The sequence below is a fragment of the Marinitoga sp. 1197 genome (assembly GCF_001021165.1).
In the GTDB taxonomy this organism is placed as follows: domain Bacteria; phylum Thermotogota; class Thermotogae; order Petrotogales; family Petrotogaceae; genus Marinitoga.
The window spans coordinates 1-46,270 of the sequence record NZ_AZAY01000024.1; the positions used below are offsets into that span (position 1 = coordinate 1).

Annotated in this window: 35 protein-coding genes and 1 pseudogene; 12 read left to right on the forward strand and 24 right to left on the reverse strand. The window is 26.5% G+C overall.

Features of this window, described 5'->3' with window-relative positions; genetic code table 11:
- Positions 1-286, forward strand: a pseudogene (locus tag X275_RS11695) (Rpn family recombination-promoting nuclease/putative transposase); the annotation flags it as partial.
- Between the two features lie 103 nt (positions 287-389).
- Here the strand turns inward: X275_RS11695 and X275_RS07340 are convergent.
- Complete coding sequence (locus X275_RS07340; RefSeq protein WP_047268218.1) at positions 390-1,757, reverse strand: ATP-binding protein; 1,368 nt, start codon at positions 1,755-1,757, stop codon at positions 390-392.
- Between the two features lie 341 nt (positions 1,758-2,098).
- Here X275_RS07340 and X275_RS07345 point away from each other — a divergent pair, with 341 nt between their 5' ends.
- From X275_RS07345 to X275_RS07355, 3 genes are all read left to right on the forward strand, one after another.
- Positions 2,099-2,737: a hypothetical protein gene (locus tag X275_RS07345; protein WP_047268219.1), complete on the forward strand. Its 639-nt coding sequence runs from the start codon at positions 2,099-2,101 to the stop codon at positions 2,735-2,737.
- Between the two features lie 12 nt (positions 2,738-2,749).
- Complete coding sequence (locus X275_RS07350) at positions 2,750-3,067, forward strand: hypothetical protein (protein ID WP_047268220.1); 318 nt, start codon at positions 2,750-2,752, stop codon at positions 3,065-3,067.
- Between the two features lie 936 nt (positions 3,068-4,003).
- On the forward strand, positions 4,004-5,548 hold the full coding sequence (locus X275_RS07355; protein WP_047268221.1) for an ATP-binding protein: 1,545 nt from the start codon (positions 4,004-4,006) through the stop codon (positions 5,546-5,548).
- Between the two features lie 17 nt (positions 5,549-5,565).
- Here the strand turns inward: X275_RS07355 and X275_RS11530 are convergent, their stop codons facing one another.
- From X275_RS11530 to recJ, 6 genes are all read right to left on the reverse strand, one after another.
- On the reverse strand, positions 5,566-5,742 hold the full coding sequence (locus tag X275_RS11530) for a hypothetical protein (RefSeq protein WP_156168717.1): 177 nt from the start codon (positions 5,740-5,742) through the stop codon (positions 5,566-5,568).
- A 15-nt stretch (positions 5,743-5,757) separates the two neighbouring features.
- Positions 5,758-6,555, reverse strand: a complete 798-nt coding sequence (gene rsmA / locus X275_RS07360) for a 16S rRNA (adenine(1518)-N(6)/adenine(1519)-N(6))-dimethyltransferase RsmA (RefSeq protein ID WP_047268222.1) — start codon at positions 6,553-6,555, stop codon at positions 5,758-5,760.
- Between the two features lie 156 nt (positions 6,556-6,711).
- Entirely contained in the window at positions 6,712-7,692 is a 981-nt protein-coding gene (locus tag X275_RS07365; protein WP_047268223.1) for an AI-2E family transporter, read from the reverse strand.
- Positions 7,693-7,696: 4 nt separating this feature from the next.
- Positions 7,697-8,353: a Holliday junction resolvase RuvX gene (ruvX, locus tag X275_RS11120; RefSeq protein WP_052913720.1), complete on the reverse strand. Its 657-nt coding sequence runs from the start codon at positions 8,351-8,353 to the stop codon at positions 7,697-7,699.
- On the reverse strand, positions 8,350-8,595 hold the full coding sequence (locus X275_RS07375) for a hypothetical protein (protein WP_047266085.1): 246 nt from the start codon (positions 8,593-8,595) through the stop codon (positions 8,350-8,352). The genes ruvX and X275_RS07375 overlap by 4 nt, the downstream gene beginning before the upstream one ends.
- 1 nt (position 8,596) lies before the next feature.
- A complete protein-coding gene (gene recJ / locus X275_RS07380) occupies positions 8,597-11,725 on the reverse strand; it encodes a single-stranded-DNA-specific exonuclease RecJ (RefSeq protein ID WP_047268224.1) in 3,129 nt (1,042 codons plus the stop codon).
- A 201-nt stretch (positions 11,726-11,926) separates the two neighbouring features.
- On the opposite strand from recJ, the gene X275_RS07385 reads away from it, so the two are divergent.
- A complete protein-coding gene (locus tag X275_RS07385; RefSeq protein WP_047268225.1) occupies positions 11,927-13,135 on the forward strand; it encodes a hypothetical protein in 1,209 nt (402 codons plus the stop codon).
- Between the two features lie 280 nt (positions 13,136-13,415).
- Here X275_RS07385 and X275_RS07390 read toward each other — a convergent pair whose 3' ends face one another.
- The 9 genes from X275_RS07390 to X275_RS07430 form a co-directional block, all read right to left on the reverse strand.
- Positions 13,416-14,261, reverse strand: a complete 846-nt coding sequence (locus X275_RS07390; protein ID WP_047268226.1) for a carbohydrate ABC transporter permease — start codon at positions 14,259-14,261, stop codon at positions 13,416-13,418.
- Positions 14,262-14,270: 9 nt separating this feature from the next.
- Positions 14,271-15,146 carry a carbohydrate ABC transporter permease gene (locus X275_RS07395; protein WP_047268227.1) on the reverse strand — a complete coding sequence of 292 codons (876 nt, stop codon included), beginning with the start codon at positions 15,144-15,146 and terminating at the stop codon, positions 14,271-14,273.
- 54 nt (positions 15,147-15,200) lie between these two features.
- Positions 15,201-16,514, reverse strand: coding sequence for an ABC transporter substrate-binding protein (locus tag X275_RS07400; RefSeq protein WP_047268228.1), 1,314 nt, complete (start codon positions 16,512-16,514; stop codon positions 15,201-15,203).
- Positions 16,515-16,652: 138 nt separating this feature from the next.
- Positions 16,653-18,698: an HD domain-containing phosphohydrolase gene (locus tag X275_RS11360; protein WP_084825143.1), complete on the reverse strand. Its 2,046-nt coding sequence runs from the start codon at positions 18,696-18,698 to the stop codon at positions 16,653-16,655.
- 8 nt (positions 18,699-18,706) lie between these two features.
- Positions 18,707-20,029 (reverse strand): NYN domain-containing protein, encoded by a 1,323-nt coding sequence (locus X275_RS11125; protein ID WP_052913722.1) that lies wholly within the window; start codon positions 20,027-20,029, stop codon positions 18,707-18,709.
- 25 nt (positions 20,030-20,054) lie between these two features.
- On the reverse strand, positions 20,055-21,653 hold the full coding sequence (locus X275_RS07415; protein WP_047268229.1) for an NAD(P)/FAD-dependent oxidoreductase: 1,599 nt from the start codon (positions 21,651-21,653) through the stop codon (positions 20,055-20,057).
- A gap of 143 nt (positions 21,654-21,796) precedes the next feature.
- Positions 21,797-22,966 carry a sugar ABC transporter permease gene (locus X275_RS07420; protein WP_047268230.1) on the reverse strand — a complete coding sequence of 390 codons (1,170 nt, stop codon included), beginning with the start codon at positions 22,964-22,966 and terminating at the stop codon, positions 21,797-21,799.
- Positions 22,967-22,978: 12 nt separating this feature from the next.
- The gene (locus X275_RS07425; RefSeq protein WP_047268231.1) at positions 22,979-24,493 is read right to left on the reverse strand and encodes an ATP-binding cassette domain-containing protein; all 1,515 of its coding nucleotides are present in this window, start codon (positions 24,491-24,493) and stop codon (positions 22,979-22,981) included.
- A gap of 57 nt (positions 24,494-24,550) precedes the next feature.
- Positions 24,551-25,612 (reverse strand): sugar ABC transporter substrate-binding protein, encoded by a 1,062-nt coding sequence (locus X275_RS07430; protein WP_047268232.1) that lies wholly within the window; start codon positions 25,610-25,612, stop codon positions 24,551-24,553.
- Positions 25,613-25,867: 255 nt separating this feature from the next.
- Here X275_RS07430 and X275_RS07435 point away from each other — a divergent pair, with 255 nt between their 5' ends.
- Genes X275_RS07435 through X275_RS07445 form a run of 3 tightly spaced genes read left to right on the forward strand, consistent with a single transcriptional unit; the run spans position 25,868 to position 30,392 of the window.
- Positions 25,868-27,841 carry a sensor histidine kinase gene (locus tag X275_RS07435; protein WP_047268233.1) on the forward strand — a complete coding sequence of 658 codons (1,974 nt, stop codon included), beginning with the start codon at positions 25,868-25,870 and terminating at the stop codon, positions 27,839-27,841.
- Positions 27,838-29,190 carry a sigma-54-dependent transcriptional regulator gene (locus tag X275_RS07440; protein ID WP_047268234.1) on the forward strand — a complete coding sequence of 451 codons (1,353 nt, stop codon included), beginning with the start codon at positions 27,838-27,840 and terminating at the stop codon, positions 29,188-29,190. The genes X275_RS07435 and X275_RS07440 overlap by 4 nt, the downstream gene beginning before the upstream one ends.
- A complete protein-coding gene (locus X275_RS07445; RefSeq protein WP_047268235.1) occupies positions 29,190-30,392 on the forward strand; it encodes an extracellular solute-binding protein in 1,203 nt (400 codons plus the stop codon). Before X275_RS07440 ends, X275_RS07445 begins: the two co-directional genes overlap by 1 nt.
- Positions 30,393-30,501: 109 nt before the next feature.
- Here the strand turns inward: X275_RS07445 and nagA are convergent, their stop codons facing one another.
- The 8 genes from nagA to X275_RS07485 all read right to left on the reverse strand — a co-directional run bounded on the left by nagA (position 30,502) and on the right by X275_RS07485 (position 39,353).
- Positions 30,502-31,590: an N-acetylglucosamine-6-phosphate deacetylase gene (nagA, locus tag X275_RS07450; RefSeq protein ID WP_047268236.1), complete on the reverse strand. Its 1,089-nt coding sequence runs from the start codon at positions 31,588-31,590 to the stop codon at positions 30,502-30,504.
- A 29-nt stretch (positions 31,591-31,619) separates the two neighbouring features.
- The gene (locus X275_RS07455; RefSeq protein WP_047268237.1) at positions 31,620-32,549 is read right to left on the reverse strand and encodes an SIS domain-containing protein; all 930 of its coding nucleotides are present in this window, start codon (positions 32,547-32,549) and stop codon (positions 31,620-31,622) included.
- On the reverse strand, positions 32,546-33,781 hold the full coding sequence (locus tag X275_RS07460; RefSeq protein WP_047268238.1) for a carbohydrate ABC transporter permease: 1,236 nt from the start codon (positions 33,779-33,781) through the stop codon (positions 32,546-32,548). Before X275_RS07460 ends, X275_RS07455 begins: the two co-directional genes overlap by 4 nt.
- Complete coding sequence (locus X275_RS07465) at positions 33,781-34,656, reverse strand: carbohydrate ABC transporter permease (protein ID WP_047268239.1); 876 nt, start codon at positions 34,654-34,656, stop codon at positions 33,781-33,783. The genes X275_RS07460 and X275_RS07465 overlap by 1 nt, the downstream gene beginning before the upstream one ends.
- A 52-nt stretch (positions 34,657-34,708) precedes the next feature.
- A complete protein-coding gene (locus X275_RS07470) occupies positions 34,709-35,917 on the reverse strand; it encodes an extracellular solute-binding protein (protein WP_047268240.1) in 1,209 nt (402 codons plus the stop codon).
- A 13-nt stretch (positions 35,918-35,930) separates the two neighbouring features.
- Entirely contained in the window at positions 35,931-37,358 is a 1,428-nt protein-coding gene (locus tag X275_RS07475) for a glycoside hydrolase family 3 N-terminal domain-containing protein (protein WP_047268241.1), read from the reverse strand.
- Positions 37,355-38,458 (reverse strand): ROK family transcriptional regulator, encoded by a 1,104-nt coding sequence (locus X275_RS07480; protein ID WP_047268242.1) that lies wholly within the window; start codon positions 38,456-38,458, stop codon positions 37,355-37,357. Before X275_RS07480 ends, X275_RS07475 begins: the two co-directional genes overlap by 4 nt.
- A gap of 196 nt (positions 38,459-38,654) precedes the next feature.
- Positions 38,655-39,353 (reverse strand): zinc metallopeptidase, encoded by a 699-nt coding sequence (locus tag X275_RS07485; RefSeq protein ID WP_047268243.1) that lies wholly within the window; start codon positions 39,351-39,353, stop codon positions 38,655-38,657.
- Positions 39,354-39,523: 170 nt separating this feature from the next.
- On the opposite strand from X275_RS07485, the gene X275_RS07490 reads away from it, so the two are divergent.
- The 4 genes from X275_RS07490 to X275_RS07505 all read left to right on the forward strand — a co-directional run bounded on the left by X275_RS07490 (position 39,524) and on the right by X275_RS07505 (position 46,085).
- Complete coding sequence (locus X275_RS07490) at positions 39,524-41,260, forward strand: NAD+ synthase (RefSeq protein ID WP_442914813.1); 1,737 nt, start codon at positions 39,524-39,526, stop codon at positions 41,258-41,260.
- A gap of 4 nt (positions 41,261-41,264) precedes the next feature.
- Entirely contained in the window at positions 41,265-42,014 is a 750-nt protein-coding gene (locus tag X275_RS07495; RefSeq protein ID WP_047268245.1) for a hypothetical protein, read from the forward strand.
- Between the two features lie 71 nt (positions 42,015-42,085).
- Positions 42,086-45,046: an Eco57I restriction-modification methylase domain-containing protein gene (locus tag X275_RS07500; RefSeq protein ID WP_047268246.1), complete on the forward strand. Its 2,961-nt coding sequence runs from the start codon at positions 42,086-42,088 to the stop codon at positions 45,044-45,046.
- Between the two features lie 10 nt (positions 45,047-45,056).
- A complete protein-coding gene (locus X275_RS07505) occupies positions 45,057-46,085 on the forward strand; it encodes a potassium channel family protein (protein WP_047268247.1) in 1,029 nt (342 codons plus the stop codon).
- The last annotated feature ends 185 nt before the right edge of the window (positions 46,086-46,270 follow it).

Sequence of the window (46,270 nt, forward strand, 5' to 3'; positions counted from 1 at the left end):
ATTTCGAATGTTTGAAAACTTTGTAAAAGCAATAGATGAATCGTTAAAGAAAAGTTTTGAAAAAGGTATTGAGAAGGGTTTTGAAAAGGGAATTGAGAAAGGAAAATTCGAAGGAGAAAAAACAATCGCAAAAAGTCTTTTATTTAAAAAATTTGGAGATAATATTGTTCCATACTTAAATAACCTTGATTATTTGGATATAAAAACAATTGAAGATTTAACTAACAATATATTTGATATTACTCTTGAAGAGGCTATTAACCTTCTTAAAAATTCATCTAATTAAATTAATAGATATTTTCAATTAAATAGACAACGCCAGGAATAACTCCTGGCGTTGTTGTATATGCTTGGATATCGTAATAAAAATAAAAAAAACATGGGAGCTACTATAAATTATAAATGTTTTCTATATCTTTTGGGCTAAATAAATATAAATTACTGCCTTTTAATTTGAGAAGTTCATTTGAAAACCCACTTTTTGAAAAAATAGCATATATTATATTTTTGTTTTTTACATTCAAAAATTCACTTCTTAATCTTAATTTATCATATACATCGATATCTACTTTTTTATTTGTCCATTTACATTCAGTAAAAACAATATTATTTTTATCATACGCAACTATATCTATATCATATGATTCGTTTTTTTTGTATGGAACTTTTCCCCAAATTTTTCCAATCTTCTCGGGTGTAAACCCGAATAAATCGGGATTTTCCATAATGAATCTTTTACTAATTTCTTCAAATTGAAACCCCATAAATGTATTAAAAGTATCTTTAATTTTTTCAATTGCTTTTTGAGGTGCAAACTCCATTAATGAATAATTTTTATATATGTGATAAAAATAAAAATTGTAAAAACTATCTTTTATAACATATCTAAAGTTTTTGCTATTTTTCCCAAATAATGGTTTTTCTTTTACAATTATCTCGTATATATCACTTAATTCATTAAGAAATTTTGGCAAATTTGTTTGTGGAATGCCTGAAATATCTGAAATTTCAGAACTTGTTCTCATTCCACCTGATAGAGATTCTAATATGGAAAAATAGGATCTATGTTCTGAACCAAATTCAGTAATTAATATATTTTTTGCTTCTTCCTTTAAAGGGGCAAAATCATCAACAAATAATTCATAGACCAAATCTTTTAAATTTTTTTTATTTTGAAACAACCATAAATATTTAGGTATTCCACCTGTTATTCCATATATTTCTAATGATTCTATAATATTATAACCAAAGTCTTTTAACATAATTAAAGAATCCATTAAAGAAAAATCTTTGATCTTTAAAATATAATCATTTCTTCCAAACATAGGCATTTTCTCATCTGTAAATATTTTCTTTATCATTCCTACATATGATCCTAGAACAATTAATTTATTATTATTTCTATTTTCATCCCAAGCATGTTGAAGTGCATATAAAATTTCTTTGTTCACTTTAAAGAAATTTTGAAATTCATCAAAGATAATATATTTAAACTTTTTAAATAGATCAGAAAACAGGTCATACCAATTTGTATATATTCCCTTTGAAAATAATAGACTAATTTCTTTTAATAAAGTTTCTTCTTTTTTTGCTTCAACAAAAAAATAAAATGTATTTTTTTTATTTTTATAAACCTCTTTAATGAGAGTAGTTTTTCCAATTCTTCTACGCCCGTATAAAACAATAAAGACCTTCCTATTTAATTCATTTATTTTATTGAAGAAATCAATTTCCTTTTTTCTGTTATAGAATTTCATAATCTCATCCCCATTATTCTAATAATAATTATACTAATCAGAATTATTCTAAACAGTATAATTATAATACTATTAATAATGAATGTCAACTATTAATTCAATGAAAATGAATCTTTGTGCAATGACTTTTTATTAGTAAAAAAGATAAAACAAAAAATTAACTATATTAATATATCAGGTGATATATTAATTGAGTAATTATTATTAATTTTCGAAATATAAAATTAACAGCAAATTTACCACGTTTTCGTTTACTTTTTTTTGATAAAATAATAAGTGAATAAATTAATATTTTCTGCTGGTGCCAGTTTTATTAATCAAAAAGTATTTGAGGGATGGTAGTGAAAAAGTGGTATGTTTTTATTATATCGATAATGTTATTTGTGACAAGTTTAAATGCAGCTACGATTATAGGTAGTGAAGAAAATAGAAGCTTAAATAATGTCAGCTCTAAAATCGATAAGACATTAGAAATTCAAATTGACAATAAAGTTATAAAATTTATTCCAGAAAATAATATTCCAAAAAATATAAAAGTTTTTTGGGTAAAAAATATTGCAGAATTAAAGAAAATTATTAATGAAATATATTCATTAAAATTAGTACATAGTAAGAAAAATTTTTTAGATAATAAGATTTCGAATACATTAAACATAACTAATCGTACGCATTTTAATTATCTTTTTAATACTTCGGAATATAAAAACAGATGGAACCAAACTGTATTAAAAGTAGTGTTAATTGGAAAGTACTTTTATAATAATAAAAAAGTTACAAGTATAAATGTTAATTTGGAATCTTATACATATAGACCAGGATGGGAGATTGTATCAATGAATAAAAATTATGGTGGAATAGGTTATGATTATGCCTGGGCTTCTGGAGAAGTTGTTTTTAGATTTTATTTAGTAATACACCCCATAGGTGTAACTATTATAACGAAAACATTACATGTTTATGATCAGGCTTTTATTAAATAAAGGGGTGATTAGATGAATTTAATAAATAAAATAATAAAAATAAATTTAGCTATTATATTATCAATAATATCTGTTGTGTTAATTTTTCAGGTAATTTCAATTTTCAGTATTGCAGGCGGTGAAGAAATTTCATTATCAGAAAATAAAATTATAAAAGATATAGTAGATAATTATATGAAAATCGAATTTTATATAGAAAAAGCAAAAAAAGGTGAAATTATTAATATAGAAAAAATAAATAATTTATTGAATGAAATAGAAAATTATAAAATAAGATTAAAAAGAGATATTCAAAAATATTTTCAGGAAGATATGTCATCTGCTGAATAAAAATAAGAAAAACTCATTCTTTCACAGAAATAACCATATAAAATAAAAAAAGGTAAAAAAAGAAAATAAAAAACAAAAGTCATTTTTGACTTCGTCAAAAAAATTATTATTAAAAAGATAAAAAACGAAATCAGGAGTAAGATACTTTAAAGACCTTTTGCAACTTTTCTTCGAAAAGCTGTTTAATGAAAAATAATTATTAAAATAAAAACAGAATAATTTTTGGCTTTGCCAAAAAGTTATGGTAATGTTAGCTTTAAATTGAGGCCCATTATCAGTTCTAATAATTAAATTTTGAGGGATAGCATTTCTAAATTTAATAGCCTGTTAATAAATAAAATTTTTAATTTTATTTATTAAAGAATAAAATACTAATTAAAAATCCAAATATTTGCGAATGATAATGAGCATGTTAAAATCGATAATACTTAGAATACCAACAAATCCGAACCCTTTGCTTCGCAAAAACAACTAAGAAAAATAAATATATATAATATATAAAAAAATTTATAAAATAAAAAATCATTTAGCTTGCGCAGTATGATTTAGAAATATCCGAAATCATAGAACTAGGACGACCTTTTTTTGAAAACACATTATCATCATAATTAGAATCTTTATATTTTTTAACCCATTTTTATCGAAGATAAAAAAGCTTTTATATAATTAAAATTTTTACCTATTTCTATTTTGCGAAGCAAAATATGTTAGAGTTTTCGTTTTCTCATCGAAAAACACCCCTTTCTTTTTTCAATTTTATGATATCACTTTCTTATTTTTTGTCCAAATCTTGTAAGGGGTGAATACGACAGGTATATTAGTAACATGGCTTTATATAATCCCATATTCTCGTGAAAATATATAAAAACAATTTTTCGTAGAATACATTATATGCTATAATAATACTAAGAAAAAACAAATGTGGAGATGATGAAAATGAAAAAATTACCAATAGGAGTACAAGATTATAAAAAACTAATAATAGAAAATTATATATATATAGATAAAACAAAATATATATTAGAATTAGCAAATTCTGGAATACCTACCTTCCTCTCAAGACCAAGAAGATTTGGAAAAAGTTTAACAGTATCAACATTATATTATCTATTTAAAGGAGAAAAAGAATTATTTAAAGATACATATATATATGACAAATGGGAATTTAAAGAATATCCTGTAATAAAACTCGATATGTCAGATAATACATTAACAACATATGATGAATTTATAGATTCACTTAATGAAAGAATTGAAGAATTATATAGAGAATATGATATTTCACCAATAAAAAATAATTTACCAACAAAATTTGGATATTTAATAACAGAATTAAGTAAAAAATATAAAGAAAAAACAGTAATACTCATAGACGAATATGAATCACCAATATTAGAACATATAAACAATAAAGAAAAAGCAGAAGAATTTAGAGCATTTTTAAGAGAATTCTATAAAAAAGTAAAAACAAAAGATGAATACATAAAATTTGTATTCATAACGGGCATTACAAAATTCACAAAAACAGGAGTATTTTCTGCACTTAATAATTTAAATGATATATCCCTTGATACAGATTATTCGCAAATGTTTGGATATACCCAAAATGAATTAGAATATTATTTTAAAGAATATATAGAACAAACAGCAAAAAAGTTTAATATAACAACAGAAGAATTATTAAAAGAAATGAAAAAATACTATAATGGATTTTCCTTTGATGGAGAACATTATGTATATAATCCATTTTCAATATTAAAATTCTTTCAAAAAAAGAAATTTCAAAATTACTGGTTTGAAAGTGGATCACCATCATTTCTATCAAAATATATAGAAGACAAAAAAATAACCTATGAAGATTTAGTAAAAAACACAGTAAGTAGCGATGATTTTACAACAAGAGAAATAGAAGATGCGAATGCAAATATATTCTTCACACAGGCTGGATATCTAACATTTAAAGGAAAAGAAATGTATGGGTTTGAAGAAGAATATATATTAGACTATCCAAATCTCGAAGTAAAAGATAGCTTTTCAAGATTAATATTAGAATCGAATTATAAAGTGGAAATAAAAGAAATAAAAGAAATAAACAAAACAGTATGGAAAAAATTAAAAAACAATGACATAAAAGGATTAATAGAAGAAATAAAGAAAATAATAAGTGCAATACCGTATAACTTACACAAAAAAGAAGAAAAGTATTATCACTCATTAATATTTACAATAATAGCATCAGCAGGAATAGATGTAAAAGCAGAAGAATTAACAAACTTAGGACGAAGTGACCTTGTAATAGATTTTGATGAAAGGATATATCTTTTTGAAATAAAAGTGGATAAAAGCGCAATTGATGCAATAAACCAGATAAAAGAAAAGAAATATTATGAAAAATACAAAGGAAAAGAAATATATATAATAGGGATAAATATAGATTCAGAAAAAAGGAATATTGATGATTATATAATAGAAAAGATATAACTGCATACAATCTCAAATTAACAAAATCCCCATTCATGGGGATTTTGTAATAAGGATTTATCAATAATCTCATCAATCAAAATTCTTTCATTATATTCAAAAGAGTAATAACCAAGAGCAATACGTTTTTGACCAAGACCATATTTAATGGCAAAATCACGGATTTTTCCTTTTGGATAAGGAGTATCGTTCACTTGACAAATACATTTTTAATAATGTTCAATATAATGAAAGATTTCTACGAATTTTTCTATAGATATATTTTCTGGTCTTGTTTTTGGATCAACATTGCATTTTTTTAATACTATTTCAGTATTAGTATCAAAAATTTTTTTTAAATTATTTTTTATAGTTTTTCTCCTCTGTGAAAAAGCTATATGTATGAATTTAAAGAATTTGTTTTTATCAATATCAGGTCTGTTCTTTTTAGGAGTTAGTTTGATGACCACAGAATCAACTTTTGGATTTGGTATAAAAGCATGTGGAGGAACTGTTAATATTTTTTCAACAGTGCAAAAGAATTGTACAAATATACTTAGAGGACTATAATTTTTCCCAGATTTTGCAATCATTCTATCAGCATATTCTTTTTGAACCATTAATAAGGCTATCTGGAAATTCGGTGTTTCTAAAAAGATTTTTTCCAGGATTGGAGAAGTAATATAATATGGAATATTTGCAACATATTTTGGAGAAGATACTTTCGATAAATCTGCTTTTAAGAAATCCATGAATTCTATTTTTATATTATTAAAACTTTTAAATCGCTCTTCTAATAGTGGTTTTAAACGTTCATCAATTTCAAAAGCTAGTATGGTTGCACCGCTATTAACAAGTTCTTCTGTTAATGTACCGGCCCCAGCTCCTATTTCTATAACAGTATCGCCTTTTTTTATTTCTGCTTTTTCTACAATTTTTTTAGCGTATTCCTGTGTTGATAAGAAATTTTGTCCGAGGCTTTTTTTGAGGTATATGTTATATTTTTTTAGCCAATCACTTGTTTTCATAAAAAACTCCCTTCACTTGACAAATTAAAAAAAATGTTGTATAATATCGAAAAAACAAAATAATAACGATTAAATAGAAATATAAACGAATATCAACCAAAAACAACTTTTTAATTCCCCCTGTTTAACCCTTGGCAGCCAAAAAGGCTGCTTTTTTTATATTTTTTTCAAATAATTTATTATATAAATTTTCCAGATGTTCCTGAATACTATAAGCAAAGGTATTGTAATTAATACACCAACTACACCATACATTTGCCCAAAAATTAATAATGAAACTAAAATGAGAAACCAGTTTAAATTGACCTTTCCTCCAGATATCCTTGGGGATAATATCCACATTTCTAGTTGATTGGCCAGGGTAATAATTATAATCCCTTTTACAATACCCATTAATCCAAAGTTCGTAAAACCAAGGAGTAAAATAGGAATTGCAGTAATGAATATTCCGAGATAAGGGATAAAATCTGTGATTCCTGCTAATAATCCCAGAAATAAAGGGTATGGAAATCCAAATATTAATGATGTAAACCATGTTATAACACCAACAAAAAGCGCAGTGATAATTTGTCCGGAAACAAATTTTTTTAAATCTCTAATGGTAATAATTAAAAATCTCTTTGTTTTTTTTATATCGGAATTTGGGAAAAACTTATCTATAATTTTCCATAAACGTTTATTGGCAATGGCCATGTATGCTGAAGCTACAATTAAAAGCAATCCAACTGTTATAAAATTGGAGATATTTGAAGCGAGGTAACTGGCAAATTGTATGATTATATTTTTTAAATATGTTCCTGTAGTATCAAGTAATGTGTTTATTACGTCACCTGTTGTTCCTGGTATATTATTAAAGTCTATATCTTTTATAACATCAAAAGCCTTTTTTCCTTCTTCAACGGTTATTGGAATTAAACTATAAAAAGAATACACTATGGCACCGTAAAAAATGAGTGAAGCCATTGGAACTGTAACTTTTCTTGAAATTTTTAATTTTTCAAGATATGATGCTATTACATCTATTAATATTGTAAAAAACAAAGCTACGACAAGACTTCCGACTATTGTCGGAAATAATTTTAACAATATCAGGAAAAATATTAAATAAGCAACTAAAAACCAGAAAGATTTGGGCATAAAATCACCTTAAAAAAATAATTTTTTTATACTTTATTTGTATGTCAAATTCAGTAAAAATAACATCGTATTCATTTTTTAAATCTTCGAACAAAGTAGTTGAAGTTTTATTTCTTTTATAATACCACCAAAAAACATATGGATCTTTTGCGAGAATATCAGAATTGTTATATATATTGCTATTTTTAATAATAACATCATTAATTAGGATATTTGTTGAATCTAACTCTTCAATTTTATAAGGATTTTTAATATTTAAATTTATGCCAATATTTGGGTTATCAAGAAACATTTGTAATATAAATAGGGCACTGTTTTGATCTTTGGCTTTTTTAGCTTTCTTAGAGTTTAAAAAATTCTTTGTTAATGAATAACTTTGTTGTGTGGTTAAACGTTCATCCATTAATATAACATCTGTATTAAAATTATTCTTTAATTTTAAACAAAAGTCTATCGTTTCGAATGTTTGTTTTGAATATCTTCCAGACATGGATATTGGAAGTCCAACTACAAATATATCCTTATCCTTATAAATTTTATTTAATTCCTTAAATAAAAATTTTGTTTCAAATGTTCCTTTTATTGTTGCAATCTTTAAAACTGCGTCTCCTGTGGCTATACCTGTTTTGCTTAATCCATAGTCAAGTCCAATATACTTCAAAACTTTAACATCTCCTCAATAATATCTGTTTTTGTTTTCTTTATCTCGTATTTAATATCCATATTTTTTAGAATCTGTTCAACTATTTCCTCATCTTCATTCGATATTGCAATAATAGGGAATCCCCCCAGAGGGAAGAATTTAGAAAAAATCTTATTTTTTCTCAATTTGTCTAAAACCTTTACAAGATATTTTTGTTCTACTTTTATATACATATTTAAATCTTTTGTGGTCTTTTTCATATTATTTTACCTCCGCAATTTGATTGTTTAATAATGAAATTAGGCTTCTTGATTTGAAATTTAAAAAAAATCTAATTGAGTTTTTAAGAATCCACTTATCTAAAATACTTTCTTTCGATTTGACATTTTTATGTATTAAATCAAGTCTGAAATTTTCCATAGTTTTAAGTCCATTTGATGTATTTATTACTATACCGGAATTAATTAATTCATCTATGATGTTTTTTACCAGTTCAATATCATCATTAAAATATTGTTTTGAAATAGTGTTTATATTTATACTATCATTTTCTTTTATTATTTCATAAACCTTTTTCATAATTTCCGTAGAAGGATATGTTCTTGAATAATCATACATAAATTTTGTAGAAAAGTCTGTATTATATGCCATAACAAATATAATATTATCTTTTTTATTATGAGGCCATGATGAAATTAGATCAAGTAGTTCTATACGCGTTTTTGGAACATCATATAACATAATTATCGAATTTCTGTCTTTTTGCTCAAGGGCCAATCCATCATTGGCAAATTCTGAAATTAATATTCTTGAAGGTCCTTTTTTATTTAATTCTCTGATATTTATTTTTTCAAAAAATGTGTGTGTGTGTGAATAATATATAATATAATCCTCTGAATATTCATAAGTGGTTGATATATATGATTTTAAATTTATATAGGGTTTTACATTATTGACTATAATATTTAAGTTTTTTGAGTTATATAAATAATCCTTTATCAGTTCAAATTTATTTGAATTTATTTCCTTTACTACCTCAAAAGATGGGACATTGGTATTTACGTTTGCTACTCTGTAACCACTTAATTTAAAAAATTCTTTTATACTTTCATCATAAAATGTTCCTAATATATTGATATCGTAAAATCGCGTTCTTATAATTTTTCTGAATTGTATGTATTCGGGAATATTAGCTATTATTGGATGAGAAAATGAATATATTGGTTCATCTATTAATAATTTTCTGGAAAAATCATTTAACCGCTGAATATTTTGAATATATGCCGGAACAGTGATCAAAATTACTTTTTTGCTTTTCAATATAGAATTTTCAATCTTTGATTTTTTATTATAGTAAATATTTTCAGAAGATATATATTGAGTGATTATCTTATAAGTGTAATCAAGTAATAAATGAGATGAACCTATAATTATTAATTTATCACCACTTGATATCGTATTCTTAATTTTTTCGATTAATAGTGTATTTTTAATTTTTATAGGGGCAAAGATAGCATTCCTTGCTTGATTTATCATATCGAGCAATATTTTATATTTATAATTAGCAAGATGATGGACATTGTCTTTTGCATGTAATGAAATTAATAAATTACCAGAATTCCCTTTTTCTGTTAATGAATCACCTATAAATTCTATATCCTTTACATAAAATTTTAAAATCTTTTGATTATTATAAAAGGTTCTTTCTATTCTAAAATTGCCAACGATATTACATTTTATATTACCAGACAATGTTTCTTTTTTGTTGTTTAATATGCCATATCCAACAATTTCAAATACCATTCCTTTTTCTGTTCTTGCAACAGCTGCAAGATTTTCCTCTTCAGCACCAAATATTTTTACCCTTTCCAGTGAAACATTTCGTATTAAAAATGTTGGTTCTGGATTTTTATATCCATAAGGTTCTAATGCTGTGATATCATCAAAAAAGGTGCTCCATAAATTTTCAATTTCCATATCAATATCTATTTCAGATTCAGGCTCTTTATTACCATATATATTTGCATAAATTTTATTTATTTCATCTCTTAAATATTCGATTTTTTCAGAATCAATAGTAAAACCTGCGGCCAATTCATGCCCGCCATATTCTTTAAAAAAATCTTTATTTTTTTGAGTAAGATTTTTCATCAATTCTATCAGACTAATTCCCTGAGGACTTCTTGCAGAACCTTTTCCGGTGTTATCATTAGAAGTGGTTGAAACAAGTAAAACTGGTTTGTTAAATTTATTAGAAAGTTTTGAAGCAACTATGCCTAAAACACCCAGATGCCAATCTTTACCACTTAATACAATAACTTTTTTATCATGATAATCGGGATTAATATCCATTAAACTTAATGCGGATTTATATATTCTACGTTCATGTTTTTGTCGTTCTGAATTTAAATCGAGTAATTGTTTAACCTTTTTTTCTAAATTTTTATTTTCTTCAGTCATTAAAAGCTCAAAAGCCTTCATGGCATCGGACATTCTTCCAGCTGCGTTTATTTTTGGAGCAATTTTATACGCAACTACATATGATTTTACGTCTTCGGGAACAACCCCGATTTCTTTCATTAAATATTTTAATGCAGGATTAGGATTGTTTCTTAATTTATCCAGGCCTTTTTTTACAAAAAATCTATTTTCGGACCTTAGCGGGACAATATCAGCAATTGTTCCAAGCGCTACCAGGTCAATTAACGAAAAAGGATCGAAATCGTCTTTATTTAGAGTTTTATGAATTGCGAATAATACCTTAAAAGCCACTCCAACACCTGATAATCCTTTAAATGGATATTCATCATCCTTTCTCTTAGGATTGACAACCGCATCAGCATCAGGTAAAATATTTTGTGTTTCATGATGATCCGTTATTATTATTTTCATTCCTTTTTCCTTTGCGTGTGAAACTTCATTTAATGATGTTGTGCCACAATCCACAGTAATTATATTTTTATACCCTTTCTCATAAAGTTCATCTATTGCCTCTATGTTTAAACTATACCCTTCATCTATTCTATTTGGAATATAAGCTTCAATATCCCAACCAAGAGCTTTAAATCCCTGATACAAAACTGCAGCAGCTGTTACACCGTCAGCATCATAATCACCATAGACAACAAGTTTTTCTTTTTTTTCTTTTATGTCAATAAGCAAATCAACAGTCTTATCCATATCTTTTAATAGAAATGGATCAATTATAGATGATTCATCTGGATATAGAAATTCTTCTATATCCTCTTTAGTTTTTATTTCTCTGGAAATAAGTAATTTTATTAAGAATTCTGATAAACCGGTTTCAGCAGCCAGTTTTCTGGCTAACTTCAAATTTTCTGTAAATAAAGGACTACTTGAGTCCCAATAGACCCTCCAATTCTTTTTCAAAATATTCTCCCCTCTCTATTTATTTTTTTTATTTTGTTATAATTATACAAAATTTTTGCTATAAATAATATTAGGAAAATATTCCATTAGCTTTAATTTAACGTTAATTCGTTTATCCTGTATGAATAAAAGGTTGTGGAATGTAACAATTTTAGCAATATCATGGTATAATAAAATAAACGAATTTTTGGGGGTGAGGTTATGCGAAAAATACCTTTTATTTTAATTGTATTGGTATTTGCAATATCTATTTTTGCAGAAGATAGTAGAAAAACACTGTTAATATACTCAAAAGGATATTCAACATTGAGTACGAAAGTTGAACACAAACTAAAAGAAAGATTACTTGATATGGGGAAATATCGATTAATTGAAAGAGATTTAAATGTATTAAACGAAGTGGAAAGAATATTAAGTGGAATAGCCAATAAAAAAGACTTTAAAATGAATCAATTGGCGGCTGATTATATTGTGTATGTAGAAGTAATAGATGCGTCATCACGTAGAAAAGAAGATGATGATGGTAATGTATGGTATGAATTTGAAATTGAAGGAGCATATAGATTAATAGATGTAGAGACAAGCCAGATTTTAGAAGTAAGAAGTATAAATGCATATGGTTCATATAATGTAACTAAGTTTGTAAGCGAATATGAAGCAAGAGATCTTGCCAAAAATCAGGCTATAGAATATTTGGTTAATACCCTTGTTTATAGAATGAATAAATTATTTTTGATTAATGCAAATATTATAAATGTAGAGAATAATATGGTTTTAATAGATGCTGGAAAAAATGTAGGAATATATAAAGGTATGATGTTTTCCTTTTCTAAAATATTTAAAGTAAAAGATGATATATATAGAAAAAAGGATGGAAAGCTAATAGTTAGAGACGTTTCAAATAACACATCTATTCTGGAAATTCTTGTAAAACCAAAATTTGATTTGAATAATAATATTAAAGTTATAGAAAATCCAGATTTATCACCAATAAGAGGACATTTTATTTTAAGCGGTGGGTATGTATTAAACGATAATTACTTATTTAGAATGGATTTTCTTGGAGATAACTATAAAGGATTTGGATTTGGATTTTATTTAGATTTTATATTTGGTAAAGATAATCCTGTATTTTCAACTGGTATCTCATTAAATTATATGAAACAATTTAATAAATTTATGCCAATAATTGGTGTTGATTTATATATGAGTTCTTCAATGGAATATGAAACAGAATATGCTACAAATATAGCCCTTGGCATAAGTCCAAATATAGGAGTAAATATATTATTAACAGATAATTTTGGATTTACATTAAATGGTGGATATAGATTTGAAACTACAATTGAAGGCAACTATAAACCTATTAATTCTCCATTTATAAGAGCTGGAATTGACATAATATTTTAATAAAAAAATATTAAGGATTATATAATTGAAAAATATAATAGGTTGTCCAAAAAGTAAAGCCGCTCAAACCTTAATTGCTAATCTTCAAAAATAGCATATTTTCGCCGGTCGTATCAGACTCACATCCATGTCCGGCTTCATATGCTATTTTTTCAGGCAATTTTCGAGTTTTCGCTTACTTTACTAATTGGACACCCTAAAAATATAATACAAAAAATCCCCATAAATGGGGATTTTGTTGTATAAATTTATCAGAAAAATTTTCTGTACTTTTCTTTTATTACCCTTTAAGACCTGAACTAACAAGGCTTTTAACGAATAGGTTCTGGATTGCAAAGAATATTATTAAAGTTGGAACAAGAGCGATCATGGTTCCAGCCATTATTGTTCCCCAATTATTAGAAGCTTCTGCATCAATTAGCATCTTAACTCCAATTTGAATTGTTTTCATTTTATCTTCCATAGTGACGACCAAAGGCCACAAATATAAATTCCATGCATAAACGAAATTAATCAAAGCGGCGCCACCTAACATTGATTTTGATAAAGGCAAAAGTATTTTCCAGAAATATTGCATTGAAGTTGCACCATCAATTTTTGCAGCATCGCTTAATTCTTTAGGAATAGTTAAAAAATGTTGTCTCATCAAAAATGCATTTGTTGCACTGGCAGTGAAAGGGATAATTAAAGCTAAATAGGTATTTATCCACCCAAATTGTTTCATAATAAGGAATAGAGGTAAAATCATAACAGTTTCTGCCGGTAAAAATAAAGTTATAAATAATATCATGAAAGAGAGGTTTTTCCCTTTAAATTGAAAGTTAGCAAATGCATATCCTGCAAGTGTTCCTGTTACTAATTTTCCAAAAGTTATAAAAAATGCAACTATTGAAGAATTTAAAAGCATTCTTCCTAAATCTACCAATTGAAGTGCCTCCACATAATTTTGCCAGTGAAATGAGCTGGGAAAAAGTTTTGGTGGGAAGGTATATACCTCAGCTGGTTTCATAAAACTCATGCTCAATGCTAATAAAACAGGAGCCATTACTATCAAAGATATAATTATTAAAATAATTTCAGATAATATCAAATTCATTTTTTTCTTTCTTGAAATGCTTGAAGCCATAATCTCACCTCACTGATAATGAACGGATTTTTCAACATTGTGGAAATAAATGAAGGTTATAACCCCCATTACTGCAAACATTACAATAGATTGAGCAGCAGCTAATCCATTATTTTGAAATGCAAAAGCATCCAGATATAACTTATAGATCATAGTTGTTGTTGTGCCGAAAGGACCACCTTTTGTCATAATATCGATTATACCAAATGAAACAAACATTGTTGTTGTGAAATTCATTATGAATAAATAAAATGTAATAGGAGATAATAATGGAAATTTTATTTTCCACATTCTTTGCCATAGATTAGCCCCATCTATCATTGAAGATTCCAGCAATGAGTCTGGAATCGATTGTAGTCCAGCTATATAAAAAATTAAATCAAAAGGAAGCATTTTCCATATAGTAGCCAACATAACAGCTATAAATGCGTATGGAGTTGTTGTAAGCCAGTCGGTATTTATTCCAAAAAGTTCCATGAATAAATAATTCAAATATCCTACAGTTGGTGTTAACAAAAAAGACCATAACGTACCTGCTATTGCTGGAGATATTGCATATGGTGTAAATATAAATAGTCTAAACAATCTCGTGCCTGGAATATTTTGAACGAGTAATTGAGAAATCAAAAAGGCAATAAAAATAGTTAAAAAAACCGTTGAAAATGAATAAATAAAAGATGTAAAAACAGCCTGATAATATTCAGGATCACTAAATAAATCAATGAAATTATCTAACCCAACAAAAATACTTTTATTTCCAAAAAAAGATTCCTGATAAAAACTTAATTTAAAAGAATATGCTGCAGGCCAGTAAATAAATATAATTATTACAAGAAAAGTAGGAATAAGTAAAATGTAAGGGGTGAGTTTGCTTTTCCAGGACATATGTAATTCCTCCTTTAAAAAAGGGCGGATTTCTCCGCCCATATATTTGAATTATTATTTAAATACTCTATTATATCTCTTTAAAGCATTTGTAACTGTTTTGGCGGCATCGTTAAGAGCTCTTTCAACAGTCTTTCTTCCGTTTATAACATTTTCATATTCTTTTTCTATTATTTCTCTTGTTTCAGGGAATACACCCATAACTGCACCATTTGTATTAACTGTTTGTTTTGATAATAATAATTCCATTATAGCTGTTAAATAATTTGGATGCTGTGAATAGAATCCTTCTGCTAATAATTGTTCTATAGCATCTTTTCTTACAGGGAAATATCCTGTTTCAAGGTGCCATCTAATCTGTTGTGCTGGTTCTGTCATCCATTTTACAAATTCCCATGCTGCATCAATTTCTTCTTTTGGATGATTTTTAAGAATCCATAAGGATCCGCCACCAATAACAGTTCCACCCTGAACACTTAAATCTGGTTTTGGTAAGAATGCAGTTCCAACTTCAAAACCATTTTCTTTTGCAGTTTCAACAAAGAATTTAACATCTGATGTTGAATATAATACCATACCAGCTTTTTGTGAGATGAATATCTGTCTTGCACCAGACCAATCTTCTCTTTTTGTATTTAATAATAAACCTTCATCGGTCATTTTTTTGAATAAATTAAAGATATTTTGACCAGCTTTTCCATTAAATACAGCTTCAGTTGGTCTTACGCCAGCTCTTCCATTGCCGTTATTTACTAATGGTGCGTTTTGTACAGCCATCATTTGTTCAAAGAACCATGAATGTGTTGGCCATGTTAATCCATATCTAACAACATTACCATTTGCATCTTTCTTTTGTAATTTTCTTGCATATTCGATTAATTCATCATAAGTTCTTGGAGGTTTTTCTGGGTCTAATCCAACTTCTTTGAACATAGTTTTGTTGTAGAATAATATAGCTGTTGATGAGTTGAAAGGCATGGAATACATTTTTCCATCAACTGTATAATAATTTGTAACCTGTTCTAAAAAAGCACCTTTATCGATAGTTGGGTCTTCATCAATTAAATCTCCAATAGGAACAGCAATTCCACCATCAATCATTGCTTGTGTTCCAATATCATATATTTGTACAATATGTGGAGCATTTCCTGCTTTAACACCAGCGATTGTTTTGTTGAATGTGTCTCTGTAAGAGCCCGTATACTGGACGTTAACCTTTATATCTGGATGAGTTTTCATAAAATCTTCAGCCATACTTTTTAAGAGTTCAATTCTCCATCCACTCATAGCATGCCAGAATTCTATAGTTACCTGTGCAAACATAGAAATACTTAAAACAACTACCAATAAAACGAGTAACTTTTTCATACTTTTCCCCCCTTGGAATGAGATTAAGAAAATAATACTATAAATTATTAAATGCTAAAATAAGAAATATTAAGAAATATTAAATTGTATTAATATTATACATCTTTTTTTAATAAAAATCAATATCTCTATTTAAAATTAGAAAGACCAATTATTTTTCATATTTTCATCGTACATTTTTTTAAATTCAATATGGTATTTTTTAAATATTTCTAGTATTTTGGGATTAAAATCATCGGGTTTTGTTCTGTTATCACCTTTTAGTATGATTTCTGTTGTTACTTCATGTGAAAACTCATTTTTATAAGGTCTTTTGCTCCTTAAAGCATCGTAAATATCGGCAAGGGCTACAATTTGAGCTTCTATTGGGATTTCATCCCCTTTTAATCCGTAAGGATATCCGCTACCATCATATTTTTCATGATGGTATAAAGCAATATTTCTGGCAATTTTAAAATAAGGTTCATCTAAAATTTTAGCACCATATATTGTATGTTTTTTCATTTCCTGCCATTCTTCGTCTGTTAAATTTCCATTTTTTAATAAAATTGATTTATCTATGAGAATTTTTCCAATATCGTGTAAAGGAGCATAAAGGTATATGTTTTCAATTGATTTTTTGTCCAAATTTAATTTTTCAGCTATAAATCGAGAATATTTTGCCAATCTATGTATATGTTCTCCTGTGACTTCATCATATTCTTCAGCAATATATGCCAATTTATTTGCAAGATTAAGATATACTTCTTTAATATGCTCATAAGATAATTTTTGAATCCAGAAAGCGCGTGCTAGATTGGCAAAAATTTCCATAATTTCAACAGATTCTTCAGAAAAAACTTTTTCACTATTTTTATCGATGTCAAGACAGAAATTAATCCATTCATTATTCTTTATACTTATTTCGTAAATCAAACTTTGCTTTATGGGTTTTGAAGCTTTTAACAGTATGTTATAAGATTCTTTGTCCATTTCAAGTCGTTCATTTTCAACAATATTATCAATAATTCTTATATTTTCTGTTTCTGGGATATGACCAGCAGCAAATGTGATTTTTTTCAATAGTTCAAAATTATGACCATATGCACTTAAAAACTTCCATCTATTATTAGAATCAATAAAAATTATACTACCATAATCTGCTTCTGGAATTAAATATATAGCGGTTCTAAGTAATTCTTCGTAAAAATCATCAAATGAATTTGTTATTTTTAGTTTTGAAATCATTTTTGTTAGTTGTAATAATTTAAAATTCAATGTTTCCATATTAGAGTAACTTTCTTCTAATTCTTCATTCATTGCAATAATTTCATTGTTATATGCTTCCAATTCATCATTTTTTCTTTTTAATTTTTTGGTTGCATTTTTCAATAATATATAAAAAGTAATGGATATAGATAAAAGGATGATAATTATAGCAATTACTAATTTTATTATTTTTTCAAAGTTTGTATTTCTTTTTTTAAAAATATATTTGTCCAGTAATGAATAATATATGGAATTTTCATCTAATTTCCATTTATCAAGATAATAATCAACATTATTTATAATATTTTTAGAGACATTTTTTGAAAATCCAAAATATATTTCAATTGGTAAAAAAACTATAGGAGTTTTGTATAAATTATATGTATTACCATTATACAATCTATTAACAATACCAGCATCACATGATTTGTTTTTTACGGCTTTCAATACTTCATCATAGGAATCAAATTCGTAAAAATCAAAATTCAAATTCATTTTTTTTGATAAATTTTTAATACCATTTTCGTGAATATAGTATATGTCATTTTTCAAAACAGCTACTTTTTTATTTTTCAAGTCTAAAATAGAATCAATAGAATTATTATTGGTATAAATGGTTCCCCAATTTGTAAAAAAGGATTCTGAAGGATAAACGATAAAATTTTCTCTCTCTTTTGTTTTTCCTAATGCAATCAATATATCTATTTTATTGTTATTTATTTCGTTCAATAAATTTTTAAAAGAATTATATTGAAATATCAATTCCCAATTTTCTTTTTCGGCAATGCTTTTTAGTAAATCAACAGCTAAACCCTTATATTCATTGTTTTCTTTGAAAACAAGAGGGGGATTTTCATATACGCCAACGATTAATTTTTCTGAATATAAAAAATTAAAAATAGAAATTAAAAAGAATATTAAAATAAATTTTTTCATAAAATCACCTAGCTATTTAAGTTTTTATAATACTTATAATAAGGTTTGACATAAAATACCTCCTGTAAATTCATTAAATATTCTATTATTTCATTAAGTTTTTTTTGATTTTCTGTATTATATATATAGTTTGAAGCTATAGGTAAGTTTTTTTCGTGTATATCTTCATCTTTTAAAATGCTTTTTAAATAAAATGCTTCTACTGCAATTCTAAATTCTTCAAAATCAGCATTTAAATAAACAGGTGTTTTCATACTTACATAGTCACTTCCATCCTTCCCTATAAATTTACCGGAAAATTTCAATGCAATTCCAAAAGAACCAACCACCTTATTGGTTAAATTTAGCTCTTTTTTTGCAGAATGTATGGCTTCTATTATAGAATTTGCTTTCTTTTCCTTGAATAGATTATATACATATTCTATAAATTTATCCCTGAATTCAGGATAAGGTAGAATTTTTTCATGCTTTATTTCCCATCTCCTTGGTATAGGCACGAGTATATACCCTTTGGAATTTTTCCATAACCTTTTTTCTTCTATCATTTTTTTTATCAGTTCTTTTAATGAATATTTGGAATTTTTTGTTATCCATGGGTTTTTTTCCTGTGCTTTTTCAATGAGTTGTTCTAATTTTAATGGTATAACACTTGTTGCCAATAATCTTTCGACATATCGCATATAATTTTCTTCATATTCGCTATATTCTCCGTTTTTTGAATAAAATTCCTTTCTAATTTCTTTGATTAAATAACTGATAAAATCATTATAAGATAAAAATTTGAAATCTCTATAATCAATTTTCATACCAGCAATAATTCTTTTTATAATGTTTTCATTTACATCGTTATATTGATGTTCTTCTATTATTCTGATTATTTCATCAACAACATCTTCAATTGTATCTTTGTCTTCGATTTTTTCTGACTTAACAATATCTTCATATGGAATAAAGATATCCGCTGAGAGTTCCATTTCTTTAGAAGTATTTTTGCTTCTGCTAACCACAATAACTTCTTTTCCGTATATTCTTAATTTTTTCACTAACGGAACAAAGTCTGCATCACCTGTAACTAAAACAAATACATTTATATGCGGTAATGAAAACATAGTTTCTATAGCATCTATAGCTAACTTTATGTCATTTCCTTTTTTGTTTTCAAAGCCATCTTCTGGCATCTCGATTAATTCGATACCATGCCTTGAAAACGAAAACATCGTTGCAGGATATTTTGACCAGTGTGCATAGGCCTTTCCTCCAACTATTTTTCCCAATTCTTTTATTTTTTCTATTATTAATTCTGGATCAACAGGTTGATTCTGATAATCCATAAAGATAAAAACACTTTTGATAATTTCACCATCCTTTTTTATAAGTTTTTATTATATGTTCAGCTATTCTAATACCATCAACTGCTGAAGATGTAATTCCTCCAGCATAGCCAGCACCTTCGCCTATAGGAAATAACCCTTTTGTATTAACGCTTTCATAATGCCTATTTCTCTCTATTCTAATGGGAGAAGAACTTCTTGTTTCTACACCTGTCAATAAAGAATCATAATACGAAAAACCTTTTAACTTTTTTCCCATTGCCAGGATTCCTTCTTTTAAGGCCGAGGAAACATAAGAAGGTAGGATTTTATTTAAATCATAAAAAATAGTTCCAGGTTTATATGTTGGTAAAACTTTACCAAATGATGTTGATTTTCTTGATTTAATAAAATCGCCAAATAATTGAACAGGTGCATAATAAGAATTTGTTATTTCAAATGCTTTTTTCTCATATATTCTTTGAAAGTCCACTCCGGCAAGCGGGTGATTAGAGGGGAAGTCGGCTGGACTAACGCTAATAAGTATGGCACTGTTTGAGTTTATATTGTCTCGAGCAAATTTGCTCATTCCATTTGTAACAACCATACATTCTTCAGAAGCAGAACCAACCACATATCCTCCTGGACACATGCAGAAAGTATATACTGCTCTTTTATTTTTTGCTCTATAAGACAATTTATAATCAGCTGCTTTTAACTTTGGATGATTGTAGAATTTCCCGTATTGACTTTTATCAATTGTTTCTTTTAAATGTTCTATTCTAACTCCTATGGAAAAAGGTTTTGGTAATATTTTTACACCTCTATTTAATAGTACTTCAAATGTATCTCTAGCACTATGTCCTATGGCAAGAATTACAATATCTGCGAGCATTTTTTCATTATTGTTTATAACTATACCTTTGATTTTACCGTTTTTTATTATAAAATCGGTGACTTTTGAATTAAAGTAAAAACTTCCCCCGAGTTTTTCAATTTTCTTTCTAATATTTTTTACAGCAATTTCTAATTTATCAGTTCCAATATGTGGTTTGTTTGTATATAAAATTTCCTCAGGTGCTCCAGCCTCAACAAATTCTTTCAACATTTTTTGTATTCTATGAAATCTATCTTTTATTTGGGTATTTAACTTACCATCAGAAAATGTCCCTGCCCCACCTTCGCCAAATTGGACATTGCTTTCTGGATTTAATTTTCCAGTATTCCAGAAATAATCTACATCTTTTTTCCTTTCATCGACTTTTTTTCCTCTTTCTAAAATAATAGGTTCGAATCCCGCTTCTGCCAAGATAAGCCCGGCGAATAACCCAGCAGGCCCTGTGCCTATTATAATAGGCCTTGTTAATATAGGTTTATCTCCAGATTCAGGTATTTCATATTCTTTTTCTGGTGTATATATAATATCTTTAGAACTATTTAAAAGTTTTTTTTCATTTTCTACACTAAAGTCAATAGAATATATAAAGTATATCATTTTATTTTTTTTCCGAGCATCTATCGATTTTTTAGCAATTCTTATTTTGCCTATATTTTTTGGAGATATATGAATTTTTTTAGCAATTTCAATTTTTATATCCTCTATTGTATGGTCAATAGGTAGTCTTATATTATTTATTCTCAGCATATAATTAACTCCTTTGCGCACCACAGGTGTGTAGTGATAAAATTCGAGTTTATGATTGTTTGACAGATTATTTTTAAAGTGGTAATATTATTATAACATAAAACTCCTGCAAGAAGCAGGAGTTTGCAATAAATTTATAATTTTCATGAAATTTTATTTCTAGTTTTTATATCAAATACAACAGCGGCTACTAATACAGCTCCACGTATAATATACTGATAAGAGATACCCACACCAATTAAGTTCATTCCATTAATAAGCGAGGCCATAACTAAAGCACCAACTATGGAGTTTGTAACTTTACCAACACCTCCTGATGCAGAAACGCCACCAACATAAGCAGCTGCAATAGCATCAAGTTCAAATAAAGTACCAGCCGTTGGAGTAGCAGATTGAAATCTTGATGTATATAGAATACCAGATAATGCTGTTAAAAATCCCATAGAGCCAAAAACAAATAATGTAATTTTATTTATGCTGATACCACTTAATTTAGCAGCTTCAGGATTACCTCCAACAGCATAAATATGTCTTCCTAAAGGGGTTTTTGTGGTGATAATATGATAAACAAATGCAACTACTAAAACTATTAAGAAAGTCCAAGATACACCATTGTAATTTGCCAATGTCCAGAACACATAACCAATTACAGAGGAGATTAATATTAATTTTAATATAAAAACCTTCATAGATAAAACTTCGAAATTATATTTTAGTTTATTATTTCTCTTCTTTATTTCAGATATAATATAAAAAAATATAATAATTGCGCCTAATAGTAGAGAGGTCATGTGAATATTTTCGTTATGGAAAATATCAGGAATAAACCCATTGCCAATTTCATTAAATGTATCATTTAATATAATTATAGTTCCTGTTTTTTCTGTTGAAACAAGCAAAGCTCCTCTAAAAATCATCATTCCTGCTAACGTCATAACAAATGATGGAATCCCAATATAAGAAATAAAAAATCCATTAATTAACCCAAAAAATATACCAATAAGCATTACAATTAATATTGTTGGTAAAATCGGGATATTATATTGCATCATCAGAATAGCAGCAATTGCACCTAAAAAACCAGAACCAAAACCAACTGAAAGGTCTATATGCCTGATAACTATTACCAATGTCATACCAACCGCTAAAACAGCTATATACCCCATTTGATTGAATAAATTACTTAGGTTTCTTGAAGAGAAAAATAATCCATCTGTTAATAAAGAAAATATTGCCATAATTATTACAAGAGCAATATACATTCCATATTCTCTTATATTTTTTTTAAGTAATGTTTTTAATTCTTCAAGCATGCTCTTTCCTCCCTAATATTCTACAGCCATAGTCATTATTTTTTCTTGTGTAGCTTCTTGACTGTTTAATTCTCCAACTATTTTTCCACCGGCCATGACATAAATTCTGTCACTCATACCTAATACTTCAGGTAATTCTGATGATATCATAATTATACTCATACCTTCTTCAACGAGTTTATTCATTATTGTATATATTTCATGTTTAGCACCAACATCTATACCTCTTGTTGGTTCATCTAAAATCAATAATTTTGGAGATACAAATAACCATTTTGCTAATTGTACTTTTTGTTGATTTCCGCCGCTTAAGTTAAGAACTTTTTGTTCAATGCTATGAGATTTTATTTTAAGAGATTTTCTATATTTTTCAGAGATAATAATTTCTTCATTTTCATCAACATATATGTTTTTTAATATATTTTTCAGATTTGCGATTGTTATATTTGTTTTTATATCAAAATCAAGAATCAATCCATTACCTTTTCTGTCTTCAGACACATAAGCAATACCAGCTTTTATTGCGTCAGATGTAGATCTGAATTTTTGTTTTTTACCTTCAAAGTATAATTCTCCATCGATTATATAATTATCTGGATTCCCAAAAATGCTATGCGCAAGCTCCGTTCTTCCAGCTCCAATTAATCCAGCAATGCCAACAATCTCTCCTTTTTTTACATAAAAGTTGGCAGATTTTACAACATATTTTCCATCTTTTTTGTCATAGGCTTTCCAATTTTTGATTTCAAATAACTTTTCTCCAATCATATGATGCCTTTTCGGATAAATATCTTCTATTTCTCTTCCAACCATATATTTAACAATATCATTTTCTGTCATATTTTTATTTTCTATTGTTGTTATAGTTAAGCCATCTCTTAATATGGTGATTGTATCAGCAACTTCTAAAACTTCTTTAAGTTTGTGTGATATTAAAATAGAGGTTATGCCGTGATTTTTTAATTCTTTCACTATTCTTAAAAGATTTTCACTATCAGTTTCATTTAATGAAGAAGTTGGTTCGTCTAAAATCAGCAGTTTAACATTTTTGCTTAAGGCTTTTCCAATTTCAACGATTTGTTGTAAACCAACACCTAATTCTTTTACTTTCTTCGAAGTATCCATGTTGTATCCAAGCTTTTTTAACACTTTTTTTGATTCAGAAATAGTTTTGTTCCAATCAATTACTCCGTTATTTTTTATTTCATGGCCCAAAAAAATATTTTCATAAATTGTTAATTCAGGAATTAATGCTAATTCTTGATAAATAGTAACAATACCAACTTTTTCACTATCGTATATATTTTTAAATTTCATTTCTTTTCCTTCAAAAATAATTTGACCTGTATAACTTCCATGCGTATGAAAACCGCTTAAAATTTTCATTAATGTGGATTTTCCAGAACCATTTTCACCAACCAAACAATGTATTTCTCCTTTTTTTACTTTGAAATTTACATTATCGAGAGCTTTTACCCCAGGGAATTCTTTAGTAATATTTTTCATTTCAAGGATATATTCACTCAAAAAAATCACCTCTCACTTTTTAAAAAGGGTAGTGATTATCACTACCCTTTTAATAAATTACCATCTGAAATCAGACATTTTATAATAACCAGAATCGATTAAAATCTCTTTTACATTATCTTTTGTAACAACTTGAATTTCTGATTGAATTGCAGGAACCATTTTTGCTCCATTGTCGTATGATTGAGGAGTAATTAACTCCACACCTTTCAAAAGGAATTGAGCTAAGTTAATAGCATCTTTAACAAGAATTCTAACATCTTTAAATACAGTCATTGATTGCTTTCCGTTAATAATATATTGAATTGATGCTTTTTCTGCATCCTGACCGGTTACATAATATTTTTTTACAGCTCTATCTTGTCTAAATGCATCAGCAATTGCTCTTGCAGTACCATCATTTGGAGCTAATATAAATACTGTACCTTTATCTGTTTTTTTAGCTCTTGTTAAATTATCTTCAGCTTTTCTTCTTGCAACAGTAAAACTCCAATCAGTTGTTACCTGAGCAATAATTTTTGCCATTTCTTCACGTGTTAATTCTTTTTTATTTTGTAATTTAACAGCTTCAGAAGAATTTATAATTCTAAATGTTCCGTCAGCAATTTTCGGTTGTAAAATTTCCCAGGCACCTTGGAAGAATAAAAATGCGTTGTTATCAGATAATGCACCAGCATATAAATATAATGGATTATTTTTACCAGTAGCATGCTCAACTAAAAATCTTCCCTGCGCTCTACCAACTTCAACACTATCAAAAGTTACAAAATAATCAACAGCTTTTGTTTGTAATATTAATCTATCATATGAAATTACCTGTACCCCAGATTTTTTTGCCATTTCTACAGTTCCAGCTGCTGCAATAGCATCTTGAGGACATATAATAAGTACTTTTATACCTTTTGACAATAAAGCCTCAACATTTTGTCTTTCTCTTGCTGGTGAGCCTTGACTAAATAAAACTTCAACGGAATAGTTTGTATCTTTTAAAGCTTCTCTAAATCTTGTTTCATCTTGAACCCACCTTGGTTCATCTTTTGTTGGAAGAACAATACCTACGTCAACAGCATAAATGGTAATAGCCAAAACAACTAAAATACCTAATAAAAACTTTTTCATCTACTACACCTCCACCTTGAAATATTTGGATTATTATAAAGGATATTCTATCCAAAATAAATATTAGCAACACCGTGCCAATTTATAGAAAATTTAATATTAATTTAAGAAAATTAAAGATTTTTAATTATCACAGATTTTAAATATGAGTAACCATATCTTATAGTTTTATGCAAAAATTGCACAAATATTTTTTTGATTATATAATTGATATGCAAAATTTGCATATAGTATGCAAAAATTGGTGGTGGAATAATGACTTTAAAAAGAAGATTCGTTTTAATCATATTAATTTTTGCTATTTTTCCTATAATTACTACGATTTTTAATAAAATTTATATTACGAAAAATCTTTTTAATGAACTTTCCGAATATACAAAGACAACCATTGATGATTTTGGTTTTGAGATGGTTAATAAAATATATCCAACAACTATAAATAGTTTTTATGATCAGCAAAAAATGTTAAAAAATTTTTCTAAAAATATCTTAGAAAATCAAAGAATAATAGATTATGCAAAATACGGATTGTTAAACACTTTAAAAATATATATAAATGAATTATTAAATTCTTCAGATATTGATGGTGTTAGAATCGTTGTAGATGGTGATAAAACTATTGATATTGGTGATTTTGCTAAAATAAAGGATATTGAAGAAGGTTTTTTTGAAGATGATAATTCTATTTATATGATTGCAAAATATTCAAAAAATAATGTTTCAGTTTTCTCATCAAAAAGAATTGATAGATATTTTTTAGATTCTTTAAATTATTCTTCAATATCAATTATCTCAATAATTGGAAAAAAACATAAACTATTTCAAAAACAATCATTTTATAAAGAATTTGAAATAAAAGATAGATTTGTTATTTCTGGAAATTATAAATATCCATCAAAAATTTATTATCTTTCTAAAGATTTAATATTAGTTTTGTCTTTTGATATATCGCAATTAAATGCTATTCAAAATAAAATTAAAGATATTTTCTTTGAAAATATATCATTAAATTTAAATACTGCTTTAATAATATGGATAATATTATCTCCATTACTAATATATTTTGCTCTATTTTATTTTGGGAAAGATATTGGAACTTTAGAACAATCTATAAGGGCTATTTCTAAAATAGCTAAAGGTAATTTTGATACAAAAATTAAGTTAGAGAATAAAAATAATAGATATAAAGAATTAGTAGAATCGATAAATATTTTGTCAGAAAATTTGATTAACATGAAGAAAGAAATAGAAAATAATATAAAAAATTTAGAAAAAGAAAAAAATACATTGAAATATTTAGTAGAGAACTTATATGAAGGGATAATATTTTTTGATATAGATGGTAGTATTAAAATCAAAAATTCTCTTGGAGAAGAGATTTTGAAAGAAATTGGTGATCAGGAAATAAAAGAGTCAAATAATAGAATATATTCATTAGAGATGAAAGGAGAACAAAAATTAATAGAAATAACAAGGCAATATTTAAATAATGGGTCATTTTTAGTATTAATAAGGGATATATCGTTAGAAAAAGAAATGAATAATTTATATTCTTTAAATGAAAAATTAATAGAAAAAGAAAAATTTGGGAGAATTGCTGCTCATGAAATAAGAAATCCGTTGAATTCAATGTATCTTAATTTGCAATATTTAAAAATGGAATTTGAAGAAAATAAGAAAATAGAAAATATTAGCGATATAATAATTGAACAAATAAAGATTATCGATTCTATAGTTGGAGAACTCTCTTCTAAAGCTATTATTGAGTCAGAAGAAAAATATATAAATATTAATAATGTGATATCTCAAATTTTAAATTTATTGAAATATAAACTTTTAGAGAATTCAATAGAAATAGATTTTAAGAAATCACATGAAAATATTTTGGTTAAAGCAAATCCACAAAGACTTAATCAATTATTTTATAATATTATTAATAATTCTATAGAGGCTTTGGAGAATAAAAAAGGTGAGAAAAAAATAAATGTGAATATTGATAAAAATGATGAAAAGATAAAGATTATTATTGAAGATAATGGTGAAGGAATACCAGAAGAATTAAAAAATAATGTTTTCAAAAAACCATTTACAACTAAAAAATATGGGAATGGAATAGGTTTATTTATTGTGCATTCTATAGTTAAAGAATTAAATGGAGAAATAAAGTTTGAAAGTTCGAAATCTGGAACAAAATTCATTTTAGAATTTAAAAGTGAGGAGATATTATGAGAAGTATTTTGATAATAGAAGATGATAAAAATAGTGCTGATATCTTGAAAAGATTTTTAAAAGAAAAAGGCTATGAGGTTGGATTATGTCATGATTTAAAAAGTTCTAAAAAATATGATTTAAATGATTATGATATTTTATTATTGGATATGATTTTGCCAGATGGAAAAGGAACAGATTTAATTAAAGAATTTATTCAAGTTAATCCTTTTTTGAAAGTTGTTGTAATGACCGGTTTTGGTGATGTTCAAGATGCTGTATATTCAATGAAATCAGGAGCTTTTGATTTTATAAAAAAACCTATAGATTTAAAAAGATTATTCTTTATAATTGAAAAGGCGTATGATGAAATTAAATTAGAGAAGGAAAATTCAAAATTAAAATATATTGTTCAAGAAAGTATAAAAGGGGATTTTGTTATAGGTCAATCTGAGATAATGAGAAATTTAATAGAAATAGTAAATAAGGTAATAGAAACAGATGCTAATTTATTAATAACTGGAGAAACAGGTGTAGGAAAAGAAGTTTTTACGAGATATATTCAAAGATTTAGTAAAAGAAAGAATAAACCCTTTATCATAGTAAATTGTGCAGCAATACCTAAAGATTTAGTTGAATCTGAATTATTTGGTTATGAAAAAGGAGCATTCACCGGTGCTGAAAAATTTAAACCAGGGAAATTTGAACTTGCAGATCAGGGAACAATATTTCTTGATGAAATTGGAGAACTTCCATTGGAAATTCAAAGTAAGCTTTTAAGAGTTTTAGAAAATGGAACAATTGAAAGAGTTGGAGGAACCAAAGAAATCAATGTTAATGTTAGAGTAATATCGGCAACTAATAGAAATCTTGAAGAAGAAGTAAAAAAGGGTAATTTTAGAATGGATTTGTATTATAGATTGAATGTAATAAATATAAATATACCCCCAATAAGAGAAAGGAAAGAAGATATTCCGATTTTTATAGAATTTTTTAATAAAAGATATTCAAAAAAGTATAATAAAAGGGAGATTAAATTTTCAAAAGATGCTTTTGATATATTAATGAATTATAATTGGCCAGGAAATATTAGAGAAATTAGAAATTTTGTCGAAAAAATATTTATCATATTTGATACAAATAAAATAATTAAGAAATCTGATATAAGTGTATTTTTTATAAATAACAATAAAAAAGAAGATTTTGAATATTCATCAATGACACTTGATGAAATAGAAAAAAAAGTAATTTTAAATACATTAAAAAAATATGAAGGAAATAAAACAAAAACAGCTAAAGTATTGGGGATTAGTTTAAGGACATTGCAATATAAGTTAAAAAAATATGAAAAACTGCAGGGGGAAATATAATGAAAAGAATCCTTGTTTTTATTCTATTCATAAGTATATATATTTTAATATTTAGCATAAATTTTTTATATATGTATCAGGCGGGATATCAACCTGAGGATTTAACAAATTATATATCTCGAGAAGCAACTAATATAGAGGTTACGTTTAAATTTTATGAAGAAATGCATGAAAATTTAAAAATATCAATAAATTCGGCTATACCATTATATGATCTTGTTTTAGTTGACTTGATATGGATACCTGAATTAGCAAGTAATAATATGTTGTATCCTTTAGATGATTTAATAAGCAAAGAATATTATAAAGATATTCCTGATTATATATTAGATCAGTTTAAATATAATGGAAAAATATGGGCTATTCCATATCTTGTAAATACACAGCATTTTTTTGTAAATAAAGAAATATTGAAAAAAGCTGGTTTTGATAATCCTCCAAAAACTTTAGAAGAGATGGTACATCAAGCAAAAATTATTAAAGAAAAGGGAATTTTAGAATATCCAATAGTAGATTCCTGGTTAAATAAGGAAGCATTAACATGTGAATTTACATGGATCTTAGGCGCTTTTGGAGGAGACTATTATAAAAATGGAAAACTAAAGATAAATACAGTTGAAGCGGTAAAGGCTCTTAATTTTATGAAACATTTGTTAGATGAAAAATTAATTAATCCCATGTCTTTAGAATTTAAAGAAGATGATGTTTTAAATATATTTTTAAATGGTGATGCAGCTTTTACTACTAATTGGACATATCAATTAAGATATATGGAAGATGAGAGATATTCTAAAATAGTAGAACAAGGGTCACTGGAGCTAATTCCTGTATCTAATGAAATTTTAAAAAAGAAAGAAACGGTTTCTGTAAGCGGATATCAAGGCCTCGCAATACTTAGAAATACAAAGAAAATTAAAGAGTCTATTAATGCTATAAGAATACTTACAAAAAAAGAATTTTTTAAAAAATTTAATTATGAAATTCCACCATTTAAAAGCATGTATGATGGGTATATAAAAGAAAAAGAGTATAATTATAAAAAAATTTTAGAATTAAAAAATGCAGTAAATAGACCTTATCTAATAGAATATAATAAATTTTCTGAGATTTTAAGAAGATATATTTTAATGGTATTAAAGGGATTATTAAGCCCAGAAGAAGCATTAAATAAAGCACAAAAAGAAATGTCTAATCTAAAATGAGAATAGGGATTTTTTTTTAACGATAGTATATTTAATATTCAAATTTACCAAAGAAACAAAAAGCGGAGAATAATAATTTCTCCGCTTTTTTGTGTATATAATAATTTGTCTAAATTTTTCTATATACAATATCTCCATTAAATATAGTTTTTATAACATTTAAATTTTTATCCATAATAACAAAATTTGCGATATATCCTTCTTTTATTCTTCCTTCATTTTTTATATTTAAATTTTGTAATGCATTATAGGATGAAACTTTAGATAATTCTTTTAAAGAACAATTGGTTATAGAATAAAAATTTCTAACCCCTTCATCAAAGGTTAAGGTGCTGCCAGCAATAGTTCCATTGTCTAAAGTAGCTCTTTTGTTTTTTACAGTAACTTTTAATTCGCCTAAAGAATAAATGCCATCTTTTAAGTTTGTAGCTGAAATAGAGTCAGTTATTAAGATAATATCATCTATATTTTTTATTTTATAAATCAATTTTATAAATTCTTCAGATATATGTATATTATCAACGATTAATTCTATTTTGAAATTCTCAAGCAGCCCAGCACCGACTCCTCCAATTTCTCTATGGTGAAGAGCTTTTAAAGCATTAGGAAAATGCGTTATTCTATTTATTCCATGTAATATAGCTTTTTTAAATGTAATATAATCAGCGTTTGAATGTCCAAGAGATATTATAATAGATTTGTTTTTTAAATAATCAGCTATAACAAAGAAATTTTTAGATTCTGGTGCCATTGTTATTAGTTTTACTTTCTCATTAATTATATTATCAATAATGTCTATTTCAGGTAAATGAATGAATTTTTCATTTTGAGCGCCTTTTTTTGTTTTATTTATAAAAGGTCCTTCTAAATGAATACCAGCTGCAGATAATACAGGTGAAAATTTATTTGTTATCCTTTTAAGTGTTTCTATTGATGCAGATACGGTTGTTGGAAAAAATTTTGTTATACCATGAGAAAAGTTGAGTTCAGCCCAACTTCTTATATCAGAAATGGATGAATTCATTGTATCAATACCCTTATAGCCATGTGTATGTGTGTCAACAAAACCAGGCATTAGAATATATTCATATTCTTTTTTCTCTTTTAAAATTTTCTTAATTTTATTATCAGATAGTATTATTTTACCAGTATATTCACCGTCAATAGGATCAACGATTAATATATTATCGATAATCATATTCTAACCTCACAATTAAATATAACAGATTAATCCAAAATTACAGATTTACTTAAATTTTTCGGTTTATCAGGATTGAGATTTTCAATTATAGCTTTTTTATATCCAAGATACTGTGGAAAAATCATTTTTAAAGGACTTTCAAATCCTGAGTCATAATCTATATTTATATCGCCGTTTTTACCTATGAATATAACCTTTGCACCTAAGAGTTTAAGTTCTTCAGCAAGTATTTTTTCTTCTCTTGTATCTTTTGAATTTATTATTACAAGAGTGCTATCTGTTAAAGTGGATTTTGGTCCATGTCTGTATTCAAGTGGCTCATGAAATTCTACATTTTGAATGGCCATTTCCTGTATTTTTAACGCACCTTCTTTTGAAATTCCGTATTGTTCATCAAATCCAAGAAAGATAAAATGATTGAAATCTTTTAAATTTAAAGAGTCTATTAAAGTTTTAGAATTGTTAAGAACATTAAAACTTTTTTCTGATAAATTATTGTGTTGAATACCATTTAATAGGAAATTTAAAATAAATATAAAAGATCCAGTCATAACTACACTTTCTTCATTTGCAAAATCAAATATAAATGACTCATCACATATTTTTGTTAATGAAGAGTTTGGGGTGCATGTAATACCAATAGTTTTAATATTATTTTTCTTGAAAATTTGTACAGCTTTTACTGTTTCAGTTGACTCACCAGTTCTTGATATGAATATTGATATATCAGCACTTGGAACTTTATTAAAAACAATTGCTTCACCTCCAGATATAGTCGAAGAACAATATCCATGGGTGTTTAAAATTTTTGAAGTTATAAAACCAAGATTATAAGAAGAACCGCATCCTACAAAAACGTATTTTTTACTTTTTGTAAATGAAAAATTAAAATTATCAGCTTTTTCTAATAATTCTGGTATTCTTTCTATTTCCCTTATAGTATATTTACCAATCATCCTTTCACCGCCCCTTGAGTTATTCCAGAAATTATATGTTTTTGAAATATTAGAAATGCTATTATTACAGGAATTCCTATTATAGAAGATGCTGCCATTAATATTGGCCAATCGACTTGATTGAATTTCTGAAATAAAGCAAGACCAACTTGAACTGTTCTCATGTTTTTTGAGGAAGTCATTACTAAAGGATAAAAAAGCATGTTCCATGATGTAATAAAGGTATTTATCCCCATTACAGCTATAGCTGGCTTTGAAAGTGGGAATATTACATGAAAAAGGATTTGAAATGTATTAGCGCCATCAACATATGCAGCTTGTTCTAATTCAATAGGTAATTGTTCTATATACTGTTTTAATAAAAATATTCCAAATGGTGTAACTAAAAAAGGAATAATTAGGGAATAATATGTATCTATCCATCCAAAATTTTTCATTAAAATAAATATTGGAATTATAGTTACCTGAGGAGGAATCATCATTGTAGCTAATACAATTAGAAATAAAAAATTTTTCCCAAAGAATTCTCTTCGTGCAAATGCATAAGCAACAGTTGTGGAAAATATAATATTTCCTAATACAACAAGAATAGCAATTAACAAACTATTGAACATGTATCTTCCAAAATTATTTTCCTTCCATACGATAACAAAATTCATTAGAGTTGGAAATTTATATTTAATCTTTATATCATCTATATAAATATAAGCACTTTTTTTAGAATAAAAAGAAAATGCTATTTTTGTTATATGTTTAAGATCTATTTTTTTAACGTTAGTCAAAGAAATAAAAATTTTATCCCATTTATTTAAATCACCATTTATTTCAATTGGAAATGAGTAGGAATTTCCATCAATATCATAAAATTCTATATTGAAATCATCAATGTCTGGGAGTTTTGCATATAATTCAATCCCTTTTGATATTCTTAAATCAAGGTCGCCTGTTAACAGAGCAACTTTTTGATTTTTCTCAGGAGAAATTTCTATTTTTAAGCTTTGAGTTGAAACTGGAGAATCTTTAACTATACTTATTTTTGTTCCATTATAAGTTTTAATTTTTCTTTTTATATATCTAATATATTTTGTTTCAAAATCATTTAAAAATTTTTCTGTAACAATATTATTTAGATTCCCCTGAGGTACAATAGCTGTAAAGAACATTGTTAATAAAGGGAATAAAGAAATTATAAGTAATATAAACATAAAAAATAAAAATATAAATCGTTTCATTATATATCACTCCTGAGAAGATGTTTTTGAATTACAGTAAAAATCATAATAATAGCCATTAATATATAAGCTATAGCAGAGGCATATCCCATATCAAATTGCCTAAATGAAGTTTCATAAAGATAATGAACTACAGTTTGAGTTGAATTTGAGGGGCCTCCCTCAGTCATAGTAAAAATTTCAGCAAATATTTGAAAAGACCTAATAGTGTTTAAAGAAATTATAAAAAACATAGTTGGTTTTAATAATGGTAAAGTTATAGAAAAAAAAGTTTGAGTTTTTGTTGCACCATCTATAGAAGCAGCTTCATAAACTTCATTTGGAATACTTTGTAATCCTGCTAAGAATAATATGGTATAATATCCAATAGCTGCCCATATATCCATTATCATAATTGAAATTAGAGCAGTTTTTGTTGAGGCCAACCAACTTGTACCAAGAGATTTAAATCCTAAAAGAGTAAGCATATTATTAAAAAAGCCATTAGCACTGTACAGGTACATCCATATTGTCGATATTACAACCATTGAAATTACAGAAGGTAAAAAAAATCCAGCTTTAAATAAATTTTTTACAGGTAATAATTTGCTATTTATTAAGATAGCAAGTAAAAGTGAAAATATCGTTGTAAAAGGAATTGTTCCAACAACAAAAATAAAAGTATTTTTTAAGGCTATTAAAAATATTTCATCATTAAAAGCTTTTATATAATTAGATAGTCCAATCAAATCATAGTGAGGATTTAATCCTGTATAATTTGTAAAACTCATAAAAAAAGAATAGGCAATGGGAAATATCCCAAAAATTGCAAATAGAATCAAATATGGAGATAGTAATATAAGAGTTTCAAGATTGTATTTTGTTTTCTTTTTCATTTTTTCAACTCCTTAGGAACCTGCGCAGGTGGCTCTGCGCAGGGTTTTTCTTTTAATGATTTAATACCTGTTGAATTTTTAAATTATAAAATCTTAGAGTATTATTTATATCTTCATTTTCAAGTATAATTTTTTCAATAGCCTCTGTTAAATATTGTTGTATTTTAAACCATTGAGGGTGTGATGGTGCAGGTTTTGCATATTTATTTTGTTCATAAAAAACTTGATGCATAGGATGATCTTCAAACCATGGATCATTATCAGCACCTACAACTGATGGAAATACAGAAGGAACTAATTTTGTAACTTGCATAGCAATATCAGATCTTAATAAAAATTCAGCTAATTTCATAGCAGCATCTTTATTTTTTGATTGTTCTGTTACAGCTAAAACTTCAGCACCAGCAAATGAAGCATGGTATCCACTCCATTTTGTTGGTTTTGGCAATAATGCAACATCAAAAACAACATTTGGATAATTTTTTTCTATTCCAGAAATATCCCATGCGCCACTTACATACATTCCTACCTTGCCTTCTCCAAAAGCTTTTGCAAGATCAGCTTGTTTTGTTTTTAAAGAATATTTAGATAAAGCCTTATAGAATTCAGCAGTTTCAATAACTTTTGTTGAATATAGTCTTGCTTTTTTAAAATCTTCTGAAAGAATAGAACCATTATTTCCCCAAACTGCTGGCAAGAACCATTGTTGCCATGGGCTGAAATTCTCTCCTGCACACATACCATATCCGTAAATATCATCACCAAGTTCATTAATTTTTTTTGCAGCTACGTATAATTCTTCCCAAGTTTCTGGAGGATTATTTGGATCAAGTCCGGCTTTTTCAAATAAATCTAAATTAAAAAATAATGCCCTTGTTCCCAATAACCATGGTAATGCCCAATAGTGAGTATCATATTTTACAGAATCCCAGCCAAAATACTTATCTTTAACTTTTGAATAATAGTCATCCATATTCATAATAGTTTTGTTGCTTGCGAAATTTGCAACCCATGTGTTACCTAATTCTACAAGATCAGGTGCATTATTTGCGGCAATTGCTGTGACAATTTTGTCAAAACCATTTGACCATGCAAGTTGTACGTATTCAACTTCAATATCAGGGTTCTCTTTCATAAATTGTCCGAGGATTTTAGCAGAAGATTCATCATCTAACATAAATCCCCAGAATGTAATCTTTGTTTTACCAAATGCGAAAATAACCAATACACTTAAAAGGATTACCAAAAATAACTTTTTCATAAAAATACCTCCCCTAAAGTTTTTTAATAGCCTTAATGGCATTATATATTGATATTAATTTTGTTGAATGAGTAATTATATAAGATTCATCTTTATATAAGGTTTCATCCTGATCATTCCTTATAATTACATATATAATATCTTTATTTAAACTTTTAATTTTTTTATGCAATTTATATTGTTCGGGAAATCTAAAAGAATCAAGGACAAAAGATATAACCTTAGAATTTTTTGGTAGTTCTGAATAAGTTTCTCCATTTAAAGGGTTATATTTAAAAATATTTGTATTTTTAAATTCTAAATTTAATAAAGATTCTAATTTTTCTAAATCTTTAGCAGTGGTATCAGCCTGACTTAAATTTTTAGGTTCAGGTATCACGATAGAAACTTTATCTGTATCCAAATTTATATGAAAATCTTTTTTTATATTTATTTTTAAGGATTTTTTAGCAATATCGGTTAAAAATTTTCCTTCATAATTTTCATTAAAATATTTTTTTTGAATTTCATTTATTTTCTTTATTTTCAAATTAATGGATTCTGTGTCTATTTTTTTATTTTCAATGAGATTAATAAAAGAAGTATAAATAGGTTTAAAATTTTTCTTAGCTTCAGCAATCATCAAAATATCTCCACCATTATTAAAAAATAATTCAACACCTTTATCAGGGAAATAGTTATTATAAAATGCTTTCATTTCAATGGCATCGCTAATTATTAATCCATTATAATTTAATTTTTTTCTTAACAGGTCATTTAAAATGATTTTAGATACTGTACCCAAATCTTCATCGAGATTTTTGTATATAATATGCGCTGTCATAATCATTTCAACGCCATTTTTAATAGCATTTTCAAAAGGTAATAAATCATAATCATTAAAAGAAAAGTTATCAATAACTGGAGTTTCTTCATGAGAATCATGAGTAGCTTTTCCGTGGCCGGGGAAGTGCTTTGCAGTTGAAAGAATACCAGCATCATTTAATCCTTTTATATATTGTGTTCCAAATATAGAAACCTTTTCTGGAGAATCAGAAAAAATTCTGAATCCAGTAACTGCACTTGAATCTTTATGTAAAACATCAAGAACGGGAGAAAAAACCATGTTAAAACCAAATTCTTTCAATTTTTTTCCAAGATAAAATGCATATTTATAAGCAATATTTGGCTCATTTGTTTTTCCAATAGCATAATTTCCTGGTGAAGATAAGATTCCTGGAACAGTTTCCAATTGACCACCTTCGTGATCAGATGAAATAAGTAAAGGAATATTAAGAGAATATAATTTATCCATAGAAATCTGCAACTCTTCAATACTGTTCATATTTCCTGGATATAAAATTATACCTGCAGGTTTATACTTTAAAATTATATTTAAAGCTTCATCATCAATTCCGCCTGGAAAACCAAGAAAAAACAATTTTCCATATTTATAATTCATTTAATATCGCCTCTTTTCATCAAATAAATTTTTAAAAAATGTTCAGTACCGCGTTTATTTGAAAACATTTTATGTAAAACTATAGAGACAGCACCACGAGAAGTAAGATAGTCTTCTGGAGATATATGATTTATATGCAATTTTCGTATATTTGGAATGAAAATATTTTTTTTAATTTCTTCAATAAAAATATTTAAAAATTTTTCATTTAAAAGAGTAATATTACCCCCAATTATGATATTATCTGGATCAAAAATACTAATATAATCACCAAGTTTTTTTGAATATATGTTAATAAAATCTCTACTATTATTTATTAATGTATCTATATCTTCATTTAAAATAGATGTGAAAGAAATATTTTCATTTGTATTTATTAAAGGGATTTTAAATTCTACTTCTCCAGCACAATTATTGCTTCCATGATATAATTTGTTTTTAATAACAATACCTATACCCAGTCCAACATGGTCTGTAGCGAAATATGGAATTGAAATATGGAAATATAAAATATTATGTGATTTATCTTTATATTTCAAATTAAAAAAAATGGCTCCACAATTACTATCATTTTCTATAAATACAGGAACATCAATTTCTTTTTCTAATGCTGTTGATAAATCCAAATTTTCAATATTTAAAGCTTTAGAATATACAATTATTCCATTTGAAGAATTAATTATACCTGGAAGTGAAATACCAACACTTAAAATTTTATAATCGTCAAATTGACTGTAAATAGAGATAATTTCATTTACGATATTGTTTTTGTCTATTTTTATATTTTTTCTTTTTGAAAAAATTATAATTCCTTGTAAATCTGTTAAAACAAATTCAAGGCCATCCTGTTCTATTGAAATACCTAAAATATATCCAATAGAAAAATTGAATGAATAAATAGAAGTTTTTCTTCCACCAAGTGGAGAAGCTGAAAGTTCATCAACTTTTTTTATTAAGTTTAAATTTTTTAATTTATTCAAAGATCTGGAAACAGTTGATTTTTCAAGACCTGTTTCTTTTGAAATTTCCATTAAGTATGTTTTTTCTTTTTTCCATATAAAATTCAATACTTTTATCAATGAATCAGTGATTTTTACCATATAGATCACTCCTAATATTAGTTGTTTGCTTCAAGCAACTAATTAAAATATAACATATTTATATTAGAAAAAAAAGTATGAAAAAAAAGTATTATAGATTATTACTCTTAAATAAATAAGATTATTTACTAATAATAAAAAAAATTTTAATATTAGTATAAAAATAACCCGACATAATGTCGGGTTATAAAGTTATTTAATCTCTATCTCCAACGATACCTGCTAACATAAGCATTCTTAGTAATTGTAAAATAGCCATGGCAGCAGAAGCAACATATGTCATAGCAGCAGCACCCAATACTTTTTTCACATGTGATACTTCTGATATTGGCATACCCATTGAAGGGAGGATTTTTATAGCTCTCGCGCTGGCATTAAATTCGACTGGTAATGTTATTATAGTAAATAATACTGCAAAAGAAAATAATATAATACCAAGTTGGATTAATGTCTGACTATAAAAAAGGAATCCTATTATAAAAATAATCCATGATAAATTTGATCCAATAGAAGCAAATGGAACGGAAAAGTTTCTTAAAACTAATGGTAAATAATTTTCCTGATGTTGCATAGCATGTCCTACTTCATGGGCGACTACGCCTAAAGCAGCAACTGACCTGCTTGAATAAGTGGCAGAAGATAGTCTCAAAACTTTATTTCTCGGATCATAATGATCTGTTAAAAAACCAGAAACAGCTTCAACTCTTACATTATATAGTCCAAGATTATCAAGCATTCTTCTTGCAAAATCTGCACCGTTTTCACCTGTTGAAGAAATAACTTTAGAATATTTTGAAAAAGTTGATTGTACAGATGCCTGAGCTATTAAAGACAATATTAAACCCGGTAATAAAATAATAAATGTAGGATCAAACCAGAATGGATAAAAAAACACACAACCACCTCCAATTACAAATCTTTTTTAGTTCTTTCTAATTTTAGAAATATAAAATATCCTATCCATTAGACTATAAATATTTCAAAATGTTCAAGAGTATTATAGCATAAATATCTTAAAAAAGACTTAAATTATGTTATAATATTAAAAAAGCAAAAAGGAGTGGAATTATGAGACTTAGAATTGGAATTGCACAATTAAATTCGCATGTTGGAAATCTGAATGAAAACTTAAATAAAGCCAAAAAAGCCTTTAAATTAGCGGAGGAAAATGAAGCTGATTTGTTGATTTTTCCTGAATTATTCTTGACCGGATATCCGCCAGAAGATCTGGTATTGAAAACAGGATTTTTAAATGATTCAAGAAATTTTTTGAAACAATATATTGATTATACATATGGTAGTGATGTAATATCAATAATTGGAAATCTTGATTTTGAGGTTGATGCATATAATACAGCATATGTAATATACAATGGAAAAGAAGAAGCAAAATACCATAAAATATATCTCCCAAATTATTCAGTATTTGATGAAAAAAGATATTTTTCTCCTGGGAAACAACCTCTGATGATTGAGCTGAAAAATGGTTTAAAGATAGGAGTTACAATTTGTGAAGATATATGGGTTCCAAATGGACCAGCTGTTGAATTGGCTGAAATGGGTGCTCACGTAATTGTTAATTTGTCGGCATCACCATATACAAAAGAAAAGCCAAAAAGCAGGCTGGAAATGTTAAAAACAAGAGCAGCAGAACTTTCAACATGGCTGGTATATACAAATTTAATAGGAGGACAAGATGAAATTGTCTTTGATGGTGGAAGTGTTGTTATAAATCCATTTGGTGAAATTGAACATTCATTACCTCTTTTTGATGAAAAAGTTGATTTTATAGATATAGATCCCATATCATCTACAAGGGCAAATTTAAGAGAAGGAAAAAGAAGACATCTATTATATGATAATCATAATGTTGAGATTAAAATAATTGAAAAAGAACCGAATAAAAAGAGAAAAATATTAAAAGGCAATAAAAGGGTTAACTTAATGGAAAAATATGAAGAAATATATAAAGCTTTAAAATTAGGACTTAAAGATTATATTCATAAAAACGGTTTTTCAAAGGTTGTTTTGGGATTAAGCGGTGGTATGGATTCCGCATTCGTTACGGCTTTAGCAGCGGATACTTTTGGAAGTGACAATATTTTAGGTGTATTAATGCCGTCACAATATTCATCGAGAGGTAGTATAGAAGACTCGATATTATTAGCAAAAAATCTTGAAATGAAAACTCATACAATACCGATAAGAAGAACATTTGAAGGTTTATTAAAAGAATTAAAGGTTGCATTTGAAGATTTACCCATGAATGTAGCAGAAGAAAATATTCAGGCTAGAATTAGAGGGACAATAGTAATGGCGTTTTCAAATAAATTTGGGTATATAGCGCTTGCTACTGGTAATAAAAGTGAGGTTGCAACAGGTTATGCTACATTATATGGTGATATGGCAGGTGGATTTTCTCCAATTAAAGATGTTTATAAAACAGAAATATATAAACTTGCGGAATATTTTAATAAAATTAAAGGCAAATGGATTATACCGGAAAATATATTTATTAAAGCACCATCTGCAGAATTGAAGCCAGATCAAACAGATCAAGATAAATTACCGCCATATGAAATACTCGATGCAATTTTAGAAAGATATATAGAGTATGAAATGAGTATAAATGAAATAGTTGAAGATGGATATGATATTGAAACAGTAAAATATGTAATAAAACTTGTCGATTTAAATGAGTATAAAAGGCGTCAGGGAGCACCAGGAATAAAAATAACTCAAAGGGCATTTGGAAAAGACAGAAGAATGCCAATAACCAATGGATATAAAATCTGGGGGTAAGAATATGAATAATTTACTTAATAAAGAAGAGAGAAAAAAAGGCGCCAAATCATTACTAATTATTTTTGCAATTATGTTTGGTATTTATATTATTATATGGTTTATATGGTCTCAATATGAAAAGGTTTTAAATGAATTTAAAATATTACCGTCATTACAGATTGAAAAAGCAAATTGGTATAACATATATTCCAATAAAAAAATAATTGAAACAAAATATGGCGAAGTAAAAATAGAAAAAATAGATGAAACAAATTTTATTATTAAATATAAAGATAAAGAATTACATGAAAAGGCATTTAGATATTTTAATGTGAGGGAATTAGATGATGCATTGTTAATCTCTTTTCCATCATTTTATATAAGAGGAATAAAAAATATTTTAATAAGAAAAAATGGGGAAATATATACTTTTTATAAAGTTCCAACTGATTTGCAGGATGAATATGATGTATATTTCTCAAAATTTCTTATGGGAAATTTTGAGAAAATAAATTTTTCAGATTTACCTGAAAGATTAAAAACAGGGGATGTTGAGAAAACGATAAATATTAAAGCAAAATATACAAATTTTATATTACGTGATATGGATAAAGTATATAAATTATCAAAAAATATGTATCTATTTATGAATGAAGATTTTTCCACTAATTATATAGAATATTATCTGGTAAATGCGGAAGAAGAGAATATAGAAGAGAAAAATTACATATTAAGAATATTTTTGGTTGAAAAACAATTAAGAGAAAAATAATCAAGATAAAAATAGTTAAATAAAAAATAATTAAGAAAAACAATTAATTGGAGATAGCCTGGGGGATTTATATGTACGAAAATTTAAAAATCACAATAAAAAAAATAAAAACGCTTATAAAAAAATCTATTGATTTAAAATTAAATCAAATGGGTTTTTATGAAACAAAATATAAACCTTTTTTTAATAAGGAAATTGTAAACAAAAATACATTTGATATGTTAAAAGAGATGTTTTCCAATGAGTACGTTGAAAAACGGAAAAAATATATTGAAAACTATACATTTAATTATTTAAATAAAATAATATCCCTAAAAATGTTGAAAGAAAAAGAAATATTAAAAGAAAAACGCGATTTTAATGAATTAAAAAAATATATACCAGAACTTTTTGATGAAATCTATGAAATTGAAATGGAAGAAAATATATTACAAAAAATATTCGAAGAGATCAATAATGTAAAGGATTGGCATAAGGAGGATATTCTTGGTTGGGCATATCAATATTATAATTTAGATGAAGAAAGATCCAGATTATTTAAACAATCACAATTTTACACACCAGAATGGGTAGTGGAATATATTGTTGATAATACTCTAACTAAATATTATTGTGAAATATATGATGATCAGGAAATAGCAGAAAAATATAAAATAAAGTATAAGAAAAGAAACAATATAAAGAAATTAGAAGAAATAAAAATTTTAGATCCAGCATGTGGAAGTGGACATTTTTTAATAAAAGTATATGATAGGCTTAAAGAATTTTATGAAAGAAAAGGGTATAGTAGATATGTATATATAAAAAATATTATAGAAAAAAACATATATGGAATAGATATAGATGAACGCTCAATAGAAATTGCCAAACTGGTATTAAAAATTAAGGCGTTGAGCGATGGTTATAAAGGGGATTTAGATTTTAATCTTATTTCAACAGATTTTGAAATGATAAATTCAAATGATATTGAGGATAATATATTAAGAGATGTATATGAAAGTGTAAAAGATGAAATTGAAGGATATAAAGAATTAGGAAGTTTAATAATCTTAAGTAATAAATCTAAAGAAAAAATAAAAAATTTACAAAAGAGAAAGATAATACCTTTATTTGAAGAAAAAACACATCTTGAAAAGTATTATGTAGATAAATTGAAGAAATTCTTCGGTATTCTTATAAAAAATTTCGACATAGTGATTTCAAACCCACCATATACAGATTCTCATGATTACACACCTTCTTTAAGAAAATTAATTAGAGAAAAATATTTTGATTTTAGAAAAAATTTATACGCAGCTTTTATAAAAAGAAATTATGAATTTTTACTTGAGAATGGTTTAATGGGAATGATAACTCCACAGACATTTATGTTTATAAGTAGTTATGAAAAATTAAGAAAGTTTATAATAAAAAATATGCATATAGAAAGTTTGGTGCATTTTGGATTAGGTGGGGTATTTGAGGATGTGCTCGTTGATACCGCTATGTTTATTTTTAGAAAGAATAATACAAATGAAGAGAAAGGTATATATATAAATCTCAATGATGTATCATATGAGAAAAAAAAGAATGAATTAAATAAAATAATTGAAAAAATATATAAAAATGAAAAAACAAAAAGAGTTTTCAAAGAAAATCAGAAAGAATTTAAAAAAATTCCACGAATACCTTTTGTATACTGGATAAATGATGAAATAAAAAAAATATTTGAATATGATAAATTAATAAAATTTGCAGACGTAAGGCAGGGTATTGCGACAGGTGATAATAAAAGATTTTTAAGATATCATTGGCAGGTACCAAAAAATGAGATAAGCTTTAATCATAAAATTGATAGGAAAAAATGGGTACCTTATGTTAAAGGAGGCCCGTATAATAAATGGTTTGGTAATTTATGGTGGGTAATAGCTTTTGATGAGGAAAACTATAATATATTAAAGAAAATGGGAAATCACTTGCCAAATAAACAGTATTATTTTAAACCAGGAATTACATATTCTATGACAACGTCAAAAGGCCCGACATTTAGATCGCTGCCTAAAAATTTTCTTTTTGATTGTAAAGGAAGCAGTATATTTATTAAAAATGACGATTTAAAATATGCTTTATTAGGATTTCTTAATAGTAAACTTGCTTTTTATTTATATAAATTTATTGCAGGAAGTGTAGATCTTGAAGTGGGAGATTTAAAACAAATTCCAATAGCAACAAGATTGGTAAATGAAAACAAAAAAAGAGATTTATTAATAGATATAGTTAAAATGATAATTATAATTAAAAAACAAAATACAGATTTTTCACCTTTAGAATTTCATTATAAAGGGTCGCCTTTACATCAAAATTTAAAAGGAAGTTTTGAAGAAAGAGCATTAAAAAAAATATATGAAAAAGATTTACTTGATACATATATATTATTGCTTGAAGCGCTTGTAGAAAAAATAATCTTTCAAATGTATGGATTAAAGAAAAGTACAATAAGAGAGATTTTTCATAAAGAAGGATATCCAGCAGGCTGGTTAAAAAACGGAGAAATTGTGAAAATCCCTTCTATAATAAATTATTTAAAAAAAGAATATGTAGAAGATCTAGAATTACACGATGAAAAAATAAATGATATAGAGAAAGAAATATACCGCTTTTTAAAACATATATTTTCTAAAAAGGATTCTATTGAATATGATGAAAATATAATGTTAAAGATATACAATAAAAAAGATAGAAATGAATATGATAATGCGATAGAAAGAATATCATTAAATACTAAGGTAAACCCCATAATGGTTTTTAATACTATAAAAGATAGAATATCTTTGGATAATTATAGAGTAAAATATTTTTTGTTTTTAGCGGTAAATGAAGAATATATAAAAAATAAAGGAGACATAAAAAAAATAAAAGCAGGACTTGAAAAAATAGGAATAACAGATGAAACAATAAAAAAATATTTAAGAAATACACTGGAAAATTATATAGAAAACAAATTTTTAAAAGAACAGTTTAATTATTATAAAAAAGCTAGACCATATATTTAGGGGGAATAATATGGAAGAATATAAAAGAATATTTAAACAAATAACCTTTTCGTTGTTAATAATAGTTATAATATTTTTTATTGGGATTATAGGATTTATGATATTAGAAGGATGGGATTTTTTTCAGTCTTTTTATATTACGGCGATAACTCTTTCAACCGTTGGGTATGGTATGCCAGAAAATATTTCTCGAGCAACCATAATATTCGATGCATTTTTAATTTTTTCCGGTATTTCTGTTGTTTTATATTTAATTTCTTCACTAACAGCATTGTTTGTGGAAGGGGATTTTAAAAAGATAGGAGGAATATTGAAAATGATGAAACGTATAGAAAATATAACGAATCATTATATTATAGTAGGTGGGGGAAAAACTGGAAAATATATTATTGATGAATTTATAAAAACGAAAACACCTTATATAATTATAGAAAAAAATCAGGATAGAATGGATAAATTAATTGAAAAGGATGAATATAAAAATATAAATTTTGTAATTGGAGATGCAAGAGATGAGGATGTATTAATAAAAGCAAAAATCTTTGAAGCAAAGGGGTTATTATTAACCTCTCCAAGTGATGTAGATAATTTATATATAGCCCTAACAGCCAAAACATTAAACCCGTCATTATATATTGTATCAAATGCCACAAGTTCTGAAGAATTGAGGAAATTGTTATATGCAGGTGTGGATAATGTTATACTTCCGCCGGAAATAACTGGAAAAAGAATGGCGTTGATGGTGGCTAAACCCAATGTATTGTCTTTTATTGAAAGTACACAAATGGATTTTGGAGAAACGTTTGGATTTGCAGAAATAAGAATACCAGAAAATAGCTGGATGGTAGGAAAAGAATTTGGAGAATTAGAAATTTCAAAAACACTTGATATAATTGTAATGGCTATTAGAAGAAATGGAAAAGCAAAATATAATCCGAAATCTAACTTTAAAATAAAACCAAAAGATTCACTTATGGTTATAGGTGATCAAGAAGATATAGAAAAGTTAAGAAGATATGTAATAATGGCAAAAGATTAAAATATTGATTATAAAAGAAAAAGACATCAATTCACTAACGATTAACAAAATTAACAGTATTGTAAGTTGACAAAAGAGAAGAAAGGTGGTAATATATATACTCGGACGCGGACGAAGAGCCGCGAGAAGGAAAAGGAAGCTCCTTGACAAGTGAACAGAGACACCCAGCGGAAGTAAGAAGAGAG

What these genes read in the sequence shown, in the direction of transcription:
- X275_RS07355 (WP_047268221.1), top strand. Translation starts at nt 4,004, where the DNA reads ATGAAAAAATTACCAATAGGAGTACAAGATTATAAAAAACTAATAATA.
- X275_RS07470 (WP_047268240.1), bottom strand. Translation starts at nt 35,917, where the DNA reads ATGAAAAAGTTATTTTTGGTAATCCTTTTAAGTGTATTGGTTATTTTC.
- X275_RS07460 (WP_047268238.1), bottom strand. Translation starts at nt 33,781, where the DNA reads ATGAAACGATTTATATTTTTATTTTTTATGTTTATATTACTTATAATT.
- X275_RS07395 (WP_047268227.1), bottom strand. Translation starts at nt 15,146, where the DNA reads ATGTCCTGGAAAAGCAAACTCACCCCTTACATTTTACTTATTCCTACT.
- X275_RS07375 (WP_047266085.1), bottom strand. Translation starts at nt 8,595, where the DNA reads ATGAAAAAGACCACAAAAGATTTAAATATGTATATAAAAGTAGAACAA.
- X275_RS07500 (WP_047268246.1), top strand. Translation starts at nt 42,086, where the DNA reads ATGTACGAAAATTTAAAAATCACAATAAAAAAAATAAAAACGCTTATA.
- X275_RS07385 (WP_047268225.1), top strand. Translation starts at nt 11,927, where the DNA reads ATGCGAAAAATACCTTTTATTTTAATTGTATTGGTATTTGCAATATCT.
- X275_RS07420 (WP_047268230.1), bottom strand. Translation starts at nt 22,966, where the DNA reads ATGCTTGAAGAATTAAAAACATTACTTAAAAAAAATATAAGAGAATAT.
- X275_RS07365 (WP_047268223.1), bottom strand. Translation starts at nt 7,692, where the DNA reads ATGCCCAAATCTTTCTGGTTTTTAGTTGCTTATTTAATATTTTTCCTG.
- rsmA (WP_047268222.1), bottom strand. Translation starts at nt 6,555, where the DNA reads ATGAAAACAAGTGATTGGCTAAAAAAATATAACATATACCTCAAAAAA.
- X275_RS07340 (WP_047268218.1), bottom strand. Translation starts at nt 1,757, where the DNA reads ATGAAATTCTATAACAGAAAAAAGGAAATTGATTTCTTCAATAAAATA.
- X275_RS07415 (WP_047268229.1), bottom strand. Translation starts at nt 21,653, where the DNA reads ATGCTGAGAATAAATAATATAAGACTACCTATTGACCATACAATAGAG.
- X275_RS07350 (WP_047268220.1), top strand. Translation starts at nt 2,750, where the DNA reads ATGAATTTAATAAATAAAATAATAAAAATAAATTTAGCTATTATATTA.
- X275_RS07505 (WP_047268247.1), top strand. Translation starts at nt 45,057, where the DNA reads ATGGAAGAATATAAAAGAATATTTAAACAAATAACCTTTTCGTTGTTA.
- X275_RS11125 (WP_052913722.1), bottom strand. Translation starts at nt 20,029, where the DNA reads ATGGATTATCAGAATCAACCTGTTGATCCAGAATTAATAATAGAAAAA.
- X275_RS07480 (WP_047268242.1), bottom strand. Translation starts at nt 38,458, where the DNA reads ATGGTAAAAATCACTGATTCATTGATAAAAGTATTGAATTTTATATGG.
- X275_RS07440 (WP_047268234.1), top strand. Translation starts at nt 27,838, where the DNA reads ATGAGAAGTATTTTGATAATAGAAGATGATAAAAATAGTGCTGATATC.
- X275_RS07495 (WP_047268245.1), top strand. Translation starts at nt 41,265, where the DNA reads ATGAATAATTTACTTAATAAAGAAGAGAGAAAAAAAGGCGCCAAATCA.
- X275_RS07445 (WP_047268235.1), top strand. Translation starts at nt 29,190, where the DNA reads ATGAAAAGAATCCTTGTTTTTATTCTATTCATAAGTATATATATTTTA.
- X275_RS07455 (WP_047268237.1), bottom strand. Translation starts at nt 32,549, where the DNA reads ATGATTGGTAAATATACTATAAGGGAAATAGAAAGAATACCAGAATTA.
- nagA (WP_047268236.1), bottom strand. Translation starts at nt 31,590, where the DNA reads ATGATTATCGATAATATATTAATCGTTGATCCTATTGACGGTGAATAT.
- X275_RS11360 (WP_084825143.1), bottom strand. Translation starts at nt 18,698, where the DNA reads ATGAAAAAATTTATTTTAATATTCTTTTTAATTTCTATTTTTAATTTT.
- X275_RS07390 (WP_047268226.1), bottom strand. Translation starts at nt 14,261, where the DNA reads ATGGCTTCAAGCATTTCAAGAAAGAAAAAAATGAATTTGATATTATCT.
- X275_RS07465 (WP_047268239.1), bottom strand. Translation starts at nt 34,656, where the DNA reads ATGAAAAAGAAAACAAAATACAATCTTGAAACTCTTATATTACTATCT.
- X275_RS07435 (WP_047268233.1), top strand. Translation starts at nt 25,868, where the DNA reads ATGACTTTAAAAAGAAGATTCGTTTTAATCATATTAATTTTTGCTATT.
- X275_RS07475 (WP_047268241.1), bottom strand. Translation starts at nt 37,358, where the DNA reads ATGAATTATAAATATGGAAAATTGTTTTTTCTTGGTTTTCCAGGCGGA.
- X275_RS07400 (WP_047268228.1), bottom strand. Translation starts at nt 16,514, where the DNA reads ATGAAAAAGTTACTCGTTTTATTGGTAGTTGTTTTAAGTATTTCTATG.
- X275_RS07430 (WP_047268232.1), bottom strand. Translation starts at nt 25,612, where the DNA reads ATGAAAAAGTTTTTATTAGGTATTTTAGTTGTTTTGGCTATTACCATT.